57 protein-coding genes and 1 pseudogene (2 of these 58 running past the window's edge) are annotated in these 57,671 nt (G+C 40.2%); 24 read left to right on the plus strand and 34 right to left on the minus strand.

What is annotated here, in order from left to right; genetic code table 11:
• Together greA and lpxB are read right to left on the minus strand one after the other, a co-directional pair.
• A protein-coding gene (gene greA / locus B9N65_RS02160) for a transcription elongation factor GreA (RefSeq protein WP_012001423.1) crosses the window boundary here: on the minus strand, positions 1-270 show its 5' portion. It extends 216 nt beyond the left edge of the window; only the first 270 of its 486 coding nucleotides appear in the window; it begins with the start codon at positions 268-270; the stop codon falls past the left edge of the window.
• Between the two features lie 3 nt (positions 271-273).
• Positions 274-1,308: a lipid-A-disaccharide synthase gene (gene lpxB, locus B9N65_RS02165; RefSeq protein WP_087582618.1), complete on the minus strand. Its 1,035-nt coding sequence runs from the start codon at positions 1,306-1,308 to the stop codon at positions 274-276.
• A 102-nt stretch (positions 1,309-1,410) separates the two neighbouring features.
• Between lpxB and surE the strand changes: the two genes are divergently transcribed.
• Positions 1,411-2,187, plus strand: a complete 777-nt coding sequence (gene surE, locus B9N65_RS02170) for a 5'/3'-nucleotidase SurE (RefSeq protein WP_087582619.1) — start codon at positions 1,411-1,413, stop codon at positions 2,185-2,187.
• Positions 2,177-2,824, plus strand: coding sequence for a tRNA threonylcarbamoyladenosine dehydratase (locus B9N65_RS02175; protein ID WP_087582620.1), 648 nt, complete (start codon positions 2,177-2,179; stop codon positions 2,822-2,824). Before surE ends, B9N65_RS02175 begins: the two co-directional genes overlap by 11 nt.
• A gap of 552 nt (positions 2,825-3,376) precedes the next feature.
• Here B9N65_RS02175 and B9N65_RS02180 read toward each other — a convergent pair.
• From B9N65_RS02180 to pheS, 9 genes are all read right to left on the minus strand, one after another.
• On the minus strand, positions 3,377-3,985 hold the full coding sequence (locus B9N65_RS02180) for a DUF4304 domain-containing protein (RefSeq protein WP_087582621.1): 609 nt from the start codon (positions 3,983-3,985) through the stop codon (positions 3,377-3,379).
• Between the two features lie 24 nt (positions 3,986-4,009).
• A complete protein-coding gene (gene efp / locus B9N65_RS02185; protein WP_004317246.1) occupies positions 4,010-4,576 on the minus strand; it encodes an elongation factor P in 567 nt (188 codons plus the stop codon).
• A gap of 21 nt (positions 4,577-4,597) precedes the next feature.
• Entirely contained in the window at positions 4,598-6,178 is a 1,581-nt protein-coding gene (gene serA / locus B9N65_RS02190) for a phosphoglycerate dehydrogenase (RefSeq protein ID WP_257640014.1), read from the minus strand.
• Positions 6,172-6,654 (minus strand): hypothetical protein, encoded by a 483-nt coding sequence (locus tag B9N65_RS02195; protein WP_087582623.1) that lies wholly within the window; start codon positions 6,652-6,654, stop codon positions 6,172-6,174. Before B9N65_RS02195 ends, serA begins: the two co-directional genes overlap by 7 nt.
• A 5-nt stretch (positions 6,655-6,659) precedes the next feature.
• Positions 6,660-8,336, minus strand: coding sequence for a 30S ribosomal protein S1 (locus tag B9N65_RS02200; RefSeq protein WP_087582624.1), 1,677 nt, complete (start codon positions 8,334-8,336; stop codon positions 6,660-6,662).
• 80 nt (positions 8,337-8,416) lie between these two features.
• A complete protein-coding gene (locus tag B9N65_RS02205; protein ID WP_021089707.1) occupies positions 8,417-9,241 on the minus strand; it encodes a 4-hydroxy-3-methylbut-2-enyl diphosphate reductase in 825 nt (274 codons plus the stop codon).
• A complete protein-coding gene (gene aroA / locus B9N65_RS02210; RefSeq protein ID WP_021089617.1) occupies positions 9,222-10,508 on the minus strand; it encodes a 3-phosphoshikimate 1-carboxyvinyltransferase in 1,287 nt (428 codons plus the stop codon). The genes B9N65_RS02205 and aroA overlap by 20 nt, the downstream gene beginning before the upstream one ends.
• Complete coding sequence (gene pheT / locus B9N65_RS02215; RefSeq protein WP_087582625.1) at positions 10,505-12,841, minus strand: phenylalanine--tRNA ligase subunit beta; 2,337 nt, start codon at positions 12,839-12,841, stop codon at positions 10,505-10,507. Before pheT ends, aroA begins: the two co-directional genes overlap by 4 nt.
• Complete coding sequence (gene pheS, locus B9N65_RS02220) at positions 12,838-13,833, minus strand: phenylalanine--tRNA ligase subunit alpha (protein ID WP_004317202.1); 996 nt, start codon at positions 13,831-13,833, stop codon at positions 12,838-12,840. The genes pheT and pheS overlap by 4 nt, the downstream gene beginning before the upstream one ends.
• A 118-nt stretch (positions 13,834-13,951) precedes the next feature.
• Here pheS and B9N65_RS02225 point away from each other — a divergent pair, with 118 nt between their 5' ends.
• Positions 13,952-14,305 carry a histidine triad nucleotide-binding protein gene (locus B9N65_RS02225; RefSeq protein WP_004317216.1) on the plus strand — a complete coding sequence of 118 codons (354 nt, stop codon included), beginning with the start codon at positions 13,952-13,954 and terminating at the stop codon, positions 14,303-14,305.
• A 58-nt stretch (positions 14,306-14,363) separates the two neighbouring features.
• Here the strand turns inward: B9N65_RS02225 and B9N65_RS02230 are convergent, their stop codons facing one another.
• From B9N65_RS02230 to B9N65_RS02245, 4 genes are read right to left on the minus strand one after another with little or no spacing between them, the layout of a single operon-like run.
• Positions 14,364-17,243 (minus strand): histidine kinase, encoded by a 2,880-nt coding sequence (locus tag B9N65_RS02230; protein WP_087582626.1) that lies wholly within the window; start codon positions 17,241-17,243, stop codon positions 14,364-14,366.
• Entirely contained in the window at positions 17,233-17,967 is a 735-nt protein-coding gene (locus B9N65_RS02235; protein WP_087582627.1) for a hypothetical protein, read from the minus strand. The genes B9N65_RS02230 and B9N65_RS02235 overlap by 11 nt, the downstream gene beginning before the upstream one ends.
• Positions 17,964-19,781, minus strand: coding sequence for an excinuclease ABC subunit UvrC (gene uvrC / locus B9N65_RS02240; protein WP_087582628.1), 1,818 nt, complete (start codon positions 19,779-19,781; stop codon positions 17,964-17,966). The genes B9N65_RS02235 and uvrC overlap by 4 nt, the downstream gene beginning before the upstream one ends.
• Positions 19,775-20,275 (minus strand): hypothetical protein, encoded by a 501-nt coding sequence (locus tag B9N65_RS02245; RefSeq protein ID WP_180385113.1) that lies wholly within the window; start codon positions 20,273-20,275, stop codon positions 19,775-19,777. The genes uvrC and B9N65_RS02245 overlap by 7 nt, the downstream gene beginning before the upstream one ends.
• Between B9N65_RS02245 and B9N65_RS10975 the strand changes: the two genes are divergently transcribed.
• The 3 genes from B9N65_RS10975 to guaA all read left to right on the plus strand — a co-directional run bounded on the left by B9N65_RS10975 (position 20,258) and on the right by guaA (position 23,470).
• Positions 20,258-20,425, plus strand: a complete 168-nt coding sequence (locus B9N65_RS10975; protein ID WP_012001408.1) for an LptM family lipoprotein — start codon at positions 20,258-20,260, stop codon at positions 20,423-20,425. The two genes, B9N65_RS02245 and B9N65_RS10975, sit on opposite strands and share 18 nt — an antisense overlap.
• A 113-nt stretch (positions 20,426-20,538) precedes the next feature.
• Positions 20,539-21,927 carry a sodium:proton antiporter NhaD gene (gene nhaD / locus B9N65_RS02250; RefSeq protein WP_087582630.1) on the plus strand — a complete coding sequence of 463 codons (1,389 nt, stop codon included), beginning with the start codon at positions 20,539-20,541 and terminating at the stop codon, positions 21,925-21,927.
• 10 nt (positions 21,928-21,937) lie between these two features.
• On the plus strand, positions 21,938-23,470 hold the full coding sequence (gene guaA, locus B9N65_RS02255) for a glutamine-hydrolyzing GMP synthase (protein ID WP_087582631.1): 1,533 nt from the start codon (positions 21,938-21,940) through the stop codon (positions 23,468-23,470).
• Positions 23,471-23,875: 405 nt separating this feature from the next.
• Here guaA and B9N65_RS02260 read toward each other — a convergent pair whose 3' ends face one another.
• The 6 genes from B9N65_RS02260 to mscL form a co-directional block, all read right to left on the minus strand.
• Entirely contained in the window at positions 23,876-24,676 is an 801-nt protein-coding gene (locus B9N65_RS02260; RefSeq protein WP_087582632.1) for a phosphatidylserine decarboxylase, read from the minus strand.
• A gap of 1 nt (position 24,677) precedes the next feature.
• The gene (locus B9N65_RS02265) at positions 24,678-25,790 is read right to left on the minus strand and encodes a metallophosphoesterase (RefSeq protein ID WP_087582633.1); all 1,113 of its coding nucleotides are present in this window, start codon (positions 25,788-25,790) and stop codon (positions 24,678-24,680) included.
• A 221-nt stretch (positions 25,791-26,011) separates the two neighbouring features.
• Complete coding sequence (locus B9N65_RS02270; protein WP_087582634.1) at positions 26,012-27,382, minus strand: multiheme c-type cytochrome; 1,371 nt, start codon at positions 27,380-27,382, stop codon at positions 26,012-26,014.
• Positions 27,383-27,391: 9 nt separating this feature from the next.
• Entirely contained in the window at positions 27,392-27,964 is a 573-nt protein-coding gene (locus tag B9N65_RS02275) for a cytochrome c3 family protein (RefSeq protein WP_009294580.1), read from the minus strand.
• A 120-nt stretch (positions 27,965-28,084) separates the two neighbouring features.
• A complete protein-coding gene (locus B9N65_RS02280) occupies positions 28,085-28,723 on the minus strand; it encodes a Crp/Fnr family transcriptional regulator (protein WP_087582635.1) in 639 nt (212 codons plus the stop codon).
• Between the two features lie 98 nt (positions 28,724-28,821).
• Positions 28,822-29,229, minus strand: coding sequence for a large-conductance mechanosensitive channel protein MscL (gene mscL / locus B9N65_RS02285; protein WP_002940088.1), 408 nt, complete (start codon positions 29,227-29,229; stop codon positions 28,822-28,824).
• Between the two features lie 147 nt (positions 29,230-29,376).
• Between mscL and gltX the strand changes: the two genes are divergently transcribed.
• The 3 genes from gltX to B9N65_RS02300 are packed head-to-tail and all read left to right on the plus strand — an operon-like array spanning position 29,377 to position 32,589.
• Complete coding sequence (gene gltX / locus B9N65_RS02290) at positions 29,377-30,672, plus strand: glutamate--tRNA ligase (RefSeq protein WP_087582636.1); 1,296 nt, start codon at positions 29,377-29,379, stop codon at positions 30,670-30,672.
• 8 nt (positions 30,673-30,680) lie between these two features.
• Positions 30,681-30,974: a YggT family protein gene (locus tag B9N65_RS02295; protein ID WP_087582637.1), complete on the plus strand. Its 294-nt coding sequence runs from the start codon at positions 30,681-30,683 to the stop codon at positions 30,972-30,974.
• Entirely contained in the window at positions 30,952-32,589 is a 1,638-nt protein-coding gene (locus tag B9N65_RS02300) for a lytic transglycosylase domain-containing protein (RefSeq protein ID WP_087582638.1), read from the plus strand. Before B9N65_RS02295 ends, B9N65_RS02300 begins: the two co-directional genes overlap by 23 nt.
• On the opposite strand, the gene B9N65_RS02305 is transcribed toward B9N65_RS02300, so the two are convergent.
• Positions 32,510-32,989, minus strand: a complete 480-nt coding sequence (locus B9N65_RS02305) for a hypothetical protein (protein ID WP_035142983.1) — start codon at positions 32,987-32,989, stop codon at positions 32,510-32,512. The two genes, B9N65_RS02300 and B9N65_RS02305, sit on opposite strands and share 80 nt — an antisense overlap.
• A gap of 121 nt (positions 32,990-33,110) precedes the next feature.
• On the opposite strand from B9N65_RS02305, the gene mobB reads away from it, so the two are divergent.
• Genes mobB through B9N65_RS02330 form a run of 5 tightly spaced genes read left to right on the plus strand, consistent with a single transcriptional unit; the run spans position 33,111 to position 37,599 of the window.
• On the plus strand, positions 33,111-33,590 hold the full coding sequence (gene mobB, locus B9N65_RS02310) for a molybdopterin-guanine dinucleotide biosynthesis protein B (protein WP_072594788.1): 480 nt from the start codon (positions 33,111-33,113) through the stop codon (positions 33,588-33,590).
• Positions 33,590-34,453, plus strand: a complete 864-nt coding sequence (locus B9N65_RS02315; RefSeq protein WP_257638049.1) for a class 1 fructose-bisphosphatase — start codon at positions 33,590-33,592, stop codon at positions 34,451-34,453. The genes mobB and B9N65_RS02315 overlap by 1 nt, the downstream gene beginning before the upstream one ends.
• Positions 34,453-34,671 carry a hypothetical protein gene (locus tag B9N65_RS02320; protein ID WP_002940116.1) on the plus strand — a complete coding sequence of 73 codons (219 nt, stop codon included), beginning with the start codon at positions 34,453-34,455 and terminating at the stop codon, positions 34,669-34,671. The genes B9N65_RS02315 and B9N65_RS02320 overlap by 1 nt, the downstream gene beginning before the upstream one ends.
• Positions 34,672-34,686: 15 nt before the next feature.
• Complete coding sequence (gene metG / locus B9N65_RS02325) at positions 34,687-36,621, plus strand: methionine--tRNA ligase (RefSeq protein WP_087582639.1); 1,935 nt, start codon at positions 34,687-34,689, stop codon at positions 36,619-36,621.
• Positions 36,622-37,599: a ferrochelatase gene (locus B9N65_RS02330; protein WP_087582640.1), complete on the plus strand. Its 978-nt coding sequence runs from the start codon at positions 36,622-36,624 to the stop codon at positions 37,597-37,599.
• 33 nt (positions 37,600-37,632) lie between these two features.
• Here the strand turns inward: B9N65_RS02330 and hcp are convergent, their stop codons facing one another.
• Positions 37,633-38,961 (minus strand): hydroxylamine reductase, encoded by a 1,329-nt coding sequence (gene hcp, locus B9N65_RS02335; protein WP_087582641.1) that lies wholly within the window; start codon positions 38,959-38,961, stop codon positions 37,633-37,635.
• Positions 38,962-39,180: 219 nt separating this feature from the next.
• Between hcp and B9N65_RS02340 the strand changes: the two genes are divergently transcribed.
• Positions 39,181-39,825, plus strand: coding sequence for a flagellar biosynthesis protein (locus B9N65_RS02340; protein ID WP_087582642.1), 645 nt, complete (start codon positions 39,181-39,183; stop codon positions 39,823-39,825).
• Positions 39,826-39,881: 56 nt separating this feature from the next.
• On the opposite strand, the gene queC is transcribed toward B9N65_RS02340, so the two are convergent.
• Positions 39,882-40,580 (minus strand): 7-cyano-7-deazaguanine synthase QueC, encoded by a 699-nt coding sequence (queC, locus tag B9N65_RS02345; RefSeq protein WP_141083829.1) that lies wholly within the window; start codon positions 40,578-40,580, stop codon positions 39,882-39,884.
• 24 nt (positions 40,581-40,604) lie between these two features.
• On the opposite strand from queC, the gene ybeY reads away from it, so the two are divergent.
• Positions 40,605-41,042, plus strand: coding sequence for an rRNA maturation RNase YbeY (gene ybeY / locus B9N65_RS02350; protein ID WP_087582644.1), 438 nt, complete (start codon positions 40,605-40,607; stop codon positions 41,040-41,042).
• A 13-nt stretch (positions 41,043-41,055) separates the two neighbouring features.
• Here the strand turns inward: ybeY and B9N65_RS02355 are convergent, their stop codons facing one another.
• Positions 41,056-41,610 carry a DUF1523 family protein gene (locus tag B9N65_RS02355; RefSeq protein WP_087582645.1) on the minus strand — a complete coding sequence of 185 codons (555 nt, stop codon included), beginning with the start codon at positions 41,608-41,610 and terminating at the stop codon, positions 41,056-41,058.
• 75 nt (positions 41,611-41,685) lie between these two features.
• Positions 41,686-43,917: a nitric-oxide reductase large subunit gene (locus B9N65_RS02360; protein WP_087582646.1), complete on the minus strand. Its 2,232-nt coding sequence runs from the start codon at positions 43,915-43,917 to the stop codon at positions 41,686-41,688.
• Positions 43,918-44,135: 218 nt separating this feature from the next.
• On the opposite strand from B9N65_RS02360, the gene B9N65_RS02365 reads away from it, so the two are divergent.
• The 4 genes from B9N65_RS02365 (at position 44,136) to B9N65_RS02380 (ending at position 47,410) form a co-directional block, all read left to right on the plus strand.
• Positions 44,136-45,191, plus strand: a complete 1,056-nt coding sequence (locus B9N65_RS02365) for an ABC transporter substrate-binding protein (protein ID WP_087582647.1) — start codon at positions 44,136-44,138, stop codon at positions 45,189-45,191.
• A 3-nt stretch (positions 45,192-45,194) separates the two neighbouring features.
• Positions 45,195-46,202 carry a FecCD family ABC transporter permease gene (locus B9N65_RS02370; protein WP_087582648.1) on the plus strand — a complete coding sequence of 336 codons (1,008 nt, stop codon included), beginning with the start codon at positions 45,195-45,197 and terminating at the stop codon, positions 46,200-46,202.
• A complete protein-coding gene (locus B9N65_RS02375; RefSeq protein WP_009294599.1) occupies positions 46,202-46,975 on the plus strand; it encodes an ABC transporter ATP-binding protein in 774 nt (257 codons plus the stop codon). Before B9N65_RS02370 ends, B9N65_RS02375 begins: the two co-directional genes overlap by 1 nt.
• A gap of 111 nt (positions 46,976-47,086) precedes the next feature.
• Positions 47,087-47,410, plus strand: a complete 324-nt coding sequence (locus B9N65_RS02380; RefSeq protein ID WP_087582649.1) for a hypothetical protein — start codon at positions 47,087-47,089, stop codon at positions 47,408-47,410.
• Positions 47,411-47,771: 361 nt separating this feature from the next.
• Here the strand turns inward: B9N65_RS02380 and recG are convergent, their stop codons facing one another.
• The 3 genes from recG to B9N65_RS02395 are packed head-to-tail and all read right to left on the minus strand — an operon-like array spanning position 47,772 to position 51,858.
• Positions 47,772-49,592 (minus strand): ATP-dependent DNA helicase RecG, encoded by a 1,821-nt coding sequence (gene recG / locus B9N65_RS02385; RefSeq protein ID WP_087582650.1) that lies wholly within the window; start codon positions 49,590-49,592, stop codon positions 47,772-47,774.
• Complete coding sequence (locus B9N65_RS02390; RefSeq protein ID WP_087582651.1) at positions 49,582-50,811, minus strand: M16 family metallopeptidase; 1,230 nt, start codon at positions 50,809-50,811, stop codon at positions 49,582-49,584. Before B9N65_RS02390 ends, recG begins: the two co-directional genes overlap by 11 nt.
• Positions 50,812-51,858: a dehypoxanthine futalosine cyclase gene (locus B9N65_RS02395; protein WP_087582652.1), complete on the minus strand. Its 1,047-nt coding sequence runs from the start codon at positions 51,856-51,858 to the stop codon at positions 50,812-50,814.
• 132 nt (positions 51,859-51,990) lie between these two features.
• Between B9N65_RS02395 and B9N65_RS02400 the strand changes: the two genes are divergently transcribed.
• Positions 51,991-52,203 carry a hypothetical protein gene (locus B9N65_RS02400; protein ID WP_087582653.1) on the plus strand — a complete coding sequence of 71 codons (213 nt, stop codon included), beginning with the start codon at positions 51,991-51,993 and terminating at the stop codon, positions 52,201-52,203.
• Positions 52,204-52,223: 20 nt separating this feature from the next.
• Here B9N65_RS02400 and B9N65_RS02405 read toward each other — a convergent pair whose 3' ends face one another.
• Positions 52,224-52,616 (minus strand): NfeD family protein, encoded by a 393-nt coding sequence (locus B9N65_RS02405; RefSeq protein ID WP_087582654.1) that lies wholly within the window; start codon positions 52,614-52,616, stop codon positions 52,224-52,226.
• On the minus strand, positions 52,613-53,527 hold the full coding sequence (locus B9N65_RS02410; RefSeq protein ID WP_009294606.1) for an SPFH domain-containing protein: 915 nt from the start codon (positions 53,525-53,527) through the stop codon (positions 52,613-52,615). The genes B9N65_RS02405 and B9N65_RS02410 overlap by 4 nt, the downstream gene beginning before the upstream one ends.
• An 82-nt stretch (positions 53,528-53,609) precedes the next feature.
• On the opposite strand from B9N65_RS02410, the gene B9N65_RS02415 reads away from it, so the two are divergent.
• Genes B9N65_RS02415 through B9N65_RS02425 form a run of 3 tightly spaced genes read left to right on the plus strand, consistent with a single transcriptional unit; the run spans position 53,610 to position 56,490 of the window.
• Entirely contained in the window at positions 53,610-54,038 is a 429-nt protein-coding gene (locus B9N65_RS02415; RefSeq protein WP_087582655.1) for a copper resistance protein NlpE, read from the plus strand.
• Positions 54,039-54,086: 48 nt separating this feature from the next.
• Complete coding sequence (locus B9N65_RS02420) at positions 54,087-55,292, plus strand: copper resistance protein NlpE (protein WP_087582656.1); 1,206 nt, start codon at positions 54,087-54,089, stop codon at positions 55,290-55,292.
• A 1-nt stretch (position 55,293) separates the two neighbouring features.
• On the plus strand, positions 55,294-56,490 hold the full coding sequence (locus B9N65_RS02425; protein ID WP_087582657.1) for an MFS transporter: 1,197 nt from the start codon (positions 55,294-55,296) through the stop codon (positions 56,488-56,490).
• A 40-nt stretch (positions 56,491-56,530) separates the two neighbouring features.
• Here the strand turns inward: B9N65_RS02425 and B9N65_RS11405 are convergent, their stop codons facing one another.
• From B9N65_RS11405 to argH, 3 genes and pseudogenes are all read right to left on the minus strand, one after another.
• On the minus strand, positions 56,531-56,839 hold the full coding sequence (locus tag B9N65_RS11405) for a CZB domain-containing protein (RefSeq protein ID WP_374220069.1): 309 nt from the start codon (positions 56,837-56,839) through the stop codon (positions 56,531-56,533).
• Positions 56,840-56,896: 57 nt separating this feature from the next.
• A pseudogene (locus B9N65_RS11410) lies at positions 56,897-57,202 on the minus strand (methyl-accepting chemotaxis protein); the annotation flags it as partial.
• Positions 57,203-57,659: 457 nt separating this feature from the next.
• Positions 57,660-57,671: the 3' portion of an argininosuccinate lyase gene (gene argH, locus B9N65_RS02435; protein ID WP_087582659.1), read on the minus strand. 1,389 nt of this gene lie beyond the right edge of the window; the window shows 12 of its 1,401 coding nt (coding positions 1,390-1,401); its start codon lies off the right edge, out of view; it ends in the stop codon at positions 57,660-57,662.

Consider the following 57,671-nt stretch of genomic DNA (forward strand, 5'->3'; position numbering starts at 1 on the left):
CACACTAGAGCCAAATCTTACCCTATCATGCTCGTAGCTACTTGGATCGATCACTTCTGCGTTTGCCAAAAGTGCGCTAAGCTCAGCTATCCTAGCGTCTATAAAGGCTTGCTTCTCCTTTGCTGCGTGATACTCGGCGTTTTCTTTTAGGTCGCCGTGGCTTCGTGCGATGTCGATCTCTGTTACGATTTGTGGGCGTTGCACTAGCCTTAGATCTTTTAGCTCAGCTTCTATCTTCTCGTATCCGTGCATTGTCATTGGTTCACTCATTTTTTACTCCATATTTTTTAAAATTTTTACTACATTTTTACTGCTGCCATGCCCTAGGTAAGCCCTTAGCTCATCGCAGCCTTTTAAGAATTTTTGCCTATCGCAGCTCTTGTAGGCTCTTAGCAAATTTTCAGCCGTTGCAAACTCTTGGATAAACTCCTCATGAAGCGGCTCTTTGCCCATGAAATCAAACATTATATTTGCAAGTCCCGCGTGCTTGATCTTTACAAATTTTCTAGCGATGAAAACATCTATCGCTTTTGCCTTATATGCTAGCACAAATGGTGTGCCAATGAGCGCTGCCTCAAGCGTAGCCGTGCCAGAGCAAACAAAGGCAAAGTCGCTCTCATACAAGGCTTCAGGCGTGTTTGAGACGATCTCAAAGTCGCTCACATCGCCATAAATTTCGCCCACTTTATCAAGCAAAAATGGTGGCACGACAAGTAGCCTTTTTGCTTCTATCTTTTTAGCAAGCTCTCTATAAACTGGCATCAGCCTTGAAATCTCTGACCTTCTTGAGCCTGGCAAAAACGCCACTTTGCCGCTGCTACTTAGGCTAGTTTTCTTAAGCTTTATCTCATCCATCAAAGGATGCCCCACGTAGGTCGAGCGGCTATAAAATTTCGCATCAAATGGCAGGATCGAAGCTAGGTTGTCACAGTATCTCTCCACAACGCTCACTCTTTTTGGCTTCCACGCCCAAACTTGAGGCAAGATGTAGTATGTCACGGCTGCTTTTGCGCCGGCCTCTTTTATCGCCTTTGCAAGCGGCAGGTTAAAGGCTGGACTGTCTATTAGCAGCACTGCATCAGCCTCTTTTGCCATCTGGCTCATCACTTTTATCGCCTTTTTTGCCTTAAAAATGAGTGGCAAAACCTCGACAAAGCCCATCGCAGAAAACTCGCTGCTTTTCATATATGGCGTGCCAAGCTCTTCGCTAAAAATTCCCATTAGCTCAAATTCGCCCTCAAAATTTTTCAAAATTTCTTTTAAATGCAAATTTGCCGATGGCTCAAGAGCGGAGACTAAAATTTTCATTTACACACTTTCATCAGGTCTTTTTTTGGGGGCATTATACGCAAAAATTCTTTAAAATTTTAAGAAAGCTGTGATAAAATCCAACCCTTTAAAGGATAAAATTTGAAAGAAATTTTGATAACAAATGACGATGGATTTGAGGCGGCTGGACTACTTGCCTTAAAAGAAGCTTTAAGCGAGCTAGATGGCGTAAATGTCACGATAGTAGCTCCAAGCTCTGAAAAATCAGCCTGCGCTCACTCTTTGACGCTCACAAGACCGCTTAGGTTTATAAAACTTGATGATAACTTTTTTAAACTTGACGACGCAACGCCCAGCGACTGCGTCTATCTCGCACTTCATGCACTTTATAATAAAAAACCAGATCTAGTGATAAGCGGCATAAATCACGGGGCAAATTTAGGCGAGGACATCACCTACTCTGGCACGTGTGGAGCAGCGATGGAGGGCGTTTTACAGGGCATTAGAAGCATCGCTTTTTCACAGTTTTATGAAAACAACTCACTAAATGAACTTGGCTTTGAGCTAGCAAAAAAGATCGTTAAATTTATCGTACCAAAGGTGCTAAATGATGAAATTTCGCTAAATCAAAGAGAATTTCTAAATGTAAATATCCCAGCCACAACTAGCAAAAATTTCAAAGGTTATGCCGTCGTGCCAGCTGGCAGACGCACCTACGCCACGCATGCCACGCTTAATCGCAACCCAAGAGGCATCGAGTACTACTGGCTTGGAAACGCCGCACTTGAATACGAAAAAGGCGAGCCAAGCGACATCAGCAAGGTAAATGAGGGCTTTGCCACGATAACGCCCATAAAACTAAATATGACTTCGTATGAGAGTTTGGAGAGCTTAAAAGGGAAATTTGATGCAAAATGATAGATTTACAAGGATAAGATGGCTCTTTGGCGAGGATGGTTTTAACAAGCTTCAAAGCGCAAAAGTGCTAGTTTGCGGAGCTGGAGGCGTTGGTGGAATGTGCGTAGATGCGCTTGCTAGAAGCGGGGTCGGAAGCATCACTCTAATCGACAAAGACATCTTTGACGTGACAAATCAAAACCGCCAAATTTACAGCGAAAACGTAGGCGGCGTAAAGGTGGAGGAGTTTGCCAAAATTTATCCTTGCATCACGCCTATGCAGACGCTGATCACGCCTGAGTTTGTTGCTGGATTTGACTTTAGTAAATTTGACGTGGTGATTGACGCGATCGATGATATAGCTGCCAAGATCGCCCTTGCAAACGCAGTAGATCCTAGCAAATTTATAGCCTCGATGGGTGGGGCAAAAAGGGTTGATCCAACCAAGATCAAGGTGGCTTGCGTTTGGAAAACATCGGTCGATCCACTAGCTAGAAAATATAGATATGAGCTCAAAAAATCAGGCTTTATCGGTAAATTTGACGTCGTCTTTTCAACAGAAGAGCCACTTTGCAAACCACTTGGAAGCTTCATGGGCGTGACTGCTTGCTTTGGGCTAAATTTAGCCTCACTAGCTGTTAAAAAGATAGTTGGGTAGCAAGTCCAAAATTACACTCCGAGCAAAATTTCAAATTAGAGCTGACATTTTTGGATATAAACTTAATATCCAGCTCTACAATACACAAATTTAACAATCCAAGATGAGCGTCTAGCAAATTTTAAAAATTTGTGAACAAGTAATTTTAGTAGCAATTCTTGTGAGTGAATGGAAATTTAAAATTTGTAAAAATAGCTTGATTAAATTTGATTTATCCAAGAATGAGACAATGGGGCATAAATTTTACTTCACTGGTTTGCAGCTGTAGGACAGACACAAAACTCGTTCACTTATCCCACTTCTTTTTTAATCCCTCATCTGCTTGCAGTTACGAAGCGAAGCCAGAGTAAAAACCTCTCGCACATTCAAGATGCATGCTTTAATGCTGGTGCATCGCAAACCACAACAAATTTCTATTTTAAAATATAGCTTTAAAAACTATAAGTCCTAAATTTTAGTAAGTAGTTTAAATAAATAAAAATTTAAAATAGACGCAAAGCTTACATATTTATCTGATCGTATTTGATGCTTTTTACAACCAAATGCGATTTGTCATTTAAATTTTATCTCATCTTTTTTATATTTTCTAAGTAGCTCGTTTATTTGGTTTTGAAATTTACCCCACCTTGCTTCACTGCCATGCTTTGCGAAGAGCCTTTTGGCGTGAGAGGCTAAAATTTCGCTTTTATCTTTTATCAAAAGATATTCGTAGAGTTGATTTATCGCTGCAAGGCCATTTTGTTCGAGCATTAGCTCTATTAAATTTTTTTCAGAGCTATTTTGCTCAAAAAATTTAAAAACAAAGCCAAGGTCGTTTGCCACATTTTCATAAATTTTAGCCACGTCACTATCTGGCTCTAGCTCGTAGTATGCAGCAGCTGAGCTAGAAATTTCATGTGCTCTAGCTCTAAAATGGCACTCATACTCTTTTGGCTTGTCAAGCGCTTCTTTACCAAGAGTAGCCTCTATAAAAGTGGCGTAAATGCCGCAATTTATATAAAATCTTGTGCGCTCGGAGCCATTGCCACTACTTTTTTGAAAATTTATAACGTAGATAAAATTTGGAGTATTTTTGTAGAAATTTAAAGCGCTCTTGCTAAAGCCATTATCCTTAAATAGCGGCTTTAGTAGAGCGATAAGCTCGTCAAATTTCTCTTTCATAAATTTAACGCGCCAGATGTATGATTATTTATTTGCGCGCTCGATGTACTCGCCACGAACGGTATCAACGCGGATGACCTCGCCTTCTAGTACGTGAAATGGTATCTGAACTACCGCGCCGCTCTCAAGAGTAGCTGGCTTTTTGCCGCCTTGTGTATCGCCCTTGAAATTCGGTGGAGTTTCAACTATCTTTAGCTCGACCACTTGTGGTACTTCAACGCCGATAGCATTGCCGTTGTGAAATAAAATTTCAACCATCATACCATCGATCATCCATTTTTTAACATCGCCCACGTCCTCGTCGCTGATCGCAACTTGCTCGTAAGTAGTCGTGTCCATAAACTGGCAAAACTCACCATCATCATAGAGGTACTGCATCTCTTTTTCTTCAAGATGCGGCTGCTCGCACTTATCGCCTGCGTGAAAAGTCTTTTCAAGAACCTTTCCATCGACAAAAGATTTGATCTTTGCACGAACAAAAGCTGCACCCTTGCCCGGTTTAACGTGTTGATATTCTACGATTTTATAAGGAACGCCGTCGATCTCGATCTTTAGTCCCTTTTTTAGATCGCCCATTGAATATGAAGCCATTTTTTATCCTTTCGTAATTTGTTATATAACTGCGTATTGAGCCCAAACACAAGCTTCAAGTGCGTTTAATCTCTCTAGCGTTTCTGTTTTTATATGTTCATCGACCAAGATGACCGCAAGCGCCATGCCGTGCTCATCTCTACCAAGACGGAAGTCAGCGATGTTTATCTTCTCGTCAGCTAAAATTTTACTGATCTGAGCGATAACGCCTGGTACGTCGTGGTTTTTAAAGATGATCATCTTGCCTTTTGGCTTGAAGTCAGTCTTAAAGCCATTTACGGTTACTATGCGTTGTTGATTTTCCCCAAAGACCGTGCCGCCAACGCTTACGATGCCGTTTTCAGTCGTAAGACGAACTGTGATCTTGTTTTTAAAGATACTGTCTCCACCTGTGCTAGTTTCGGTAGTTATGCCTTTTTCGTCGCATAAAAATTTAGCATTTACGTAGTTTATCGCATCGCCAAGACTCTCTTTTAAAGCGCCCACGATCGCAAAAGTTAGCATTGAATTTGCATATTCGCCAATCTGCCCGTGAGTCTCTATACGGATAGCTTTGATGGCACTTTTGTTTATCTGAGCTGCGAGAAATGCCATCTTGCTTGTAAGATCGATATAAGGCTCAAAAAACGGCGGTAAATCTTCTGTTTTGATAGGTAAATTTAAAGCGTTTGGATAGCTTATACCGCGTGCTGCCAAGATAGCTTGCTCGACTGCCTCTACTGCGATGTTGCGCTGCGACTCAAGGGTGTTTGCCCCAAGATGCGGTGTGACGCTTACATTATTTAGATCAAGAAGCGGATGGCTTGTCGCTGGCTCTTTTGTAAAAACGTCGATACCAGCAAATGCTATCTTGCCGCTTTTTAGCCCTTCATAAAGAGCCTCTTCGTTATAAAGACCACCTCTAGCGCAGTTTATAAGCCTTACGCCATCTTTCATCTTTGCTATCTCTTTAGCGCCGATCATATCGGTGGTTTCTTTGGTCTTTGGAGTGTGGATCGTGATGAAGTCGCATGCCAAGATGTCATCAAAATTTTTAGTATAAGTACCGCCCATATCGATAACTTTAGATGGATCGATATATGGGTCGTATGCGATGATATCCATGCCAAAAGCCTTTGCGCGAGCTGCTACTCTTGAGCCTATGTTACCAAAGCCGATCACACCTAGCTTTTTCTTAAAAAGCTCAACTCCATACCACTTCTCGCGTTTCCAAATTCTATCTAGTTTTAGATCGTTGTGAGCGTATTCAAGTGATCTTGCAGCTGCTAGCATGTGTGCCATAGTTAGCTCAACTGCTGCGATAGTATTTGCAGTTGGGACATTCATAGCGATGATGCCTCTTCTTGAACAGCCATCTATATCAACATTATCCACGCCAACACCAGCTCTAACGATAGCTTTTAGCTTCTTACCAGCTTCTAAAAACGCTTCATTTACCTCAGTAGAGCTTCTAGTGATCGCTACATCAGCCTCGCCTAAAATTTTTAAAAGCTCGTCTTTTGGGGTATTAACTGCGTCTATTACATTTATATCTTGTTCTTTTTTTAAAAGTTCAAAACCTACTGGGTGTATCGCATCGCAAACAATGATAGTTTTCATAATTTTACCTCTCTTACACTTGAGTGGATGTCGTAAACTCTTAGCTGCAAAATGATATTTTGCAAAAGCCTCGAGTCTTGGGTATTTAAAAAGATCTGGCTCTTAGCGCCATCTCTTACTACAGTAAAATCAACCTCGCTATTTCGCAAAGTCTGCATCAAGCAGAACATAGAGTAGATATCGTTTTTATCTATCAAAAGTTCATATGCTGTGATCTTTGGCTTTTCTATCTTAGGTCGGTTGTATTCTATAAAAATTTCATTTACAGGCAATACGTAATCTTTTTTCTTAATAGTTGCCAGCTCGTTGATCCAGTTTTCACTGCCGGCTGTATTTTTGGTTATATTTTGCTCGCTTGTAATATTTTTTTCAGTAGTTTGGCTGAAATTTACACTTGCAAATTTAACAAGATAAACTCCAACCAAACCTAACATCACAAAGAGCAGAACAACAACTGATAAAAGCGTGCGTCTGCCCATTTATACTAGCGTAATTGTTCTTTTATGATGTCGCCAAGTGTTACTTTGTCGTCGTTGTCGTTGATCTCATTTAACACTTCACGCTCTTTTTGTTTTGCTAAACGGCGTATGCTTAGGCGAATTCTATTTTTCTTCTCATCGATAAATGCGATAGCGGCTTCGATCTCATCGCCGATCTTTAACGTGCTAGCATCTACGCTACCTAGATCTTCTTTGCGGATTAGCGCATCGACATTATCACCAAGCTCAACAAATACACCAAACTCTTTAATGTCACGGATCGTTCCTTTTACGATATCGCCTACACTAAATTTATTAGCAAATGCCTGAACTGGACTTTGTTTTAGATCTTTTAGACTTAGAGAAATTTTTTGCTCAGCGCTGTCGATTTTGATGATCTTTACTTCTAGCTCATCGCCAGCCTTAAACATATCTTTGCACTTGTCATTTCTATCCCAAGATGCATCTTCGTTGTGTAGTAAGCCCTCAACGCAACCTACTCTAACAAATGCACCAAAATTTGTGATAGTTGTCACAACGCCTTTTACTACATCGCCCTCTTTGAATTTAGCTTTAAATTCATCAAATGGCTTTGGAAGTAAATTTTTAAGGCTCACTCTTAAGCGGTGTCCTTTTGCGTCTATTTCGATAACCTCAACATCGATCTCTTGACCTTCACTGATGTGATCTTTTGGATTTTTGATATTTTTATCCCATGAAATTTCAGATATGTGTAAAAATCCTTCAATATCATTTCCAAGATCAACAAATGCGCCATAAGGCTCGATATTGCTAACTGTTACTTTGATAGTGTCGCCAACTTCTAGTCCATCATTTATGATCTCTTCCCAAGGATCTGGAGTAGCAGCCTTGATAGATAGAGATAGGTGGCGTTTTTCGTTGTCATAGCTGATAACTTTAACTAAAACTTTATCGCCTTCTTTGTATAAAGAGCTAGGATTTACTGGCCCTTTGTAGCTTATCTCGCTGTAATGCACAAGTCCGTCTACGCCGCCTACATCAACAAACATACCATAAGTTGTGATCTTCTTAACTGTGCCCTCTATAACACTATCGTTTTCTACTATGTTTGATAGAGCTTCTTTGCGTTTTTTGCGATCGTCATCTAAAATTTTCTTTCTTGAGACAACGATACTATTCTCTTCTTTATCAACTTTTATAACTCTTACTTTGTATGATTTTCCAACTACTCCTTCAGCGTTTTTAAATCCGCTGTGCGTTCTTGGTAAGAAAAATTCTACGCCATTTGCGTCTTGAGTGATAAAACCACCTTTATTTTTTCCAACTACTTTTACGTCGATTTCGCCAGAATTTTCAGGATCGTAAGCTTCGATGAAAGCTTTAACTTTCTCTTTTCTAAGTGCTTTTTTGTGCGACACTATAGGTCTTCCATTTCTTGATCCAGTTATTACAACTTTGATCGTATCGCCAACTTTATGCGTCAGGTTGCCGTTTGCGTCAGTGATCTCAGAAACATTTAAAATGCCTTCTGACTTCTTGCCAACGTCGATTAAAACCTCATCGCCATTGATACTGACGATCTTTGCGTCACTATCTTCTTCAGTCTTTTTAAAAGACTCCTCTAACATCGCAGCAAAATCGATATCTTCGATATCTTCATCTTTTGCTTTTCCTAATTGAACACTTTTGTTCACAGCCATCTTGATCCTTTAAATTTTATTATGCCAGTAGAGGCAAATTGGCTTATTATAGTTAATTGTGGCTTTAGCTAGGATAAATTTTATACTTTTTTGATTCTATCAACGACTTTTTGTATGATCCAGTCAGGCGTGCTAGCACCCGCACTTATGCCACACAAATTTTTGCCATCAAACCATGATCTTTCAAGCTCTTCTTCGCTTTCAATGAGATAGCTATCTTCGCAGAAATTTTTAGATATTAGGTAGAGTTGTTTTGTGTTCGAGCTGTTTTTACCGCCGATTATTATCATCACGTCAGCTCTTTTTGCTAAATTTTTAGCAGCCTCTTGGTTTTCAAATGTCGCGTTGCAGATCGTGTTAAAAACGCGCAGCTCTTTTACATGAAGCATGAGATAGTTTGCGATATGCATAAATTTCTCAACTTTTCTAGTAGTTTGGCTAACAAGCGCGACCTTTTGCTTAAATTTGATACCCTCTAGCTCGCTCTCTTCAAGCACGACATAGACATTACCCTTGGCATACGACTTCACCCCTTTTACCTCTGGGTGATGCATGTCGCCAAAGATCACCACATCATAGCCCTCTTCGCTCATTTTTTCGCAAATTTGTTGTGGCTTTGTCACAAACGGACAAGTTGCGTCGATCACTTTTATGTCAGTCTTTTTTAGCTCTGCAAGGTCGTTTTTAGTGATGCCATGAGTGCGGATGATCGCCTTTTTCTCATCTTTTAGCTCGTATATGCCCTCAAGCGTCTTTACATTGTAGTTTTTCTCAAGCCTGTTTATTTCTTCGTTGTTATGTATGAGCGGGCCAATAGTTGCGGCATCTCCAGCGTTTTCAGCTATCTTTATCGCCCTTTTTACGCCAAAGCAAAATCCATAACTACTAGCAAGCTCGATCTTCAACTCTAGCTCCCATTTTCTTTAAAATTTCAGCAAAATTTGGAAACGAAGTGGCGATAAATTCGCTCTTTTCTATCTGCATGCCACATTTTAGTCCAAGTATGGCAAAGCTCATAGCGATCCTATGATCTCCGTGGCTGTCTATCTTGGCAAATTTCGCCTCAGAGCCATTTATGATAAAGCCATCTTCAAGCTCGCTAGCATCGACACCGCACTGCTTTAGCGCATTTATCGTGACAGCTATCCTGTCGCTCTCTTTTACGCGAAGCTCTTTTGCGTTTGTTAGCTTGCTTTGACCCTTAGCGCAGGCAAATGCGATGGCTAAAGCTGGGACTTCGTCGATGAGCCACGAGATATTTTCGCTAACCTCTACACCTTTTAAATTTGGCGAGTATCTAACCTCGATATCGCCGATATCTTCGTATTTGCTTGAGGTTTTGTAAAATTTTATCTCAGCGCCCATTTTTTCTAAAACTCTGTAAGCTTCGATGCGAGTTTTATTTAGCAAGATATTTTTTAAAATGATATGCGAATTTGGGATGATTAGAGCTGCTACCGCGAAGAAAAATGCCGAGCTTGGGTCATTTGGCACGTCTATGTCAAGTGGCGAAAGTGGGCCTTTCATCGGCCCTAGCGTGATCTCTAGCTCGTCACGCTTTATATCAGCTCCCATGCCTGCAAGCATACGCTCAGTGTGGTCTCTGCTTAGCTCAGGCTCGCTAAATTTGCAGCCATTTGAGTAAAGAGCCGCTAGCAAAAGCGCACTTTTTACCTGAGCTGAAGCGATCTTGCTATCAAAACTAAATCTTTCAAATTTAGTCCCTCTTATGCAAAGAGGGGCGTTGTTTGCGTTGTTTGCGCCATCTATCTTTGCACCCATTTCATTTAGAGGCTTTGCTATCCTTGCCATCGGGCGAGAATTTAAATATTTATCGCCACTTAGCACGAAAAAGCCGTCCTGCACGGCTAATAGCCCCATAAAAAGCCTCATCGCAGTGCCTGAGTTGCCACACTCTAAAATTTCATTTGGCTCTTTTATCTTTTGTGGCGGAGTGATCGTTATTTCAGCGCCGTTATCTTCGATCTTTGCGCCAAGGAGCTCGACTATTTTTAAGGTATTTAGCGTGTCGCCTGCTCTTAGGTAGTTTCTAACGCGAGATGGCTTGTCGCTTAAAAGCGAAAACATCGCACATCTATGCGAGATAGACTTGTCAGCTGCGATGTCATCGATGGTTAAATTTAGACTTTTTTCTAATGGATAAATTCTCATCTTATTCCGATATTTAGTTTCTCTTTTAGCTCGCTTAAAATTTTATCCATAAGCGCGTTTATATCGTCATCTTCGAGCGTTTTTTCCATATCTTGAAATGTAAATTTAAGGCTAAGGCTGATCGCGCCGTTTAGTTTTGCATCTTTATAGATATCAACTGGCAAGAACTCTTTTAGCTCTTTTAAATTTAGCCCTCTTATGCACTCATAAATTCGTCCAGCCTCGAAATTTTCAGGCACGATGAGGCTAAGATCCCTTGTAGTGCTTTGGAATTTTGAGTAAGGCACTGCTAAGATCGGCTCAAATTTAAGCTTTGCAAAATCAATCTCACAAACATAAGTTTTAGGCAGATCCCTTTTTGCCTCTACTCTTGCATCGACTCTGCCGATATAGCCGATCTTTTCGCCATTTTGATATATGTGTGCTTGCTCGTATGGGCTAAGATACGATATTTCGCGGCAAGGTTTTAGCTCAAATTTACCTATGACATTTTGCACCATCGCTGCAAATGCGTAGAAATTTGCCTCCTCGCCCTTTGCGCCGTTTATGAGTGTTGGCTCTTTTAAGAGGCCTGATACGACAAAGCCTAAATTTAAGCCTTGGTTTGCATTTTCGTCAAAAACTTCGCCAAGCTCAAAAAGTCTAACTGAGCGTTTTGAGTTTTTGATGTTTTTCTCGCTTGAGCTTAGGAGGTGATTAACAAGTGCTGGTCTAAGCGTGTTTAGCTCGTTGTTTATAGGATTTAGTATCTTGATCTTGCAAGGTTTGAAATTTAGCTCACCTAGCTCATCAAGGCTGTCAAATACGTAGTGCACGCTTTCAAAAAAGCCATTGTCGGCTGCACGGTGTCTTAAATTTAAAGCATTTTTATAGTCAAAATATGTCTTATTTAGCCTATTTTTCTCTGCAAAATTTAGCGGCGTTGAGGCGATATTGTCGATGCCTATTATCCTTACGATCTCCTCGCAAATATCATGCGAATTTACGATGTCGTGGCGAAACAACGGCACTTTTACATTAAAGCTCTCTTGCTCAACATTTACCGCGATCTCAAAGCCAAGTTTCTTTAAAATTTTAACGACATCGTTTCTAGCAACCTCTTGACCGATCATATTTTTAAGCTCACCAAGTGAGATGCTAAGCGTGATAGGCTCGGTGTTTAGAAGTGATTGTTGTGATCCTGCAAAAAGACTTAGGCTATCTTTAAAGCCAGCTAGCCTTTTAAAAAGATAGTCTGCGCCGTAAGCTAAATTTGGCTCGCTACCACGGCTTGAGCGATAAACTTGATCGCCTTTTGGTAAATTTTTATTTTCAAAAATAGCTTTTGAAACAACATCTGGTTTTACGTAGCTAGCCTCTACCAAGATCACCTTTGAGCCTTCATCAACTCTAGCCTCATCGCTTTGGTAAATTCCAGCAACGCCTAAATTTTTATCTTCGCAAAAGACCACGCACTCGCCATTTTCGCCATTTTTGATGTCAAAAACTGCTTTTTCGCCCTCGCCCACAAGCTTAGCGTGATCATAAGCTCTAAACAAGACGCCCGTGCAAAATGTCGCGTATTCAAGCAGTCTTTCTACTAAATTTGTCTTTTGACAATCAATTAGAGCTAGCCTCAAGCGAGTTAGTAAATTTTCATTTAATGCATTTTTTAGCTCAAATGCCTTATACAAAAATGAGCCATTTACCTTATCTTCGGTTCGCACAGACGCGATCCTGCCGATGCCTAGTAAATTTTCGCTATCTTCATTTTCGTGGCTATCTTTCATATTTAGATCAAGTGCGGTGCAAATTTCTCTTGCGATGCCGTGTAAATTTTGGCAGTCGCCCCTGTTTGCTGTGACATCAACCTCGATGATCACATCTTTAAACGCTTCAAATTCACCAAGACTTGTGCCAAGTTTTAGCTTGCCGATACTCTCATCAAGTGGCAAGATACCGTCATTTGTCTTAGGTAGCCCTAGCTCAGTTGAAGAGCAGATCATACCGCATGACTCGATGCCTCTTAGCTTTGCCTTTTTGATCTCAAGACCATTTGGCATCGTCGTGCCAATGAGCGCTACTGGCACAAACTGACCAGCCTCGACGTTTTTGGCACCGCATACGATCTGAAGCGTTTCGCTGCCAACATCAACCTGACAAACGCTTAGTTTATCGGCGTCTGGGTGCTTTTCTCTACTTTTTACGTAGCCAACAACGACGCTTTTTGGTAAATTTATCTCTTTATAGCTATCAACTTCTAAGCCGATAGAGTTTAATGTCTTTGAAAGTGTCTCGCCGCTAACCTCGCTAAGGTCGATCCACTCGTTTAACCAATGCTTTGAAATTATCATTTAAACTGCTCCAACAATCTTAAATCTCCCTCAAAAAGTGACCTTAGATCAGGCACTCTATGAAGCAACATCGCAAATCTCTCAACCCCAAGACCAAAGGCATATCCGCTTACATTTTTATAGCCAACTGCCTTAAATACATTTGGATCGACAACGCCACATCCAAGCACCTCAAGCCAAGTAGTCTGCTTGCACACCCTGCAGCCCTTGCCGTGGCAGAATATACAACTAATATCAACCTCTGCGCTAGGCTCCGTAAATGGGAAGAAGCTAGGGCGAAAACGCACTTCAACGTCGCCAAACATGTGCTTTAAAAAGCCCTCTAGCATTGATTTTAAATTTGCAAAGCTAACTTTCTCAGCATCCTCCACCACAAGACCCTCGACCTGGTGAAACATCGGTGTATGCGTTAAGTCCATATCACGTCTAAAGACCGTACCTGGCGCTATCATGCGAATAGGCGGCTTTTGATTTAGCATAGTTCTCACCTGAACTGGGCTCGTATGCGTCCTTAAAAGTCTAAAATCATCTAGGTAAAATGTATCTTGCATATCCCTTGCTGGGTGGTATTTTGGTAAATTTAGCGCCTCAAAGTTGTGAAAATCATCTTCTATAAGCGGCCCAGTCTCGAGCGAGAAATTTAAAGCTAAAAAATACTCAATTATCTTATCCATTGTAGCCATCACAGGGTGCAGCGCCCCGCTAGCGACAGGCTCGTTAAAGAGCGTGATATCAGCGGCCTCTTTTTTCATCTTATTATCTATCTCTTGCTCGCTAAGCTCAGCCTTTTTGGCTTCTATAAGCGCGCTTAGCTCATCTCTTTGCTTGTTTAAATTTGCTGCAAATTCCTTTTTCTCATCCTCGCCAAGCTCTTTTAGCTTTGCAAAGCCTTGCGCCAAGATGCCCTTTTTGCCAAAAATTTCTACCCTGACCTTCTCAAGATCATCAAGAGTTGAAATTTCATTTTTGATTTTGTTAATGAAATCTTGCAATTTTTTACCTTTATGAATTTTTGCATCGATTTTATAGAAAAAGAGTTAAAATCAAGATAAAAAGCGCGAAATTTAAGCACACTTTGATATAATTTCTCAAACTTTCAAAGGAGCTAAAATGACCATATTTGAAAAGATCGTTGCTGGTGAAATTCCTTGTAACAAAGTGCTTGAAAGCGAGAAATTTCTAGCTTTTAACGACATCAACCCAAAAGCGCCGATCCACATCCTCATCATCCCTAAAAAACACTACAAAAACTTCCAAGAGATGGATCCAGTTTTGATGGGTGAGATGACTAAATTTATCCAAGAAGTGGCGAGCTTAATGGGCGTTGATAAGAGCGGTTACCGCCTCATAACAAACTGCGGCGAAAACGGCGGTCAAGAGGTTATGCACCTACACTTTCACCTACTTGCTGGCGCAAAACTTGGCTGGAGCGAAGGCGTAGCTGATCCACAAAGCACATTTTAAAAATAAAATTTAGACTCTTTTTGAGTCTAAATTTCACTTCAAATTTTTACTTCAAAACTCAAACCTTAAATTTTATAAACTTAAAGTTATTCTTTAGTTCATTTTGAGTCGAATTTATCTCGCCAAGCTCTGATTTTACGAAGTTTGTAAGCTCTATCTTGCTAACGCTTGGAGATAGGATTTTTATATACTCTTTTTGGTTTTTAAGCTCTAAGTTGTTGCTAAAAAGAAGCACTCTGGCATCTAGCTTTAGCCCAGCTCTAAGCTCAGATATTGTAGCTAAAAGCTCTTTTATATCAAAGCCCTCTGCCGTTTCATCCACAAGCGCTAGCGAGCAAGGTTTTGTCTTTATCTTTATCAAAAACTCGCTAAAGCTATTTGCGACCTCAAGCGTGTTTTGAAACTCGCCAAGAGCGCCAGCAAATATCTTATTTTCAAGCTTCGTGCTCTTGTAAATCACTATATTTTCATTTTTGCTAAAGTATCTATTTTCTTTACTTGGCTTATAGTTTTTTATAAATTTAGGCAAAATTTGATTTAGCTCATCTTTGCTAAAAGGCTTTCTGATCTTCTCATCAAAAGCTGGCAACAGCTCTCTTTCAGGGATATTTGAGGTATTTGAGACCACAGCGACTAAATTTAGCTTCTCTTCTTGAAGCGATCTTATCTCTTTTACGAAATTTGCCACGCCATTTTCAAAAAATGAAGCATCGATAAAGACTGCGTTAAATCTATTTAAAAGCAGTGCTTGCTTAAGCTCTTTATGGCTGCTAACGCCTATGACTTCGCAGTCTAAGAAGCTAAAAGCGCGCGAAAACATCTCAAGGCTAAGTGGGTTTTTGTCGCAAAGCAAAAAGAGCACCTTCTCTTCAGCCAAGCTCTCGCCCCTATTTTTCTCCATATAGACAAGCCTTGCAACGCTAAGTGGCGTGAGCGGATCTTTTAACAAGACCACATTTTTTATATTTATATTTTTACTAGCACTTTGCCTTGCAAAGACGATGTCGTAGTTTTTCGCTAGTGCTTGGTTGTTTGAGATGATATTTTGAAACCTAAGCCCCATATCTTCTAAAGTGGCTGCAAAAAATTCATTATATTTTGCATTTATATCAGGCAGATACGCGATCCTTAGCTCGTGATTTAGGCTGAAATTTTGCAGTTTTTGCACCTTTTTTAGACTAAGGATAAATTTAAACTCATTACCAGCTCCGCCAAGCGTGCTTATGTCAAGGCTTGAGTTAAAAAGCTTTAGATAAAAGCTAGCAAGTCTTAGATAAAACTCGCTCTCTTCATCATTTATCTCATTTTCATCTTCTGCGTTTAAAGCTTTTATCTGCTCTTCATTTATGAAAATTTGATTTGTCCTTATCTTTGTTTCGATTAGCAAAAGACCACTTTGGCTAAGGGCGTCGCTGACATTTTTTATCTCTACTATCAAGTTGGCAAATTTATCGCATTTTGTCACGACAGCTTGCATGATGGAGCCAAAGACGACGCTTATCTTCTCGCTATCGCCCTCTAGCTCGTCGCTAATGTTTGCGTCAAGATAGGTTAAGAAATTTAGCTTTTTCTCTTGCGTAAAAGGTATCTGCGCTTCAAGTATGTTTGAAAATAAAATTTGTGGGTTAAATGGCTTTAAATTTAGTCCAACTTCGCCATTTCTACTATCAAGCAAGCCTTTTATATTGCTGTAATTTATCGCGATTATCTGGCTATTTTTTTCTAAATTTTCAAAAACAAGCTCATTTTTTACCACGTTTTCATCTTTTTTTAGCGTAGCAACCGAGCTTAAAATTTGCTCTTTTGAGAGGTAAAATTTCTTATTTAGCCTAACTAGCAGCCTATCTTTTATCGCTGCAAAGCTTCTTTCTTGCTCATATTTTTGAAGTAGCTCTTTATATAGCGCGATGAAATTTTCTATTAAATTTTGTGGATTTCTATCGCCTCTTTTTAAAACCTCATCTCTTACAAGCCTCATTTTTTTGTTTAAATTTTCTAGAGCTTTTAGCCAGATATATGTTTTATAGCCAGCGTAAAATAGCCAAAGCGATAGAAAAAACATCAAAAATGTTAGACTAAGCACCTTTACTCTAAAGTTATCATTTAGTCTCTTTAGCTCGTCACTTAAGACATTTGCTATCTTGCTAAAGAGCTTGGCTCTATTGCTTTCAAAGGTATATATCTGCAAAATTTCATCACGTGTTAGCTCATTTTTTAGCTTTAGCTTAAGGCGGATCTCGTCATAGCCCTGAGAGATCTCTATATTATCAAGCCTATCTATATCTCTTATTATGTTGTCTTTTATGTCGCCATTTGGGAGTAAATTTGCATTTATATCGTTGTATTTAAGGCTATCTAGAGATTGTTTTAGCGAACTTTCGGTAATTTTTTCTTTACCCATAAGCACGGCCAAGATGTGCTCTTTTGTGGTATTTACGTTTTGAAGCAGCTCATAGGTTCTAAGTAAAGAGAGTATATGACGCTTGATATCAATGTCTAAAGCAACATCTCTAAATAAAATTTGCCCACTTTCAACAGCAGAATTTGCTAACTCAACAAAGCTAAGAAACGAGAGATTAGAGCTCTCCCAACTTGCATTTGCGTTTTTTAAAACTTCATTTAGCCTATCTCTCATTCTCGTGTCATCTGGTGTGTTAGAAAGGCTGTTTGATAAACTTTTTACAAACAAATTCTTAGCAGCATTTGCCTCTCTTAAAGCCGTCTCGTCTTGTGGCGACCTAGTTTGGCTGTATCTTTCGTAAGCTATTCTTTCTGAAACGATCGCATCTAAGGTTTTTCTTATCAAACTTTCTCTTTTTACCTCACTATTTATGCCATAAGAGATCCTAAATTTATCAAAGTAAAGTGCGCCATTGTAAAAGCAAGCCAAAGCCGCCAAAAATATCGGCAAAAGAACTAAAAATTTACTAACCCTCATTGCCAAGCCTTTTTGAAAATTTATTGCAAAGCGTGCTTATTTCGCTTAGTCTTTCGTTTATCTGAGTGATCTTTTTAATCTTGTTTGGTCTGGTAAGTAGTGCATCGAAATTTGCCACAAGCGGAGTGATCTTTAAATTTAGCGCTGGCTCTTTTAATATCTTTATGCTCTCTTCTAAAAATTTAGTATCTCGCGCTTGCACCGCACTTTGGATAAAGATCATCTTGTCTTTGGCCTTGCTTAAAAATATACCAAGATAGGTCGCAAACTCGCTTTTGCTTAAATTTAAAAAGCTAGCCGTTTCGCTAAACCAGCTCTCGTTTAAGACCTCTTCTTCTTTATCCAAAAGCTCTTTTTCATCGACCTTTAAATTTGGCAAGCGAAGTTTGGTCTTTGCTTTTATCGCAGCTTGCTGGTTTTGGCTGTAAATTTCTGTTTGATCGAGGATTAAAAGCTCAAAATACTCTTCATTTTTTACTGAGCTGATCTTTGAAAATTTAAGCGTCGCATTTAAAATTTTGCCGTTTTTGGTCTTTAAATTTACTCTTAAATTTGGTCTTTTAGCTAGATAATCTATAAAAACTCCAGACTCTTTGTAGTCTAAAACTAGCTCGTCAATGTCTTTATGCTCGCTTAAAAACTCCCTTATATCTTTAAATTCAAGCAGACCAAGAGAGATATCTCCCATCGCTAAAATTTGACCGTTTTTGTCGTATATTATCACTTCAAATTTCCTTCTTTGAGCGTTAAAAGCTTTGCTGCTACGCTTTTGTTTGTTATTTTTGCCACTTCGTCTAAATTTGCTTCGCTGATTTTATCAAAACTTCCGTAAAAGCTGATTAATTTCGCGATACTGCCCTCAGAAACGCCAGCTTGTCTTAGCACTGATCTTTGCATATCGTTTTTCTGCCTTGTTTTTCTGTGAAAACTGATGACAAATCTATGGCTCTCATCGCGCATCTTTTGGAAAAACTGCAGCTTTTTATCGCTCGTGCTTAGGCTAAAGCTGCCATTTTTTGTATAAATTTTATCTTTTGCCTCGCCCTTTGCGCGGTGAGCTTTGGCGTCTATTTTTTCTTTTGAGATAGCGATCACATCGACGTTTGCCCCGCTACTTGCTAAAATTTCACAGGCTAAATTTAAAAGCGCCTCGCCACCGTCAATGACCCAAAGATCAGGCGGACTAAGCTTATCAAACCTAAGCGCTCTAGCAGTGAGGCTCTCTCTCATCTGATCGTAGTCGTTTTTAGAGCTTAGGTGCATATGGCGGTAGTTTTGCTTCGCCCACTCGCCATGCTCATAGCGCACCATCGCCCCGACACTTGCCTCGCCAAAAAGGTGTGAGTTGTCGTAGGCTTCGACCACGTAAGGCGTGTGAGCTAGATTAAAGTACTCTTTTATCTCGTTTAGTAGCTCATTATCGTGCGTTTTTAGATATTTTTCGATGCTAACTTCAGCGTTTTTTGTAGCGATCTCGCAAATTTTACGCTTGTCGCCTATTTTTGGGCAAGTGATGCTAAATTTACGTCCAAATCTCTCGTTTAAAATTTCCTCCACCAGCTCGCTATCTTCAAAGTTTTCATTGACGTAAATTTTGGTGCTGATTATTGGCTGACCAGCGATAAAGCTTTTTAAAATGGCCTGCTTATAAGCCTCGTTTATCTCATCTTTTTGAGCGTTTTTAGCCTGCGTGATATCGGTTTTTACGCCTGTTATCTTGCCACTTTGCACGCTAAATCTCACCGCGCAGATCATATCATGCACGCAAGCGACTGAGTAGGCCTCAAAGTCCTCAAGCTTAGCAAGATCAACCTCGACCTTTGTTTGCATATTTTTAAGCGTTTGCATCTTATCTCTAGTCGCGGCTGCTTGCTCGTAGTCTTCGGCCTTGGCGTAGTTTAGCATGAGCTCTTCAAGGCGAGCGATTAACAAATTTGGATTTTGCAAAGCGGCTGTGGCATCGGCAACTATTTTGGCGTAGCTCTCTTTTGAAATTTTACCCTCGCACGGGGCGTAGCAGCGTTTTAGCTGGTAAAATAGGCAGGCTTTTTTGCCTTTGATGCAAGACTTTTTCTGAACTAGGTTGAAATTTAGATAAAGCGCCTCAAGTAGTTCGCCAGCTCCACTAAAATATGGCCCAAAATAACGTATATTTGAGCCTTTTACCACCTTTCTAGTGATCTCAAATCTCGGAAATTCGTCGTTTAAATTTATAAAGATATAAGGGTAGGTCTTGTCGTCACGAAGCAAGATGTTGTATTTTGGCTTAAGCTGCTTGATGAAGGAATTTTCTAAGATAAGCGCGTCTGCCTCGCTTGGCGTGACGATGTATTCAAGATGCACGGCCTCGCCTATCATCTTTGAAATTCTTGGGCTTAGCTTTTCAGCTGGAGCTAAGCTTGGGGTAAATTTAAAGTAGCTTTTGACCCTGTTTTTTAAAATTTTGGCCTTGCCGACATATAAAAGTCTGTTTTGAGCGTCAAAATACTGATATACGCCAGGCTCGTTTGGAAGCGTTCTTATCTCGTCTATTAGCATCTTGCCTGCTCATTTTTCTTTAGCAAAATTTCTCTTAGCTCTTCAAATTTCTTATAAATTTGCTCATTTGTGGCTAAATTTTTAAACTCGCCCTTGCTAGCTGGCGTGATGAAATTTGACCTTTGCGTAGGTTGTGGCGTGAAAAATTTTAGATATTTGCTCACGATAAATCTTATATTTTCCTCTTTTTTGTTTTTTATATAGTTGATCTCATTAAGAGGTTTTGGCTCGATGACGCTTGCAAAAATGCTATTTTTATTAAATTTGCAAAAGGTTTTTAATAACCCTTTTATATCATTTATACTACTATCACGTCTAAGCTCCAAAAGCCCTGAGGGATGAGTGAGAACGAAGGTTAAAATGCCTTCTCTAACATAGCAAAAAGCTATATAAAATCGCTTTGCTTTACCCATGAGGCGAAGAAGCTCTTGGCACTCGTCTGCCATGCTTAATTTTTCTTTATACAAAGGATTTTCGTGGATAGTATCTATCATAAATTTGGCGTCTTTCATAAGGCAATCTTATCATCTTTTATTTTAATTTTCGCTCTTTTTGCACTTAGTGGCTGCGGCTACAAGGACGATCCATTTTATGGCGATGCGCCTGTGAAAGAGAAAAAAACTGACAAGATCAATAAAATTTGATCTTAAATTTCGCGTAAGATAAAAATGTAATGCAAGCTTAATAAATTTAACTAACCTAAATTTTAGGCTCATTTAAGTAAAATACGCAAATTTTTATCTTACAAGGAGAGTATATGAGGTTATTTGGACTTCTAAGTTTGTTTTTTGCTTTAGCCTTTGGTGCTGACGGAGAAGCTGCGGCTATTGACTTAACTACTACATGGGCGGGAATTTTATCGCTTATCATTTTTGTTGTTGGATATTTTTTCATAGCAGCAGAAGAGAATTTTCACATCGACAAGGCAAAACCTGCCATTTTTATCGGCACTTTTATGTTCCTACTTATCGGCGTTTATATGCTTATAAATGGCATGGATGTGCATTCGCTAGAGCACGAGGTAAATCACCTGATCCTAGAGATAGCTCAGATCGTCTTTTTCTTAATGGTAGCGATGACATTTATCGAGGCACTTGTTGAAAGAGATGTATTTAACGCACTTAAATACAACCTAGTTTCAAAAGGCTACACTTACAGAAAGCTATTTTGGCTAACTGGTATTTTGGCGTTTTTCATTAGCCCAGTGGCTGATAACCTAACAACAGCGCTTATCCTATCAACCGTTCTTTTAACGATAGACAGAAATAATACAAATTTCCTAGTCGCAGGTGCGATAAACATCGTCGTAGCAGCAAATGCAGGCGGAGCGTGGAGTCCATTTGGCGATATCACTACACTTATGGTTTGGGCAGCTGGCAAGTCACCATTTTTAGACTTTTTCGCACTTTTCCCAGCTTCATTTATCGGCTGGTTTGTGACAGCGTTTTTACTTTCACGCATCGTGCCAAATACTGCGCCTCATTTTGACGTGGCAAATGAGCCAAAAGTGGTTATGAAAAAGGGCGGTAAAGCGGTTATCTTCATAGGTGCATTTACTATCTTTTGTGCAGTTATGATGCACCAGTTATTTCACTTACCAGCGATGTGGGGCATGATGTTTGGCTTCTCACTGCTTAGCCTTTATACATATTATTTCAAAAAAGTTCACAAAGATGAAGAGCCTATGAACGTCTTTCATTATATGTCAAAGATCGAAAATAACACACTATTTTTCTTCTTTGGAATTTTAGCTGCAGTTGGTGCTCTTCACTTTGCTGGATTTTTAAATTACGCTGTGTCGCTTTATGATAAATTTGGCTCAACACCTGTAAATATCGGAGTTGGCTTCCTCTCAGCAGTCGTTGATAACGTCCCTGTTATGTCAGCTGTGCTAAAAGCAAATCCGGTCATGGGAGCTGATGCGGGCGAGGCTATGAGTCAGTGGCTACTAGTGACACTTACAGCTGGTATCGGTGGTTCGATGATCAGCTTTGGCTCAGCAGCTGGCGTTGGAGTAATGGGTAAATTAAAAGGAATTTATACCTTTGGTGCGCATATGAAATATGCATGGATGGTAGTTTTAGGATACATCGTATCACTCATTGTTTGGTATGTGCAGTTTGAAATTTTTCACATCTACTTTTAAAAGGTTATAAATGAACAATACGATTATAGTTTTGGACTTTGGTTCGCAGTATACTCAGCTAATAGCTAGAAGGCTAAGAGAAGAAGGAGTTTATACTGAAATTTTGCCATTTAACGCAAAACTAAGCGACATAAAGGCGAAAGATCCAAAAGGTATCATTTTAAGTGGTGGTCCAGCTAGCGTTTATGCTAAAGATGCCTACTTTTGCGATAACGGCGTCTTTGAGCTAAACATCCCTATACTTGGCGTTTGCTACGGCATGCAGCTACTTGCTCACACACATGGTGCTGAGGTTTTAGCCGCTGATCACAAAGAGTACGGTAAGGCTGAACTTAGCGTCATAAAAGAGCACGATCTTTTTAAAGATACACCTTCAAAACAAATCGTATGGATGAGCCATAGCGACTATGTAAAAGACCTGCCAAAGGGCTTTGAGGCGATTGCGGTCAGCGAAAATTCGCCTTATTGCGCTTTTGGTGATGATAAGCGTAAATTTTATGCGATCCAGTTTCACGCAGAGGTGCAGCACAGCGAGTATGGCACGCAAATTTTAAAGAATTTTGCTAAATATATCTGTGGCTGCGAGAGCACATGGAACATGGGAAGCTTCGCTAAAAACAAGATAGAAGAGATCAGAAAAACAGTGGGCACTCACAAGGTGCTTTGCGCAGTTAGCGGTGGCGTGGATAGCTCTGTGACTGCAGCGCTTTTGGCAGCTGCTGTGCCTGAAAATTTGATCCTTGTTTTTGTCGATAACGGACTTCTTAGAACAAACGAAAAAGAGCAAGTTGAAGCTACATTTAGGACCAAGCTTGGCGTTGAGCTAGTTAGTATAGATGCGAGCGAGATCTTTCTTGGTCGCTTGGCTGGTGTCGTTGATCCTGAGAAAAAACGCAAGATCATAGGCGAGACATTTATAGAAATTTTTGAAAAAGAGGCTAAGAAGCATGGCGATGTGAAATTTCTAGCTCAAGGCACTCTTTATACTGACATCATCGAAAGCTCAGTCGTTGGCTCAAGCAAGACTATAAAGAGCCACCACAACGTTGGCGGCTTGCCTGATTGGATGACATTTGAGCTAATAGAGCCTTTAAGAGAAATTTTTAAAGACGAGGTCAGAAAGCTAGGACTTGAGCTTGGACTAAGTCGTGAGCTAGTTTTCCGCCATCCTTTCCCTGGACCTGGCCTTGCTATCCGCATCATGGGCGAGGTAAATAAACCAAGCCTAGAGCTGCTTCGTAAAGCTGACGTGATCTTGCGCGATGAGCTAAAAAGTAGTGGCTGGTATAACAAAACTTGGCAGGCATTTTGTGTGCTTTTAAATGTAAATTCTGTTGGCGTTATGGGTGATAACCGCACCTACGAAAACGCTGTTTGCGTGCGCGTGGTAGACGCAAGCGATGGTATGACTGCAAGCTTTTCAAGGCTGCCTTATGACCTGCTTGAAAACGTAAGTCGCCGCATCATAAACGAGGTAAATGGCATAAACCGCGTAGTTTATGACATCTCAAGCAAGCCACCTGCAACTATCGAGTGGGAGTAAAAACCTCTTAAATAAACAAAGCTGGCTGGTAGATAATATCTTACGCCAGCTTTAATCCTAAAATCAAAATATAAAATTAGCTCTTTTAAATAGATGCTTTCAATAAGATATTTAAAGACGAAAAATGAGCACTTGAATTTATACCTTTTTTATTTTAAAGTAAAAATGTAGAGTAAAGTTACACAACAAAATTTCAATTAGATATAGGTAAAATAGTAAATTTACAGATGCCTAGACGGTCATAGAAAATTTATGAGCTAAAAACATTTTGCATAATCTTATAAATATCGCTTAAAAAATTATGCAAGCATCAAAGAATATTTTCTAATTTGATATACTTTTACAAAATCTCAAGTGTTTTTAATCAATAAGTTCAAACCAAGTTTTTTAAAATTAGCTGTAAATTTATATTTCTCTGATCCTACCGATAGCTTCAGCAAATTTAAGCTCTTTGTTTTCAAAGAGGTTGTACTCGATCGCATCTTTTTCGCTAAGTATGACGATGGTTGAGCCAAGCTCGAAATTTCCAAGACGCTCGCCCTTTTTGATGTGTAAATTTTCATACTCATAAATTTGTGTAAAATTTGCCATCGCATTTGTCTGGATGCGTTCATCAAAGCAAAATTTCATCTTGCCAACGTTTAGCGCACCCACAAAAACTAGCCAAAGTTTTTTGCCATTTTTCATCTCACAAAGTAGCGCCACACGCTCGTTTTTGGTATAAAGGCTATCGACCTTGCCAAGCCATTTTACCGCCACACTGTAAAGCTTGCCAGGGATATAGACCGCTTTTTTTATCGTAATATCACAAGGTGCATGATAGTGATGATAGTCTTTTGGGCTAAGATAGATGTTAGCAAAGTCATACTCGCCCTCAAGCTCGCCCTGCCCCAAAAGCTCCTTCACGCCGTAGCTCATGCCTTTTATACTAAAAGCTTCTAGCTCTTTCGTGGTGCCAAAACTAAGGCAGGTACCATCAACAGGACTTATAAATATCTCATCTGCTGCGTCAAATTCTCTTGGCTTCAAAAGCTCTCTGGTGAAAAGTTTGTTTAAATTTTTATACTCACTTGCTGGCTTAAACTCGCTCATATCGATCTTAAATAGCTTTACATAAAAGGAGTTGATAAGCTCTTGAAGCGGCTTGAAAAAGTTTATTTTTGCAACCTTGCCAAAAATTTGAGAAAAGAGATTGTCCTTGTTCATTTTAGTCCTTGCTTAAATTTAAAATAGCGATCTCACTAGGAGCAAATATCCTAACCGGAGGTCCCCAAAATCCTGCACCACTACTAACATAAGCTTGCATTTTATCATTAATCTTATAAAGCCCATGTAAAAAACCTTGATCCAGCAAAACTAGGATACTAAAAGGGAAAATTTGTCCAGCGTGCGTGTGCCCGCAAAGCACTAGATCGACATCTTTTTGCATAGTTTTTATAAATTTTGGCTGATGAGAGAGTAGGATGGTAGGCAAATTTGGGTCACATCCTGCTAGCGCTTCGTCTAAATTTGGCTCTAAATTTTTAAATCTTATGCCAGCTAGATCATAGACTCCTGCCAAATTTATACCAGCTATTTTTTCATTTTTATTGCCAAGTATCCTAATGCCAAGAGCGCGAATTTTTTCTAGTATCCCATCAACTCCGTGGTAGTATTCGTGATTGCCAGGGACATAAAAGGTGCCATAGGTGCTTTTAAGATTTTTTAATGGATCTAAAAAATCCCCTATAAGTTCAGCTCTCATATCGACCAAGTCGCCAACTATCACCACTAGGTCTGGTCTAGCCAAATTTATCTCTTTTACAAGCTCAGCAACAAAGTCCTTTTGCAAAAACTCGCCTATATGCACATCAGTTATCATGGCTATTTTTAGATCACTTTGTAAATTTTTTATTTTTATACTAACTTGTCTGATCTTTGGCGGAGTAAGTGCGTTAAAAATTCCTTTCAAAAAGCAAGCAACTACAAAAATGACAAATGTCACATCAAAGCAAAATTTAATAAATTTTCGTCTTGTGGGATTAAAATGAGCTTTTGAGCAAATGGATCTAACAGCATCATAAAACAAACTAACACCAAATAGAAATAGAGAAAAACCAATGAGCGTTCCTGCTATCAGGTAGAGTTCTATATTTAAAAAAGAAAATCTTAGTTGAAGAACAAATATAAACTCAAGCACACTAATAATATAGAAAAATATACGAATTTTTTTAAGATGCGGCGTGAAAAAAGATACCTTTTTGATAAAACGTTTGTATGAATATAAATTTGTAAGAACACTAAAGACAAATGCACCAATAATGATCCGAAAAAGTCCCAAAATATCTCCTTGAAAACAAAGATTATATTTTATATTTTTAAATTTACATTATAAATTTTATTAATTATTTAGAACAATTTGTAGTACTAAACCGTATGATTTTATAATTTAAATTTACAAAAATAATTATTAAAAGGTATTTGTTTTAGGATAATAACTAAAAGATAAAATTTTGGAATTTAAAAATAAAAAGGTGGGAAAATTCCCACCTTTATAAAGAATTATTTAACTTTACCAGTCTCAATTCTTTGTTTATAGATCTCGCGAAGTTTTCTTATATCATTTTTAACTTCGAATACACCATGCCAGTGTGAGTAGTCAGGACCACCCATTAGAGCGCCTTGTCTCATACGACGGCCTTCATGGTGCCACATATGATAGTAGATATCTTGGAATTCATCTTCCCAAGCATCTGCAAGTAGTAAGTTTTTAGCTTTCAACTCTTCAAGCATCTTAGTTGCTTCAGCGTTATAAACGTTATAAAGCTCTACTTGTTTATCACCCATAATGAAGAAGTTATCTGTGTGAGTTGATGTATGGCAAGCTTTACAAACTAGTTTCATCTCAGCACGTGCTTTTTCAGGATCGCCACTTGGGTGACCTGCTAGAGGTGTTCCAATGTTTAGTTTGCCAGTTTTTTCGTAAATAGTAACAGCTTGTTCATCACCAGCTGTTCTTAGCTTACTGCTTATGCCCCATAGGTTCCATTTTAGTCTTCTTGAAACGTTGTGAGTTGTTGTTGTCTCACCAATACCACTCATATGGCAAGCTGCGCAAGTTGGAGCTCTAAAGTCTGGTACATCCCATGTGTCAGGAGCGGCATCAAAGTTCCATTTATGAGCTTCGCTGTTGTAGATATGTCCGTGCATTGAGTTGTTAAAGATCTCAATATCTGGGTGATCAGGTCCAAGGTGGCAAGATGCACAAGCAGCTGGTTTTCTAGCTTCAGCTATACTAAATGTGTGTGCGCTGTGGCATGATTTACATCCGCCTACACCACCATCAGGATAAACGTTAGCTATACCATAGTTAGGCCATGACTCTGGAAGTGGTTTGTGATTAGCATCAAGTTTAATAACTGTACCGTGGCACTGTGTACAACCAGTAATGTCTGGAGCCATTTTGTATTCTGGATGATCCATACCTTCGTAGTGATACATTAGTTTTACCATCGCAGGGTTAGCATACATTTGCATACCGCCTCTTGCGTGACCACTCTTAGTAAATTCTTCAACCTCATTCTCGTGGCACTTAGCACAAGTTTTTGGGCTAACTAGCATTGAAACGTGGTTGTTAGAATCTTTTGGATGCACCTTAACTGAAGCCATAGGATTATCTGCATTTACAGAGTGGCAATCCATACAACTTACGCCAACGTGAGCGTGGCGACTATTTTTCCAATCGGCAACTATGCCGGGTGTCTCTTTAGCGTGGCACTCAACACAGCTTTTTGATAAGTCTGACATTTTGTGAGCAACTTTAATGTTTTTTACAACATTAAGGTTTAAAGCGTCAGATTTATTTGCATCCATGTTTGCGGCAAAGCCAAAAGACATTAGACAGGCTAATAACATTAGCGACTTTTTAAACATCTCTCCTCCTTACTTGGTTTTATTGTTTTCTTGTTTTTTAATTGCTTCAAATTTATCGATTTGTAGCCCTAAATTCTTGTGACCAACATGCTCATGGCAGTCAACACATGATTTCTTATTAGGATTTCCAAGAACGAAATAATCTCTATGTGGCAAGAATGATTTACCAGCTTGAATAACATTTTTTAAATTTGAGTGACAAGTCAAACATCCACTATCATAGACAAAGTGAGATGCATGCTCGCGTTTTTTACGCCAGTCGATCTTGTCTGTATCTGTAAAAAATGTCTTATAGCCATCATTTATCGATACTTTAAGTTTTGTAAGTACATAGGTATAGGCACTTGTATGGTTTAGGTGACAGGCTGAACATTCAGCTTTTATGCCAAGCTTGTTATTGCCGCCGTGTACATCTTCATGATATGCAGCATTCATAGGATCCATCGTGTGACAAATGGTACAGATGTAGCCGCTACCAGTCGCATGAAGTGCATCAGCTATGCCCATAGAAGCGATAAGGCCGATTACGATGCCTATTATCACAGATGACCAAACAAAAAATTTCTTCTTAACTTCAGCCAAATTTTCCTCCTGAATTTATCAATATATCGTGAATTTTTACGAAAATTTTAGGTGAATGTTATCCAAAAAAATATAAATTTTTTCTTTAAGTAAATGAAAATATTTATTTGATATTAACTTTCAATAAGAATAAATTTCTTGTAACCCACCTACATCTTTTTCCAAAATTTGGTTCTTCTCATCAAGTTTGACCAAACCATTTGTTTTAAATTTATTTAAAATTCTCGAAAAAGTTTCTGGAGTCATATTGAGTATTGATGAAATTTTTGTATGTTTTAGTTCATTAAATAGATCTTCGTGATTTAAAATGAACCTAGCCACCTTCTCTTCGGAGCTTAGTATTAGTTCTTGGTGGAGTAAATTTGTAGTTATTCTTATCTTTTGAGCCATTGATTTTAGAAATTTCATGCAAATTTCTGGCTTTGTTAAAAATTGTGTTTCAAATTTTTCATAATTTATCTTTAAAACCTCGCCAGAGATAGTAAAAATGGCACTTGCTGGATAAGGGATATTTTCAAAATTTACGACTTCAGCTACAAAATTCATAGGTGCAAGCTGATGGATAAAAATTTCCTTGCCATTTGCCGTAGTTTTATAAAGCTTAACCGAGCCAGTTATCAAAAATGTAAGCCACTTTGGCTCCTCGCCCTCTATAAATAAAAACTCGCCTTTTTTGTATTTTTTAACAACACTTATTGCTTCAAGTTTGGCTAGGTCCTCGGCGCTAAGACCTTGAAAAAATGGGATTTGTTCTATCATATTTCACTCGCTTTTAAGATGAAAAAGCATTTTAGCATAAAAAATAGGACAAAATTTAACGGATTTCAAAGGGAGCTTTCTCCCTTTGATTTAAGAATTTATTTTTTAAGAAGATCTCTGATCTCAGTAAGAAGTGCTATATCAGCTGGAGTTTCAGGCTCTGCAGGAGCTGCCTCTTCTTTTTTTGGTAGTTTATTTTTAAGTGTATTTAAAGCTTTGATGACGCAAAAGATACAAAATGCAATGATTAAAAAATCAACCATTGTTTGTATAAATGAGCCATAGTTTATCGTAACAGCTGGCGCACCTTCTGCTGCTTCTTTTAGTGTTAGCTTAAGATCAGTGAAATTTACACCGCCTGTTATAGCGCCAACTACTGGCATGATAATATCACCAACCAGTGATGAGACAATCTTTCCAAATGCTCCACCGATAACAACACCCACTGCCATATCTATGACATTTCCGCGCATTGCAAATTCTTTAAATTCGCTTATAAAACTCATTGTTTTCTCCTATAAATAGTTAAATTTTCGTGCCGATTTTATAAAAAATATGCTTTGCTTAGCCTAAAAATTTAAAATTACATAACTTTAAATTTATCAAGCTAGTGTTATAATCCAAACTTCAAATTTAACGTAAGGAATGAGCTTATGTATCGTTTTGCACCCTCTCCAACAGGAGATATGCACATAGGAAATTTACGTGCTGCTATTTTCAACTATATTTGTTCTTTGCAAGATAAAAGTGGTTTTATTTTACGCATAGAAGATACCGACAAAGAGCGAAATATCGAAGGAAAAGAGAAAGATATCTTAGAAATTTTAAGCAAATTTGGCATAAAACCAGAGCAAATTTACATCCAAAGTGAAAATTTAAAATTCCACAGACAGCTTGCATCAAAGCTTCTTATCGACAAAAAGGCCTTTGCCTGCTTTTGCACCGAAGAAGAGCTCGAAGCAAAAAAACAAAAAGCAAAAGAGCAAGGCGTGGCATATAGATATGACGGCACCTGCGAGCGACTAAGCGACGCTGAAGTTTTAAACTGCGAAAAGCCATTTGTCATCCGCATGAAAAAGCCAACTGGCACGATGAGCTTTACAGACGCCATCAAAGGCGAGCTAAGCTTCGAGCCAGAGGCCGTTGATAGCTTTGTCATCATGAGAGCAGACAAAACTCCAACTTATAACTTCGCATGCGCGGTTGATGATATGCTTGAGGGTGTCACATTTGTCATACGCGGCGAGGATCACGTGAGCAACACACCAAAGCAAGACCTCATACGCGAGGGCCTTGGCTACACTGGCAAGATGAACTACGCGCATTTGCCTATCCTTTTAAATATAGAGGGCAAAAAAATGAGCAAACGCGAGAACGAATCAAGCGTAAAATGGCTCTTTGAGCAGGGATTTTTACCTGAGGCGATCGCAAACTATCTGATACTTCTTGGCAACAAAACTCCAACTGAAATTTTTACCATTGAAGAGGCAGTGAAGTGGTTTGATATAACCAAAATTTCACGCTCGCCCGCTAGATTTGATGTGAAAAAACTTGAGCAGATAAATAGAGAACACATCAAACTTGCCTCAAAAGAGCGCATAAAAGAGATCTTTGGCGTGGATGAGAGCAAGGTTGAGTTAGTTAAATTTTACACTCAAGAAAGCTCACTAGTGCCTGAGATAAAGGCAAAAGTAGAGGCTATATACTCACCAAAAATAGCTCCAGATGAGTATAAAAACGAATTTGAGATCATAAAAAAAGCAGCTCGTAATTTAAAAGCGTGCGAAACATTTGATGAGTTTAAAAAAGAGCTTATGAGCGCTACAAATTTAAAAGGCAAAAACTTTTTTATGCCACTACGTGCGCTGCTTACAAACGACCTACACGGCCCTGAGTTAAGCGAGCTCTACCCGCTCATCAAAGATGATCTAGGCAAAATTTTAATCTAGGAGCAAAAATGATACTTTCGACACTATTTACAGCGATCGCAAACATCTTAAGCATCATCGTCAATGTCTATACGTGGATCGTCATCGCAGCAGCGCTTGTTAGCTGGGTCAAGCCTGATCCTAGCTCGCCGGTCGTGCAGCTACTTTACAGACTGACTGATCCTGTTTATAGCTTCATTAGACGCTATATAAAAACAGAATTTAACGGCATCGACTTTGCCCCACTCATCGTGCTTTTGGCACTTCAACTCATAGATCAATTTTTAATAAGGCTTTTATTTGTTTTTGCTGCGTCTCTTTAGTATCATCTCTCTGGCCTGCGTTGCTCTTTTGGCTAAAATTTACACCTACGAGGAGTTAAAAAAAGAGCCAAAAAGTCTTGCAAAAGACTACTATATAAACCGCTTAATAAACGAGGGCAGCTACACAAAAGAGCAGATAGCTGAGCTTTCACGCGACGTTTTTAGAAAAAGTGGCTTAGTTCAAAAATCAATCAACAAAATTTTACCGCCAAAAGCAGCTCCTAGCAAGTGTCCTGGCGTAAATGCAAAAAATATCACGCAAGCGAGCCTAAGCTGCCAAAATTTACTTACCACGATCTCATTTAGCCTAAAGCTTGATAACCAAACTCGTGAAATTTTAGCGGCCAATCTTGCAGCCACAAACCCAGAAAAAGCCAAAATTTTACTTGCATTAAATGAGGCAAATCCAGCCCAAGCATTTGTAAATTTAAACGATACAAAGAGCTTTTTAGAGCTTTTTAACGCTTCAAGCCCGCAAAATAAAAACACGCTTTTTAGCGAGAGCTTTGACGCAAATTTTATGAACAAGCTCTACTTGCAAAAGGGCTTTACAAATTTGCTAAACGACCTTGTTTTTAACAAAAAATATGAAGGTTTTAGAAGAAATTTACTAAGTATCAACCCAGCATTCACCGAAAAGAGCGACGCATTTACGCTTGGGCTAAACGCCATTTTACTAGGTCAAGACGATATCGCTTTTAGCCTTTTTTCAAGAGCCAAAAACACCTTTGAAAGAGCGTGGCAAAGGGATAATGCGACCTTTTGGCTCTATCAGATAAGCAAAAATGAGGGCTTTTTAAAAGAGCTAAGCCTTAGCAAAGACGCAAATATCTACTCGCTTTACGCACGTGATGTCTTTGGAGGTGAGCCGCTTGAGGTCGTCGTGCCAAGGCCTAGCAAGCAAAATATCGAAAATTTTGATGTGAGTGATCCATTTTTATGGAACAAAACCGCAGCTCTTGCAAAGGATATGAACGCCACGCAGGCAAGCGAATTTGCGATGAAATTTTACACAAACGAGAGCATCGGCGCATACGCATACTTCATGCAAAAGGCGCATGGCTGGGAGAAGCAGTACTTTTTGATGCCAAGCTCACCAGAGCTTGAGGGCATCAGCACTGAGCGAAAGTCTATGATCTACGCACTTGCTAGGCAAGAGAGCCTCTTTATCCCAAGCGTCGTTTCTACCTCTTACGCCCTTGGCATGATGCAGTTTATGCCATTTCTTGCAAATGCGATCGGCAAAAAAGAGCTAAAAATTCCAAATTTTGACCAAGACGATCTTTTTAAAACAGATGTCGCCTTTAAATTTGCAAATCACCACCTAAACTACCTTGATAAATTTCTTTACCATCCGCTCTTTACCGCATACGCGTATAACGGCGGCATCGGATTTACCAAAAAAGTCATCACAAGAGATGATATGTTTAAAGAGGGGAAATTTGAGCCGTTTTTATCGATCGAGCTAGTCCCTGTGGCTGAGACTAGAAACTACGGCAAGAAGGTGCTTGCAAACTACGTGATCTATATGGCGCTTAATGGTTCCAGTATAAAGATTTCGCAACTTTTCGAAAATTTAACAAAACCGGCTTTGACTGATAAATTTCGAAACTAAGCGCGAGATCGTCGCTTTGCTTGCTTGGTGCGGTCACTTCGTAATAGACCGCCCAAGGCATAGAAAATCCAGCAAATTTAAGCATCTCGTCGTTTTCATCAAGCAGCCTTGCGCTTGTGGCATTTGAGTCGCCATTTACCTTTATATTGCTCAAATTTTGCGCATGCTCTTTTGGGTTTATGGCTACTAAAAAGTGCTCTTTACTCTCGTCTAAATTTGAGTTATATATTGGATTTAGATAGGTTGCGATTATGAGCGTTCTATCGGTGCCATCGATGATCTCGCTCTTGCTTGTGTAGGCTAAAAGCTCATTTTTTAGTGGCTCATGCACGATCACTTTTTGATCAGCACAACCAAATATCATCAAAATAAATATAAAAAATAGTGTAAATTTTCTCATAAAAAACTCTTAAAATATTAAATTTTTTCGCATTTTAGCATTTTATTTTTTAAATTTCACTCATAAATTTTAAAGCCAATATGAGCTATAATCGCAAGAAATTTTAACAAAAAAGGCTCTTATGAAAAGACTTGCCATTGCTTTTTCTGGCCCTTCAAATAGCGGAAAAACGACGCTTATCTTAAAAGTCGCAAAAAAATTTATAGATGATGGGCTAAAGGTCGTTGTAGTCAAGCACGACCCAGGCGACAAGGCCAAATTTGACGTTGAAGGCAAGGATAGCTTTAAATTTTCTCAGGCAGGAGCTGACGTAGTCGTGATGAGTCCGACTAGAACGACTTACTTTTCGCAAAGCTCGCAAGGCATAGACGAGGTCATAAGGATGATCGGCGAATTTGACATGCTCTTAGTCGAGGGGCTAAAGACACTGCCACTGCCAAGACTAAGCGTCTTTAGAAGCGAGATCGATGAAGCTTATCTTAGCTTTTCAGATGCGATCGCCACTTATAAAAAGCAGATCCCCTACGAGATCACAAATCTAAATTTAGACGATATAGACGCCATTTGTGCGTGGATAATCAAAAATGCAAAGGCTGTATAATGCAAGAACTAAACCAAATTTTTAACACCATTAAAGATATCGCAAAAGAGATAAGCGAGATCATAAAATACGCCGATCTTGGCTACACAACTCACGAAAACGCAACTGGCGACACCCAGCTAAAGCTTGATGTCAAAAGCGATGAGATCATCACGGCTAAATTTAAGCAGCTTTCATGCGTAAAAGCACTAATTAGCGAAGAGAAAGAGGACGAGCTTGAGATAAATAAAAATGCTAAATTTATCATCGCTTACGATCCACTCGATGGCTCAAGCTTAGTTGATGTAAATTTCGCCGTTGGCTCGATCTTTGGCATCTACGAAGACGAGGTAAAACCAGAAAATTTAATAGCCGCAGCTTACAGCATCTATGGTCCAAGACTTGAGCTAGTAATTGCCGAGAAAAAGGGCACTTTGCCTAAATTTTATAGACTTGGCAAAGATGGCGAGTTTAAATTTGTAAAAGAGCTTGAGCTAAAAGAAAAAGGCAAGCTAAACGCCACGGGAGCTACACAAAAAGGCTGGAGCCAAACGCATAGAAATTTCATAAACGAGCTATTTAACCAGGGCTACAGACTAAGATACTCAGGCGCTATGGTGAGCGACTTGCATCAAATTTTACTAAAAGGCGGCGGTCTTTTTAGCTACCCAGCAACGAGCGATCATCCAAATGGCAAGCTAAGGGTTGTCTTTGAAGTGTTGCCATTTGCCTTTATATATGAAAACGCAAAGGGCGCAACGACAGATGGCAAAAACCAAACACTCTTTGATATAAAAATAGAAAAAATTCACCAAACTACGCCATGCTTTTTTGGCTCACGTGATGAAATTTCTCTTTTGCATAAATTTTACGAGCAAAAATAATGCAAGAAGCACAAGCAAACGAGCCACTTGACGCATTTGAGCTAGCCCTAAAACAAAAGGCTAAAATCATGCAAGAGTGTCAAGAGCAAAAAGGGCGCAAAAGCTGTTTTAACTGCGAGGCATTTTTTGACTGCGAGACGAGGATAGAGTATGTAAATAGCTGCTACAACTCGATGTCAAAAGGCAACACCGGCAGTGACGGCGGATTTGATTTTTAAATTTAAAGGAAAAATATGAAAGAAAAAGCTTATATAACCACTCCGATTTATTACGTAAATGACGTGCCACACATCGGCCACGCCTACACGACTATCATCGCTGATACACTTGCTAGATTTAACCGCTTGCAAGGCAAAGAGACCTACTTCATGACTGGCACAGACGAGCATGGTCAAAAGATCGAGCAGGCAGCTCGCGCTAGAGGCAAAACGCCAAAAGAGTATGCTGATGAGATCAGCGCGAAATTTAGATCGCTTTGGGATGAATTTGAGATAAGCTACGACCATTTTATAAGGACAACCGACGAAGAGCACAAGCAAACCGTGCAAAATGTCTTTGAAAAGATGCAAGCAAACGGCGATATCTACAAGGGCGAATACGAGGGCTTTTACTGCGTTAGCTGCGAGACATTTTTTAACCAAAGAGATCTACTTGAGGACAACCGCTGTCCAGACTGCGGCCGCGTGACATCTTTGGTTAAAGAAGAGAGCTACTTTTTCAAGCTTTCAAAATACGAAGACGCGCTTTTAAAATGGTACGAAAACGACGAGCTTTGCGTCATCCCAAAGGGCAAGAAAAACGAGGTCGTAAGCTTTGTAAAAGGCGGACTAAAAGACCTCTCAGTTACAAGAACGAGCTTTGACTGGGGCATAAAGCTACCAAAGAGTGCAAACGACGACAAGCACGTTATGTATGTCTGGCTTGACGCACTCATAAACTACCTAACAACGCTAGGATACTCAAGAGATAACGCTAGAATGGACTTTTGGCCGCATACGACACACATTGTCGGCAAGGACATTTTGCGTTTTCACGCAGTTTATTGGCCGGCATTTTTGATGAGCCTTGGCTTGCCACTGCCAAAGCACGTTGCAGCGCACGGCTGGTGGACGATAGATGGCGAAAAGATGAGCAAAAGCAAGGGCAATGTCATAAACCCAAGAGAGGTCGCAAATGCTTATGGACTTGAAAATTTCAGATACTTTTTGCTTAGAGAGGTGCCATTTGGACAAGATGGTGACTACAGCCAAAAAGCCTTAATCGAGCGCATAAACTCAGAGCTTGGCAACGGACTTGGCAACTTGCTAAGCCGCATAGTAGGAATGAGCGCAAAGTATAGCGACTACAAGATCGACTCAAAAGATGTGATCAAATTTCATAAAGCCGAGCTTGATGAGGCGAAGGGCTATCTTGATGAGGCGATAAAAAATTTAGAAAATTTAGCGACGAACCGCTACTTAGAGGATCTTTGGAAGGTCGTAACGCTTGCAAACGCAGCCGTTGCGAAGTATGAGCCATGGTCGCTTGTAAAAGCTGGCAAAAGCGACGAGGCAAACGCACTTGTGGCACTTTGTGCAAATTTACTTGCAAAAGTAGCGATACTGCTTAGCCCAGCTATGCCAAAAACTTGCGCCAAGATAGCTGATACGCTTGGCTTTAGCATAGATACTGCTTCTTATGAAGGTCTTGTATTAAAAAATGAAATTTCAAATTTTACAGCAAAAGCTACTGAGCCACTCTTCCCAAGGATAGAAAAAGAGCTAATGGGCGAGGCAAGAGACCTAAAAGAAGGGCCAAAAGTAGAGGTAAAAGCTGAGCCAAAAGAGGAGAAAAAAGAAGAAGGTATCATTAGCATCGATGACTTTGCCAAAATAGTGATAAAAGTAGGCGAAGTGCTCGAGTGCGAGAGAGTTGAGGGTAGTGAGAAGCTGCTTAAATTTAAGATAGATCTTGGCGAGGAGCAGCCACGTCAAATTTTATCAGGCATAGCCAAATACTACGAGCCTAACTCGCTTGTGGGCAAGCAAGTTTGCGTTTTAGCAAATTTAAAAGAGCGAACGATGATGAAAAAATATGTCTCACAAGGCATGATCCTAAGCGCATCAGACGGCTCGCTAACGCTTCTTGGCACGCAGGGCAAGGTCAAAAACGGCGCGATCGTTGGCTAAATGACGATAGAAAATTTAACCCACATAATAAATGGGCAAATTTTAAACAACCCAAGCATATCAAGCGTGACTAGCTTCGCGTTTGAGGCTAAAAATATAAAACGAGGCTACGCTCTCATCGCCACGCAAAGCGATCAGATTGCACCTGCGATAAAGCAAGGTGCCTACGCTATCATTAGTGAAGAGGATATCACGCCAAGCGACGATGAGATAGCCTTTATCAAGGTAGCAAGCCTGCAAACGGCTATCATCAAGCTCATGCGCTTTGAGGCGATCCACAAAAATATCAAATTTTGCGCGGTCAATCCATTCATAAAAGCGCTTTTAGAGAAGTCGCACCTTGAAAAAAATGCCCACGTCATACCTGAAAATTTAACTGAGCTTTTTTATAAAATTTTTCATGCAAATTTGTTTGACACATTTTTTAGCGACGATACAAGGATACTTCAAAGGCTCTCGCTACTTTACGAGACAGCCTGGACTGACACAAACATAAGCGTGCTAAATCCAAGCTCGATCTTTTTTACAACGCTCATTTATGATGACAAATACTATCAAAATTTATCCATCCCTAGGGTTTTTGCTGGGATGTTTTGCGGACTTCTTGGCTATCTTAAGAAAAACAATATCGGCTTTAAAGTGACAGAAAGCAGGATTTCATCGCACTTTGACCCAGTCTTTATCGACAAAGACTTTAAGCCAGTTGGCTTTGGTAGCAGTTTTAGAGCAGTGATAGCTGAAGAAGACGAGGAGCTATTTTTGACTGAAAGTATATTTCTAAGGCGAAATTTCAGCGAAAGCGAGCTTAAATTTTGCCTGCCAAAAGATAGCACGCTAAAGGTTGAAAACGCCATTTTTTATGAAAATTTAGACGAGATAAAGAAGCTACAAAATTTCGTCTACGCCCTTGTGCTTTGCAAAAAAGAAGATCTGCTTGATAGCCTTAGTCAAAGCAAAGAGCAAGGCGGACTCTTTTAAATTTAGAGCCAGAGCCTAAGCCCTGGCAGTTTTTTACTCACCTAAGAAGTATTTTAGATCAGCTTGCGCATCGCCGCTAATTGGTCTAACGTTAAATTTATCCACTAAGAAATTTATGATCTCTTCATTGAAAAATTTAGGCAAGCTAGGTCCTACGTTGATGTTTTTGATACCAAGACTAAATAGCGCTAGCAAGATGATGACCGCTTTTTGCTCCATCCACATTAGCACGATAGAAACTGGCAAGTCATTTACTGCGATGCCTGTTGCCTCGCTTAGAGCAAGGGCTATTTTAACTGCGCCGTTGCTGTCGTTGCACTGGCCAAGGTCGATGTAGCGTGGTAGCTCGGTGCCTGGGACGTTGCCAAAGTCGATGTCGTTAAATCTAAATTTACCGCAGCTTGAAGTAAGTATCACGCAGTCTTTTGGAAGGCTAGCAGCTAGCTCTCTATAGTACTCACGTCCTTTGCCAGGCGCGTCACAGCCAGCGATCACGAAAAATCTGCGGATCTTACCAGTGTTTATCGCGTCTAAAATTTGAGGGGCTAAAGTTAAGATAGTCTTGTAGTGGCCGCCAGTTACTAGGTTCTCGTCGCTATCAAAGCCACTAACGTCGCCACAAGCTAGTGCGCACTCGATAAGTGGTGTGAAGTCGTCGTTTTCGATGTGTTTTACGCCGTTTGTGCCTGCGATCGAGTAGCCAAATAGCCTGTCAGCATATGTGCAGTTTGAGCGTAGTGGCACGATGCAGTTTGTTGTCATTAGTATCGCGCCTTTAAATTCGTTAAATAGCTTAGTTTGGTCAAACCATGCCTTGCCGACGTTGCCTTTTAGGTGGCTATATTTGCGTAGTTCTGGGTATCCGTGAGCTGGTAGCATCTCTGAGTGAGTGTAGATGTTGATGCCTTTATCTTTTGTCGCCTCAAGTAGCGCTTTTAGGGCGTGCAAGTTGTGGCCACTTACCAAAATCGCCTTGCCCTCGACCTTGTTTTGGCTCACTCTAACTGGTGTTGGGATGCCAAATTTAGCTGTGTGAGCCTCGCTTAGCAGGTTCATCACCTCAACGCCAGCACCGCCTACTTCAAGAAGCTGCTTGATGTGCTCATCGAAGTTGAAATTTGAGTTTGTAAGCGTAAAATAAAGCGTATCAGCCATAACGCGATCAACGTTGCTAGTATCAGCGCCAAGCTCGTGTGCGTGGTGGCGGTATGCGCTAAGGCCTTTTAAGCCAAAAACCATCGTATCTTGCAAAAGTGCTAGCGTGTCACTCTTGCCACAGGTGCCCATAGGCTGGCCCTTTGCACCGCATCCATCCTCAGCGCTCATCTCGCACTGATGGCAAAACATCTTCATATCTTTCATCGTCTCTCCTTGTAAATTTAAAAATTTAAGCGGATTTTATCCTAAATGGCTAGCCATTTTGGTTGATAGCAGTCAAGAAAAGTTAAATTTAAATTTTAGTTATTAAATTTAAGGTTTTATGATTATGGATATCAAAATATAAATTTAAAATTTACCACAAAGACTTAATAAAATTTACAAAAAAACGATTTACATTTAAATTTTATTTAAAGGATGAAAATGAAAAATTTACTACTAGTGGTATTTGTCGCTTTTGCTCTTTGCGGCTGCGCTCCAAAGGGGATATTTGTGAGCTTACCAGATGAGCAAGCACCTTCAAACATCAGCAAAAAGACAAAAATTTACATCGAAAGTGTCAAAGATGTGAGAGCCTTTGAAAACGACCCAAAACAAGCCAGCACCCCATCTTTATATAAGCACAATGTAAATGAAGTTAGCGCAAAAGAGAAACAAAAATACATCGGTAGAACCAGAAACGGCTATGGCAAAGGGCTGTGGAACGTCATCTTAGAAAACAACCAAAACGTAAGCTCGGTGCTAAGATCGCGCATAGAAGAGGCTTTTATAGAAAATGGCTACCAGATCGTAAAAGACAAAAGCCTAATCGATGAAAACACGCTCACCGCAAGCGCTAAGATAGATAAATTTTGGTCTTATATAGCTCTTGGTTTTAGCAAGGTTGGGCTAAATATGGATATAGACACGCTCTTAAGTGTCAAAGACAAAGAGATAAAGACTGAGCTAAAACGCTCTGAGTTTTATTTTCTGGTGACAAATGACGACTTTTCAAACATCATAAAAACTTCTCTAAAAGAGTACAAAGAGAAGCTTTCAAAGCAGATAAGCGAGCTAAATTTGGAGTAAATTTTAGGCTAGTTGCTAAATTTATAGTGGCTAGCTTTTAAATTTCAAGGCAAATTTCACTTTTTATAAGGGATTTTATCAACGGCGTTTGCTTTTTTAAAGCCATTTAGCCTTAGTCTGCAGCTATCACAAAGCCCACACGCCTCATCCTCACTCTCGTAGCAGCTCCATGTTAGCTCTACTGGCGAGCCAAGCTCAAGCGACTTTGCTACTATATCAGCCTTGCTTAAATTTACAAGCGGCGTGATGATCTCACAAGAAAAATCAGCCGAAGTGCCTAAATTTATCGCCTCATTTATGCTTTTTATAAAGCTCTCTTTGCAGTCAGGATACCCGGAGCTATCCTCCTCGACCACGCCTATGTAGATCGCCTGCGCCCCCTCTTTTTCGGCAAGTGCAGCAGCGATAGAGATAAATACGCCATTTCTAAACGGCACGTAGGTGTTTGGCACGTCCTTGCTAACGCCATCTTTTCTTATCTGCAGGCTCTTATCCGTTAGCGAATTTCCGCCTATTTGAGCGATAAAACTAACGTCTAAATTTATCTTTTTAACCACACCCAGTCGCTCACATATCTCGTCAAACGCGCGCTTTTCTCGTTTCATTGTTCTTTGTCCGTAATCAAAATGAAGTGCGACCACATCATATCCAGCCCTTTTTGCCATCACAGCGCAAAGTGTGCTATCCATACCGCCGCTCATTATACAAACTGCTTTTTTCATATTTTGCCCTTTAAATTTGCTAAAATTATACAAAAATTTACTAAGGACAAGCCAAAAATGATACTTTGCGAAGAGAGTTATCCAGAAATTTTAGATCAAATTTGCTCACATCTAACGCCTGGTGAAGTTGAGTTAGTTTTTATCAATAAAGATGAGATGAGAGAGCTAAACAGATCTGAGCGTGGTATAGATAAAACCACTGACGTATTAAGCTTTCCCCTTGAGCTTGTCATCCACGCCCCACTTGGTTCAATAGTCATAAACAAAGATATGGTAAAAGAAAAAGCAGCCGAGCTAAATCACAGCGAAGATGCCGAAACTGCGCTACTTTTCACACATGGCTTGCTACATATTTTGGGTTATGATCACGAAAAAGATGATGGGCAGATGAGAGAGAAAGAGTGCGAAGTAATAGCTAAATTTGAGCTACCAAAGAGCCTAATCGTAAGAAGCGAGGACGTTAGGCTTATTGATCTTATAAACAAAAAGGGCTGATAAAGCCCCTGATTTAAAGAGCCTCTTTTTTTGTCTCTAAATTTTCAACTTTTGGCGCAAAAGCCTTGTTTATCTTTCTTATCCAGATGATGAGCGAGATAAATAAGATAAAGTAAAGCACGTAGCTAGCGATAGGCCAGCTGGTGTTTGTGCCGCTATCTTTTATCGAGATCGCGTTTCTAAACTCGTTTAGCATAGAAATTCTATATCCATAGTATTTGATAGTGACGTTTTTATCGCTATTTGTAAAGCCTTGAGCCTTGGCTTGGATGTCGGCTGAGTTAAATTTAAAATAAAATGGAAAGCCCCACGCCGTATCTTCGTTTCTATAAGCCATAACTTTTTCAGCGTTTTTCGCATCTTTTGTGTAGATAAAATAGACATCTCTTACAGGGCCGTCGGCTGGGTTTTTGGCGTCTATTATGCCATCTTTGTCCATGCGTTTTACGTCGCCGCCAGTTATCTGCACGCTTGCGTAGTGCGGAAATGAAAAATCAACCAAAAACGCCAAAAATAGGTGCAAAAGCACGACAAATGTAACGCAAATTCTCTTTAAAAATGTCATCATTTCTATCCTTTAAATTTGCACTATTTTATGAAAAGATAGCTTAAATAAAGGGGCAAAGCGCCCCCCCCCATAAATTTAAGCCTTTTTATTAAGCATAAATTTTAAAAGCTGAGCAAAGAAGCAGATACCACCGATTATCAAAACCGTATCGCCAAGCATCCTTAACCATCTTAAATTTTGCAAGTGTGACTGCTGTAAAAGCTCAGCACTTCTTGCATACCACATGCCCTGCTCCAAGCTTGCAAATGCTTGATAAATTCCTATTGGAAGTAGTGAAAGCACGATCATTAGCATAAGTCCTGCATTTAGTCCCCAAAAGCCAACTTTCATCAGATTTTCATCAAATTCTTGTCCTTTAAATAGATAAGTAGCCACAAGCCAAACAAAGCCAAGTGCCAAAAATCCATAAACACCAAATAGTGCCGCATGTCCGTGAACTGGCGTTGTATTTAGTCCTTGGATGTAAAATAGTGAAATTGGAGGATTTATCAAAAATCCAAAGACACCAGCGCCTAGCATATTCCAAAAGGCAACTGCGATAAAGCAGTAAAGTGGCCACTTAAGCGTTTTAGCCCAGCTTTGAGCAAACTGGAGTTTGTAGTGCTCATACGCCTCAGCTCCAAGTAAGACCAAAGGCACGACCTCAAGCGCTGAAAAGCTTGCACCAATAGCCATTATAGGCGTTGTAGTGCCTGCAAAGTAGAGGTGATGGAAGGTGCCTGGGATCCCACCTACCATAAAGAGTGACGCACTTGCAAGCGTTGAAAATGTCGCAAATCTTTTTGAGACAAGACCCAAAGAAACAAAGACAAAGGCAAGTGAGGCTGTCGCAAATACCTCAAAAAAGCCCTCAACCCAAAGATGCACGACCCACCAGCGCCAGTACTCCATCACTGGAAGCGGACTTCTTTGACCATAAAATAGCCCTGCTCCGTAAAACAAGCCAACCGCAACCGCCGACATAGCAAAGATAGCAAGTAAATTTTTATCGCCTTTGTTTTTAAACCCGCCTGCAAATCCACGAAGAAGCAGAAGCATCCAGATGACAAGACCGACAAATAAAATAATCTGCCAAACACGTCCAAGATCGATGTATTCATATCCTTGATGTCCAAGCCAGAAGCTTAAATTTATAGGCATAATGTTTGCGATAGCTAAGTATTCGCCAACAAAACTGCCAACTACAAGGATAAGTAGCGCATAAAATAGCAGATCAACGCCAAGCTTTTGAAACTTTGGATCCTTGCCACCATTTATAATAGGGGCTAAAAATAATCCAGCTGCTAAAAATCCAGTCGCTATCCAGAAGATACTAGCTTGTATATGCCACGTTCTAGCAAGCGAATAAGGAATGTAGGCTGATAAATTTATGCCATAAAATTCTTGTCCTTCGACTGTGTAGTGAGCTGTAAAGCCGCCTATTAAAATTTGAAACGCAAAAAGAGCTAATGTGACAAAGAGATACTTTTTAAGCGCCTTTTGTGATGGTGTTAAATTTAGCTTTTTAAGCGGATCTTCACTGATAGGCTCAAGCTTTTCATCGTCTTTTTTGCCATAAAATGAGCTAAACCAAACAAGTAATCCAATGCCAGCTAGAAGTATCACGACGCTTGCAACTGACCAAAAAACATTCTCACTTGTTGGTACGTTATCGATTAGTGGTTCGTGCGGCCAATTGTTTGTATAAGTTGCCTCGCTACCAGGTCTGTTTGTCGCTGTCGCCCAGGCTGACCAGAAAAAGAAGTTGTTAAGATCGGCTCTGTCGCTAGCATTTGGAAGCGTATTTTCTTTCATCGCATAAGCTTCTCTTAAAGGCTTAAATTTAGGATCATCTCCAAAAAGCGCAGCATACTCGCTAGCTACTTGACTTATTGCCTTTAGCCTATCAGCGCTTAGCACAAATTTATCGTCCTTTACGCTATTTTCTCTATACTCTTTTTTGAGCAAAACCTTTAAATTTGCTTTTTGCTCGTCGTTTAGATCAGCGTATTTTAGATGATAAATTTCATCAGCTTTGATCTCTAAAAAGGCAACTAGCTCTTTGTGAAGCCAGTCCGCACTCCAATCAGGCGCTTGATATGCCCCGTGTCCCCAAACAGAGCCAACCTGCATACCGCCTATGCTTTGCCAAGCCTCTTGACCTTTATAGATACTCTCTTTGTCGATTACGACCTTGCCATTTTCGTCAGTAAAATTTACAACTGGAGGCGAATTTCTATAAACCTCAACGCCATAGTAGCCTAAAATACTAAAGCAAACTACCAGCACAGCAACAAATGCGAGCCAGTATCTTTTGTATTCACGCATTGATTCTCCTTTTTTAAAATTTAGGAGAAAGTTTATCTCATTTCAAAATAGTGATTAATAACATATGTCAATAGAAGGAGAGAATTTATCCTATTAGTTTTATAAGAATTTACAATATATGCAAATTCTTCACAATGTATATGCAAATTTTACATAATATTAATGTAAATAGCAGTAATATACCAATCAAACTATTTCACACGAAAAAAGGAAAAAATATGCAAATGAATTTCATGCACAAAGTGGCTAAAATAGGCCTTGTTGCTTCACTTTTTGCGGCTCTTAGCCTAAGCGCAGCTGACTCTGCAAGAAGTATCACCGATATGCAAGGCGTAAAAGTAAGCGTCCCAGGAAAAGTTGAGAAGATCGCAGCACTGTGGAATGCAAACAACGAGATCATCCTAGCACTTGGCGGTATGGATAAGGTTGTAGCCACAACTGATCTGATCAAAACCAACAAGTGGTTTGAGCACATCTATCCAAAACTTAAAAATTTACCAGCTGCACTAAACGGCAAAGACCTTCAGATCGAAGAGCTTGTTAAGCTTGCCCCTGATGTTATCATAGTTTCTAACAAAAACTACCAAGACGAGCTTATCAAAAACGGCTTTAGCGCGGTAAATTTGATCTTTAGAGACTATCCAGATATGGAGAAAAGCATCTACGCAACAGCTGAAGTTATAGGCACTGATGACGCTAGAAAAAAAGCTGAAAAACTTGCTAATAAAATCCACGATAACTCTGAGTTTGTAACAGCAAGAACAAAAAGCATCCCTGATGCTAAACGTCCAAAAGTACTTCACCTTCTTGGTGGTGCAAATTTGCTAAAAATTGATGGTACAAACACAATCCAAAACACTTGGATAAAGCTAGGTGGCGGTGTAAATGCTATCAATACTGAGGGTTCAATGATCGAAGTTAGCGCTGAAGAGATCATCAATGCAAATCCTGATATCATCATCGTTGGCGGCAATGACACAGACACACAGATCAAAAAGATAAAAGAGCACCCTGCATTCTCTGGCTCAAATGCTGTGAAAAACGGCAAAATTTACGGTAACCCAAAAGGTGTATTTAGCTGGGATAGATATGGTGCTGAAAACGTACTTCAAATTTTATGGGCAGCAAAAACTATCCAACCAGATCTATTTAAAGATGTCGATATGAAAGTAAAAACAAAAGAGTTTTATAAAGAGTTTTTAAATCACGATCTTAGTGACAAAGAGTATGGCTATATCTTAAAAGGTCTAAATCCAGACGGTAGCGGCAAGTAAGATATGAAAAACGCAAATTTTTCAATAGTTGCTATATTTTTAGCTCTACTAACGCTTGTTTGCGCCTTTGTCGCACTTGGCGTTGGTAGGTTTTACATACCTTTTAGCGATGTCTTTAGCGTGCTAGCTCACAGCTTTGGTTTTGGAGATGGTGCAGCTAGCAACATCACAAACGTGATAGAAAATTTACGCATCCCACGTATCATCGCAGCCATCCTTGTTGGAGCTGCTCTTAGCGTGAGTGGTGCGGCCTATCAAGGCGTCTTTAAAAACCAGCTAGTAAGCCCTGACCTTCTAGGCGTCTCGGCTGGCGCTTGCGTGGGAGCTGCCACTGCGATCATCTTTGATCTATCGCTATTTTGGGTGCAGGTTTTTGCCTTTGGCTTTGGCCTAGCAGCCGTTGCTATCACTCTAGCCATACCTAAGATGATGGGGCGCGCGAGCACGCTTATGCTGGTTCTTTCTGGTATCATCGTAAGTGGCCTCATGGGCTCAATAATCGGCTTTTTAAAGTATGTCGCAGACCCTGAGACGAAGCTACCTGACATTGTTTATTGGCAGCTTGGTAGCCTTGCTAAGCTTGATAGCGATAACTTAATATACATCGCTCCAGTGATGATCATCTGCGCCATTTTGCTAATAGCCATGAGCTGGCGTATAAATTTGCTCTCTCTTGGCGACGAGAGTGCGGCAAGACTAGGCGTAAATGTGGCTTTTGAGCGCGCTGTCATCATCATCTGCGCTACGCTTCTTACAGCATGCAGCGTCTGCATAAGCGGCATAGTCGCTTGGGTGGGACTTCTCATGCCTCACTTAGCGCGTATGTTAGTTGGCGCAAATAACATAAAAAGCATGCCTGCAAGCATATTTATGGGTGCGATATTTTTGCTTTTTGTAGATACTTTAGCGCGCAGCATAAGCGTGAGCGAAGTGCCTCTTGGCGTACTTACTGGCTTTATCGGCACGGTATTTTTCGTCTGGGTTTTATGGCGAAATAAAAAGGTTGCGTGATGCTTGAAGTTAGAAATTTAAACTTTAGCTACCCAAATGGGGCTGGCAAACTAGAAAATGTAAATTTAAAAATAGGCGCTGGGGAAATTTTAACCATACTTGGTCGAAATGGAGCTGGCAAATCAACAACTTTAGGCTTAATAAGCGGCTCGCTAAAGCCAGTTTCAGGAGAAATTTTCCTTGATGGCAAAAATGTAGATAGCCTAAGCAACAAAGAGCGCGCTAAGATCATGGCGTACGTGGCTCAAAGCGAAGTTACAGAGTATGACTACACCGGACTTGAGTTTATCACGATGGGTCGCGCGGCGCACCTTGGTATCTTTGCAAGACCTAGCAAAGAGGACGAGGAGATCGCTAGAATTTACACCAAAAAGCTTGAGATCGAGTATCTTGAAGATCGCTTCATCACGCAGATGAGTGGCGGTCAAAAGCAGATGTGTATGATCGCTCGTGCGATGGCGGCGCAGCCAAAGATGATCATATTTGATGAGCCAACGAGCGCGCTTGATTTTGGCAACCAGTATAAATTCCTACGCACCGTCAAGTGGCTAAAAGAGCTTGGCTACTCGGTCGTGCTAACTACTCACAACCCTGACTTTGCCGTGCTTCTTGGCGGATATGTCGCTCTTGTAAAGGGTGATGGCGAGGTTGGATTTGGCACGGTTGATGAGATAATTAGAAGCGAGAATTTAAGCCAGCTTTACGGACTAAATTTAAACGTGAGCTACATCGACGAAGTAAAAAGAAACTGCTGCCTCACTTATCCACTCTAAATTTATCTGCTCTTAATTTTTAAGGGCAGATCACTCGTTTTATCTAAAAATTTCTACTTAAATTTACTAATCATAAATGCTAAAATGCAAAATAAATTTGAAAGGATAACAATGGCTTACCCGCTACTAGGCACAAAGATCGTGATCGATGAAGAAAAGGTTTTAAGGGAGAAAAAGTATAAGCTAGACGTAATTTACGAGTATTTGGATAAACTCGCCGAACAATGTAATCTGATTAGGATTGACAAAAATACCTTTCATGCAAAAGGCAATGAAAAAGATTTAGCAAACCTAGCATTATTTGTTTGTAAATACGCAGTAAAAAACGAATGGCTAACGAAAAATATCAAAGAGTGGATTTGGATTAGCGAAAACACTGGTAACGAAGATATGATGGCGAAATTTAAGAAAGAAAATATAGGAGTTTGGGAGTGAGTGACAAAAAGAGCAAATTTATCCCGCCATATCAAATTTCATATAAATTTGAAAAAGAGCCTGCGAAAGGTTAGATTTTGCTAGGCAAGACAAATTTAGGTATAGCGCAAAAGTAAAGATGTTTTTAAACCCTGAGCCATTTTGCCACAGAGAGCCTAGACTGAACCTTTTTATTAATAGCGATATTGAAAAAGACAAGACCAGTCGCAATAAAGCTAAATAAGCCGCGTAATAGTTGCCATTTTCTATCAAATTTAAAGCTAGTCATGAAAGCTTGCGCTCTCATCTTAAATTTGACGCAAATTTATATCACTTCAGCCAAAAACAATCATCCACCCTAAACTTAACGCAACCCACAAGATCAAATTTGAGCTTTATTTTTAAATTCCGCCACTCTGGCCTTTGCAGCCTGCGTGATATCGTCCTCGTAGTCGTAGAAGTTAAAGGTCGCTCCGTGCTGAAAAAAGCCATTTAGTATATCGCCGCTTTGGCGGTTTTTCAGATCAAGCTCGGCCACCTTAAAGCCGTCGTTTATCGCGCAAAATTCTTTTAGCCTAGCTGGCGCCTCTTTTAGCTTGGTAAATAAAAAGCAGTATCCATCGCCGCCATTTCGCCCCACTCTGCCTCGCAGCTGATGAAGCGTGGCAAGCCCCAACCTCTCAGCGCCCACGATCACGATAGTATTTAGCCTTGGTAGCGAGATACCCACCTCAACAACGGTTGTTGAGAGCAAAATTTCGCCCTCTTCTCTAAACCGCCTTAAAATTTCCTCTTTTTCTTTATCCTTGCCGTGCGTGACGAAGACATTTTTGAAATTCTTTAGCCAAAAGCCCTGTGCCTCGCTTAGACTTTGGTAGTTTGAGCTCTCACTGCTCTCGACTAACGGATAGATGATGGCTACTTGAAAGCCGCCCGCAAGCTGCTTTTTGATGTGAGCCAGCAGGTAGCCAAACTCGCTAGCGCCTAAAATTTGGCTCATTATATTTTTCTTAAACGGCATCTGCTTTAAAAAGCTAAAATTTACGATCTCAGACTGGATTAAACTTAGCGTCCTAGGTATTGGCGTAGCTGAAAACTGCACGAAATTTGCCCGCTCGTCCTCGCTTGAGGCAAGCTCCTCTATCTTTTTGCGCTGGTTTGAGCCAAAACGGTGCTGCTCATCGACCATAACAAGTGGCGAGTTTGGCAGCTCGTGAAAGAGTAGCGCATGCGTGCCAACGATCAAATTTACCCCGCTAAAGTCTATCTTTTTCTCACCGCTTCGCACCAGCATCACGTTCATAAAAGGCGGCAGCAGCCTCTTTGCTTCATTATAAATTTGCTCGCTTAAGATGCTTGTTGGCGCCATCAAAATGGCACTTTGCGGATAGACGCTAAGCGCAGCTGCTAGGATCACTAGCGTCTTGCCACTTCCCACGTCGCCCATTATGACGCGCCTTTTTGCCTGCACGGCGCTAAGGTCGTCTCTGATATCATTTATGGCGTTTATCTGGTCGTTTGTCGGCGTAAATGGCAGGCTCTTAAGCCAAGAGTTTATGTCAAAAAGCTTGATTTTAGGGCTTTTAAAGTAGGTTTTTTTGGCACTTAGCTTTTTTATGTAGTTAAAAATTTCTACAAATTTTAAGATTTCTAAGCCCTCGCCATCATTTTTTAGGCGGTATAAAATTTGCACACTTTGCTCATCTAGCCTTTGCAGATCAGCTAGAAATTTAGCCTCTTTTTCGTTTAAGCCCTCAGCCAGTAAATTTTGTAAATTTAGATATTTTAAGATGAGTTTTTTTAGCTCCTCATCTTTTAGCTCGGTCTTAAATTTAGGCACGATCTGACCTATTTTTGTGGTGATTTTTGGATTTACGATCTGCCACGAGCCAAAGGCGTAGGAGCAAAGTCCATATATAGCCATCTCTTTGCCCGTTTTAAAAGCGCCGTAGTGCCAAGACTTTGCGTTAAAAATGACGATCTTTACGCTACTTTGCCACTGCTCGCAAAAGGCAAGCGCTGTCAGCATGCCAGGGCGCGAGGCGAGTGAGGTGATCTTTACATTTATGCAGACCTGCCCCTCTCTTGGGCTCTTAGCGATCGTCGTATCCTCAAAGCCCTTTGGTAGCACGAGAGCAAGGTCAAGCAGGCTAAGCACGCCTATTTTTAGAAGTTTTGCTCTGTCGCTTGCTTCAAATTTCATTTTTTAGGACGCAAAAACTTAGCTGATTGATCTCTGCGTGGGCTTTTATGAAGCTATTTAGCTCACTTAGCGAAAGGGCTGAAATTTTATCAAGGTCCTTTAAAAATGCCCCAAGTTCGCCATGCTCATAAAACTCACCCTGCGCGATATCAAGGCGCTTAAATAGCGTCTCAAGTCTAAGCGGCAACGAGCCAAGTAAAAATTTTTTCGCCTGCTCAAGCTCGGCCTTGCTAACGCCTTTTTTACTAAATTTTAAAATTTCCTCTTTTATAACAGCGATCGCTTCATCTTTTTTCTCATTTTTTGTCTGCATGTAGCCGTAAAGCTGGCTGTAAGATAGATTTAGCAAATTTCTAGCGTAGGCGCTGTATGCAAGCCCTCTTTTCACGCGTATCTCCTCCATGAGCCTCGAGCCAAAGCCACCCTCGCCTAGGATAAATGTCGCCACTGCGGCCTTGTATTTCTCTTCAGGCTTTACATCAAATGGCGCGCCAAAGTAGATGTAGGCCTGCTCGCTTTGCCTGATGATCTCGCTGCTTTCGCACTTGTCACTTGGGCTAAAGCGCTCTAGTTTTCGCACCTTGCCAGGCTTTAGGATCTCTAAAACGCTAGCAAGCTCTTTTGTCTGCTTCTCATCGATGTCGCCACCAAGCACGCAAAGCAAATTTGAAAGGTCTAAATGCTCGTTTAAAAACTTTCTCACATCTTCAAGCGTGATCGCTTTTATGCTCTTTTTAGTACCGATACTTGGCTCTGAAAGCACGCTTTTTGGGTATAAAATCTCAAAAAGCCCCTGTCTTGCCACGTAGTCAAAGTCGTTTTCATTTGCTGCGATCTCGCCAAGTGTGACGGTTTTGCACCTATTTAGAATTTCTTCTGTTAAATTTGGAGCTAGCAGAAGCTCTTTTAGCTTGCCACACGCAAAGACAAAGTGCTCTTTTAGGCAGTTTATATCGATGCAAAATGTCTCAAAGCCGCAGCTTGCATTTAGGCTGATCGCCCTTACTTCAAGCTCTTTAGCAAATTTAGCCGAGCCTAGCTTCATATCGCCCTCGTTTAGTAAATTTGCACTTAGTCTTGCAAGGCCTGCTAGCTTGCCATTTTGCGAGCTACCAGCTGCTTTGAAAACTAGCTTTAGGCTCACTACTGGCATCGCTTTTGAGCTTTCAAAAACGACTGGGATTTTTACATTTTTTACATTGATATCTAAAATTTTCATCTAAAATTTCTCCAAAATATCGTAGTTTGTGTTGCGCTTAGCTGGAATTTCGCCGACATCTTTTATAAGCTCGATCATCTGGTCTTGATTCATCCTAAAGCTAGCACCTGCGGCTTTTACGACGTTTTCTTCCATCATCGTGCTACCAAGGTCGTTTGCGCCAAAAAGAAGTGCGAGCTGGCCTACGTAGCTGCCCTGCGTGACCCAGCTGCTTTGGATATTTTTAAAGTTATCCAAAAAGAGCCTTGAGACTGCAAGAAGCCTTAGGTAGACGTTTGAGCTTTGCTTTTTGATCTCTGGAAATTCTTGCATGAGCTTTGTATTTAGCCCTTGAAAGCTCCAAAGTATAAATGCCCTAAATCCAGCCGTTTCATCTTGTAAATTTCTGATATGCTCCCAGTGCTCTACGATCTCGCGAGTGCTCTCAACCGTGCCAAACATCATCGTCGCAGTCGTCTTCATGCCAAGCTCGTGCGCCTCTTTGTGTATGCGAAGCCAGTCTGCGGTGTCGCACTTTTTTGGGGCGATGATGTCACGCACTCTATCGCTTAAAATCTCCGCTCCAGCCCCTGGCATCGAGTATAAGCCCTTTTCGGTTAGGCGCCTTAAGACCTCTTTTGTAGAAATTTTTGAAACTCTTGCTATGTAGTCGATCTCAACGGCAGAAAAACCATGTATCGTGATGCTTGGATAGTGCTTGCTGATGTAGCTTACAAGCTCCTCGTACCACTCGATCTTTAGCTTTGGATGAACGCCACCTTGAAATAAAATTTGCGTGCCGCCAATGGCGATAAGCTCCTCGATCTTCTTGCCGATCTCCTCAAAACTTAGCACATAAGCGTCCTCTTCTTTTGCGTGGCGGTAAAATGCGCAAAATTTACAATCCACCCAGCAGACATTTGTATAGTTGATGTTGCGATCTACGATGAAGGTCGTTATGCCCTCTGGATGAAGCTCTTTTTTTCTAGCTAGCGCCATCTTGCCAAGCTCGTGAAGCGGTGCATTTTCTATAAGATCGATGGCTTCATTTACACTAAGTCTTTTCAAATTTAACCTTTTATTTTGCTTATTTTTGGGCGAGAGTTTAGCCAAAAATGCTTTTAAATATGATAAATCAGGCGTTATGAAAAATTAATTTTTAAAGGCTAAAATGTGAGAAATTCTTTAAAGGAGCGAGTTATGAAAAAGGTGATATTTGCCGTTATCTGCGGGCTATTTTTAGTTGGTTGTGCTAAAAATGAGCCAAAGCCAGCTGGGCCTCAAGGAGCAAGTTGTGGATGTGCTCATCATCAAAAGATGATGCAAGAAAATATGCCAAGCTGCCCACATCATGGCATGCAAGATGCGATGCATGAGCAAATGCCAGCAGGCTGTCCAGCTCACGCAAAATAGATAAAGTGCCAAATGGCACTTTATTTTAATATAACCTTATCGCCTTTAGTGCCTAAAACCTGCACTTTCTCGCCGTTTTTTAGCGCTCCGTCGTATTTCCAAAGAGTGCCTTTAAAATAGACCATATTTTCTCTGATCTCGCCAACTCCTGGCTCATCTAAAAACTCCTCGTTAAAGCTCTCTTTTTTAGCCATAAATTTACTCTTTAAAGGCGCCTTTAAGAGTGCAAGCAAGATAAAGGCAAGCACTAAAACAGCTAAAATTTGAAAGCTCCACTCAAAATTAAAGCCAAAATTTACCGCTCCGACGATGATAAAAGCGACGCCAAAAAAGAGCAGATAAAATGAAAATAGCATAAGCTCAGCCACGCATAAGAGCGCGCCGATGGCTATCATTATAAAAGGACTTATCACGCCTTATCCTTAGCTAAGAAATTTTTTAAAACGCTAAGCGAGCCGATGAGCTCAGTCGCCTCGTAAGGGACTAAAATTTTATCTTTTGAACTGTTTTTAGCTAGCTCGCTAAATGCCCCGACCCTGTCACGCGCAAGCAAAAATTCAGCCGCATTTGCGTTTTTGCTCATGCTGTCATTTATCATATCCATAGCCTCTTTTTGAGCCGTTGCAATGGCGATTTGCTCGTATTTTTTCGCATCAGCCATACGCTCGATCGCCTCTGCTTGAAGCACTTTTTCTTGTTTTAGCGCCTCTGCGTTTCGGATGAGTGCCTCTTTTTCAGCCAAGGCTTTTAGCTCGATCGCGCGCTTTTCACGCTCAGCCTTCATCTGCATATTCATCGCCTCTTCGATACCAAGCGGGACAGAAATTTCAGAAATTTCAACCCTCATGATCTTTACGCCCCAGTTGCCAGCTGCATCACCAAGAGCTACTTGAAGTGCGGCATTTAGGCGGTCACGTGAGCTTAGCGTATCATCAAGGTTCATCGCTCCTATCTCGCCACGAAGCGTTGTCATGGCTAAATTTGCAATGGCGCGTTTGTAGTTATCAACATTATAAACCGCCATTTTTGCGTCAAATACCTTTAAAAAGACGATGCCATCGACACTAATATTAACATTATCTTTTGTGATGACTTGCTGTTTTGTGATATCAACAAGTTGCTCTTTTATAGTTATGATCGCTCTTATCTGATCGACAAATGGGATGATGATGTGAAATCCTCCATCAAGCACCTTGTGAAATTTACCAAGTCGCTCGATCAGCAGGTTATCTGCTTGCGATACGATCTTGATGCCAGCTTTTAAAAACAAAAATGCAAAAATGACCAAAACAACGACTAAAACGCCAAATGTCTCAACTTGCATCTTCTCTCCTTTAATTTATAATTTGTTATTTTCTTAAGTATTATAATACATTTTTAAATTTTATCTTTTAAAAAGGATCAGCATGAAAAATTTTATCTTTGCACTAAGTGCAGCTCTACTTTTAGCAGGTTGCGCTACGTCAAACCAAAGCGCGAGCGTCCCACAAGGCAAATGTGAAGTAAAAGGTAGCTGCATGGCTCCAGTAAGCAGCATCGAAGGCACTTATAAGGCATTTTTACCTTGCGCTAGCTGCATGGGCATAGACTCAACCCTCACACTAAAAAAGGATGGCACATTTGAAAGTGTGATGAACTATAAGTCAAAAGACAACTACAAAGCCGTTAGCAAGGGCAAATACTCAGTCAAAAACGGCGTCATCACAACCGTTGATGAGTATAAAGAGAAGAGCTTTTATAAGATCGAGGGAGAGAGCCTAAAGATGCTTGACATGGATCAAAAAGAGGTCACTGGCGAGCTAAAAGATAAATACATCTTTAAACGCGTAAAATAAATTTTAAAGGCAAAATGATATAATTTTGCAATTTTTAAGGAGTTGCAAATGAAATATCTTTTTGCCATACTTATCTCATTTTTCATCATCGGCTGCGCGAAAAATGAAAATTTAAAGCCACAAAATCAAGAACAAACACAAAAATCAAAAGAAGAAAAACCTCTTCTTAGAGATGAAAAACCCAAAAAACCAGAAAAACTAATACTTTCAAACTCTATCTACACGAGCTACTACACAACCTTGCCATGCTCAAACTGCGAGGGCGTGAAGACCATCTTAACTCTAAATAAAGACAAAACCTACACAAAAACTATGCTTACAATGGATAAGGCTGCTACCTTGGTAGAAAAAGGTGGCACATTTGATGTCGATGAGAGCGCTATCGTGCTAAAAGATGAAAGTGGCGCACTAAGCTACTTTGTGCCAAACAAAAACTCACTTCTTCAGCTTGATGATAAGAAAAATAAACGAGTTGGCGTGCTAGCTCAAATTTATAATTACGAGCCGGTAAATAAGGCATACAAGGATAGTTTTTACGCTAGATTTTCTAAATTTAAAGACAAAAATGGCTTTTTAGAGCTTGTGCTTGTGCCTAGTAAAAATGGTGCAAAGATAAGTTTTTACTCATCGCTAAAAGATGGCGCCCCACTTTGCAGCTTTAGCGCCGAGCTCATCTACGATAAGGGCATTTTCTACCTTTTAGACGAAAAAGGCGTGGCTTTAAGTGTGCATAAAACAGCTAACGATATCTTCATAATCGCAAACGATAAAATTTGCAAAAATGCTCACATAAGCGGACACTACAAAAGAGAAAAAGGCAGATCTAGCCTCTTTGGCAAGGGCTTTTTTGCGAAACTTACAAACGAGTCAGCAAACGCTGATGTGATGAAATTTTATGGCGCAAAAAACATAAAAAGAGACAATACTAAAAAAGAAAATAGCTACATCGTCACAAGCAAAAACGAGAGAATTTTTGAATACACCTTGCTAAATGGCATCATCACAAGCATTGAAATTTACTCAAACGAGTTTAAAACTCCTGAAAATATCAGCCTAAAATCAAATTTCAAAGATATAAAAAACGCCCTTGTCATCTCTAAATTTCAAAGCGACGCAAACAATATCTATCTAAAAATAGACAGCCACGATATGCTTGTAAAGCTTAAAAATCCGCTCGCACAAGAGATAACAAGCTTAAGCCAGATCCCAGATGAGGCACAAATAGAACAGATAACTCTCATGTGGAACCAGTAGCTTGAAAGAGTATCTTAAGCTTTTAAAGGGCGAGAGAAATTTCCGCCTTTTAAGCACCATCCAGCTCATGTGCTACTTTGGTGTGTGGTTCTCGCACACTGGCATCTTTACGCTACTTATCTTGCTTGACGCTCCTGTTTGGGCACTTACACTAAGTGCGGCGATGGCGTTTATCCCGGGTGTTGTCATCGCTCCATTTAGTGGTATTTTGGTTGATAAATTTAGCCCAAAACCTATGCTTGTTATCATGATGGCGGTTGAGACCATAAGCGTTTTTATGCTACTTTTTATAAATTCGCTTGATTATTTATGGCTGCTTTTGCTTATCATTTTTATCAGAAACGGCGTTGGTGGGATGTATTTTCAAGTAGAGATGAGCGTGCTGCCAAAAATTTTAAGCAAAGAGAGCCTAAAGCTTGCAAATGAGATCCACTCGATCATCTGGGCGGTCTCATACACCGCTGGTATGGGGCTTGCTGGCGTTTATATACACTTTTTTGGCATCAAAAGCGCCTTTTTGCTTGATGGAGCTCTTTATCTTTGCAGTTTTGGCTTTTTATATCTTTTAAAACTAGACGAGCTAAAGCCAGAATTTATAGAAAAACCTCTAAAAATGCTAAAAAACGGCCTTAAATATCTAAAAGAAAATAGGCTCATCGTGCATCTTATATTTTTGCACGCCTTTGTTGGTATCACTGCTTATGACGCATTGATCGCACTTTTGGCTGACTATAGATACGCAAATTTACTCTCAACCTCGCTGGTTATTGGCCTGCTAAACGCCTCAAGGTCGATCTCACTTATGTTTGCGCCAGCCATGCTTAGTAAATTTATGAACAAAAAAACTCTCATCTACATCTACATCGGTCAAGGGCTTGGCATCATCATCTGGGCGCTCTCTTTGCGAAATTTTTATCTCTCGCTCATTGGCATCATCTTTGCAGGATTTTGCACGTCAAGCCTTTGGAGCTACACCTACACACTGCTTCAGCAAAACTGCCAAAAAGAGTTTTACGGCAGAGTGATCGCGTATAACGATATGGTTTTTCTTGGATTTAGCGCACTTATCTCATTTGCGATCGGCTTTTTATACGAGCTTGGACTAAGCGTGGAGATGATCGCAGCCTTCATGGGAAGCCTATTTTTCGTTGGAGCCTTTTACTACCACGTAGTTTCAAAAAGGTATGAGATAAGATAGTTGCGTCTAAATGGCTAGAAATCCAGCCATTTATATTTGCTTACTTTCTAGCAGCTTTTACCGCTTCAAGTAGCTCTTCAAAGCCTGCTTTACTTGAGTGCTCGACATCTTTTAGTATCTCGACACCTGCTAAATGCCCCTTATCTTTGTCAGCAAAAATCGCCATAGCCTTATCTAGTCCGTGATGGACATTTTCGTGGTGCGCAGCTATGCTTGAGAGAGTTCTTGGATCTTTTATGATGGTATTTTTCACATCTTTTTCATACCACTTGCCAAATCTACACTCATGCACACTTTGAATTTTATTTATCTCGCCAAGCAAAACGCCTCGGTAGCCATTTAGCTTCATGTTGATGTGATCTATCTTGCCGTTACTTACATTGACCTCGTTTGTTACGTTTAGAGCTTGATTTAGGATGTTTTGCGTGTTGGCATTTACGCTTGAGATGTTGCCCTCAAAACCGCCTAAAATTTGCATCGCATTTGCTGAAATTTTAGAGAAACTCTCACTCATTTCGATCATTGTGTTTGCACTTTGCTTAAGGCCATTTATATTTACTTCAACCTCAAGCGTAGCCTTTTGCGTGCGCTCTGCAAGCTTTCTAACCTCATCTGCAACAACCGCAAAGCCTCGTCCATGCTCGCCCGCACGAGCCGCCTCGATAGCAGCATTTAGCGCTAGCAAATTTGTCTGATCTGAGATATCTTTTATGAGATTTATGATCTCAACGATAGAATTTACGCTTCCATCAAGCGAAGAGGCGTCGTTTGATAGGTCACCACTCATCTGGCTTACTTGCTCGATCGAGCTTAAAATTTCAGCCGTTTGAGACTTTAGCTCGCCTGTTTCTTTGAAGGTTTTTTCATTTAAATGGTTTATATTTTCAAGCATTTTTAGGTTTTCTTCGATGGTTGATTGTAAGAAATTCATACCATCTTGATAGCTAGTAAGCAGCAAATTTATAGCCTCTTGCTTATCCTTAGCTTGCTCTTTTGGCTCGCAAGTTTTGGCATTTTTTAGCTCATTTTTAAGTGCTAAAATCTCAGCCTTTAAAGCTTCATTTTCTCTCTCTAAAGCTTCATTTTTACTACCAAGCTCTTTACTTTTGCTGTCAAAAAACATTTTTCATCCTTTAAAATTTGTAAATTTTGCGTAATTATAACTCTTTTTACTTAAGCCA

The sequence above is a fragment of the Campylobacter concisus genome, from assembly GCF_002165815.1.
Taxonomy (GTDB): domain Bacteria; phylum Campylobacterota; class Campylobacteria; order Campylobacterales; family Campylobacteraceae; genus Campylobacter_A; species Campylobacter_A concisus_BH.

Bases quoted from the DNA above. Each gene is read 5' to 3' on its own strand.
- mscL (WP_002940088.1), bottom strand. From the start codon at position 29,229: ATGAGTTTTATAAGCGAATTTAAAGAATTTGCAATGCGCGGAAATGTC.
- gltX (WP_087582636.1), top strand. From the start codon at position 29,377: ATGTATCGTTTTGCACCCTCTCCAACAGGAGATATGCACATAGGAAAT.
- B9N65_RS02365 (WP_087582647.1), top strand. From the start codon at position 44,136: ATGCAAATGAATTTCATGCACAAAGTGGCTAAAATAGGCCTTGTTGCT.
- pheT (WP_087582625.1), bottom strand. From the start codon at position 12,841: ATGATAATTTCAAAGCATTGGTTAAACGAGTGGATCGACCTTAGCGAG.
- B9N65_RS02295 (WP_087582637.1), top strand. From the start codon at position 30,681: ATGATACTTTCGACACTATTTACAGCGATCGCAAACATCTTAAGCATC.
- recG (WP_087582650.1), bottom strand. From the start codon at position 49,592: ATGAAATTTGAAGCAAGCGACAGAGCAAAACTTCTAAAAATAGGCGTG.
- B9N65_RS02245 (WP_180385113.1), bottom strand. From the start codon at position 20,275: ATGATAGATACTATCCACGAAAATCCTTTGTATAAAGAAAAATTAAGC.
- B9N65_RS02320 (WP_002940116.1), top strand. From the start codon at position 34,453: ATGCAAGAAGCACAAGCAAACGAGCCACTTGACGCATTTGAGCTAGCC.
- B9N65_RS02360 (WP_087582646.1), bottom strand. From the start codon at position 43,917: ATGCGTGAATACAAAAGATACTGGCTCGCATTTGTTGCTGTGCTGGTA.
- B9N65_RS02390 (WP_087582651.1), bottom strand. From the start codon at position 50,811: ATGAAAATTTTAGATATCAATGTAAAAAATGTAAAAATCCCAGTCGTT.
- aroA (WP_021089617.1), bottom strand. From the start codon at position 10,508: ATGAGAATTTATCCATTAGAAAAAAGTCTAAATTTAACCATCGATGAC.
- guaA (WP_087582631.1), top strand. From the start codon at position 21,938: ATGAACAATACGATTATAGTTTTGGACTTTGGTTCGCAGTATACTCAG.
- B9N65_RS02175 (WP_087582620.1), top strand. From the start codon at position 2,177: ATGCAAAATGATAGATTTACAAGGATAAGATGGCTCTTTGGCGAGGAT.
- metG (WP_087582639.1), top strand. From the start codon at position 34,687: ATGAAAGAAAAAGCTTATATAACCACTCCGATTTATTACGTAAATGAC.
- B9N65_RS11405 (WP_374220069.1), bottom strand. From the start codon at position 56,839: ATGAAGCTAAATGGCTACCGAGGCGTTTTGCTTGGCGAGATAAATAAA.
- mobB (WP_072594788.1), top strand. From the start codon at position 33,111: ATGAAAAGACTTGCCATTGCTTTTTCTGGCCCTTCAAATAGCGGAAAA.
- B9N65_RS02200 (WP_087582624.1), bottom strand. From the start codon at position 8,336: ATGGCTGTGAACAAAAGTGTTCAATTAGGAAAAGCAAAAGATGAAGAT.
- lpxB (WP_087582618.1), bottom strand. From the start codon at position 1,308: ATGAAAATTTTAGTCTCCGCTCTTGAGCCATCGGCAAATTTGCATTTA.
- efp (WP_004317246.1), bottom strand. From the start codon at position 4,576: ATGGCTTCATATTCAATGGGCGATCTAAAAAAGGGACTAAAGATCGAG.
- B9N65_RS02330 (WP_087582640.1), top strand. From the start codon at position 36,622: ATGACGATAGAAAATTTAACCCACATAATAAATGGGCAAATTTTAAAC.
- uvrC (WP_087582628.1), bottom strand. From the start codon at position 19,781: ATGCTAATAGACGAGATAAGAACGCTTCCAAACGAGCCTGGCGTATAT.
- B9N65_RS02270 (WP_087582634.1), bottom strand. From the start codon at position 27,382: ATGTTTAAAAAGTCGCTAATGTTATTAGCCTGTCTAATGTCTTTTGGC.
- B9N65_RS02400 (WP_087582653.1), top strand. From the start codon at position 51,991: ATGAAAAAGGTGATATTTGCCGTTATCTGCGGGCTATTTTTAGTTGGT.
- B9N65_RS02315 (WP_257638049.1), top strand. From the start codon at position 33,590: ATGCAAGAACTAAACCAAATTTTTAACACCATTAAAGATATCGCAAAA.
- B9N65_RS02420 (WP_087582656.1), top strand. From the start codon at position 54,087: ATGAAATATCTTTTTGCCATACTTATCTCATTTTTCATCATCGGCTGC.
- hcp (WP_087582641.1), bottom strand. From the start codon at position 38,961: ATGAAAGATATGAAGATGTTTTGCCATCAGTGCGAGATGAGCGCTGAG.
- B9N65_RS02195 (WP_087582623.1), bottom strand. From the start codon at position 6,654: ATGGGCAGACGCACGCTTTTATCAGTTGTTGTTCTGCTCTTTGTGATG.
- B9N65_RS02225 (WP_004317216.1), top strand. From the start codon at position 13,952: ATGACCATATTTGAAAAGATCGTTGCTGGTGAAATTCCTTGTAACAAA.
- B9N65_RS02410 (WP_009294606.1), bottom strand. From the start codon at position 53,527: ATGCAAGTTGAGACATTTGGCGTTTTAGTCGTTGTTTTGGTCATTTTT.
- B9N65_RS02375 (WP_009294599.1), top strand. From the start codon at position 46,202: ATGCTTGAAGTTAGAAATTTAAACTTTAGCTACCCAAATGGGGCTGGC.
- B9N65_RS02380 (WP_087582649.1), top strand. From the start codon at position 47,087: ATGGCTTACCCGCTACTAGGCACAAAGATCGTGATCGATGAAGAAAAG.
- B9N65_RS02280 (WP_087582635.1), bottom strand. From the start codon at position 28,723: ATGATAGAACAAATCCCATTTTTTCAAGGTCTTAGCGCCGAGGACCTA.
- B9N65_RS02370 (WP_087582648.1), top strand. From the start codon at position 45,195: ATGAAAAACGCAAATTTTTCAATAGTTGCTATATTTTTAGCTCTACTA.
- B9N65_RS02340 (WP_087582642.1), top strand. From the start codon at position 39,181: ATGAAAAATTTACTACTAGTGGTATTTGTCGCTTTTGCTCTTTGCGGC.
- nhaD (WP_087582630.1), top strand. From the start codon at position 20,539: ATGAGGTTATTTGGACTTCTAAGTTTGTTTTTTGCTTTAGCCTTTGGT.
- B9N65_RS02415 (WP_087582655.1), top strand. From the start codon at position 53,610: ATGAAAAATTTTATCTTTGCACTAAGTGCAGCTCTACTTTTAGCAGGT.
- B9N65_RS02230 (WP_087582626.1), bottom strand. From the start codon at position 17,243: ATGAGGGTTAGTAAATTTTTAGTTCTTTTGCCGATATTTTTGGCGGCT.
- B9N65_RS02180 (WP_087582621.1), bottom strand. From the start codon at position 3,985: ATGAAAGAGAAATTTGACGAGCTTATCGCTCTACTAAAGCCGCTATTT.
- ybeY (WP_087582644.1), top strand. From the start codon at position 40,605: ATGATACTTTGCGAAGAGAGTTATCCAGAAATTTTAGATCAAATTTGC.
- B9N65_RS02260 (WP_087582632.1), bottom strand. From the start codon at position 24,676: ATGAACAAGGACAATCTCTTTTCTCAAATTTTTGGCAAGGTTGCAAAA.
- B9N65_RS02355 (WP_087582645.1), bottom strand. From the start codon at position 41,610: ATGATGACATTTTTAAAGAGAATTTGCGTTACATTTGTCGTGCTTTTG.
- B9N65_RS02305 (WP_035142983.1), bottom strand. From the start codon at position 32,989: ATGAGAAAATTTACACTATTTTTTATATTTATTTTGATGATATTTGGT.